Below are 55,922 nucleotides of genomic sequence, written 5' to 3'. Positions count from 1 at the left end.
TGTTGACAGCATGGCGTCGTTCTTTTGGTACCACATTGATGTAATGTGTGACATACGCAAAATATAATCCGGCATAATTTTCGACAAGCTCGATAAAGGCCGGATAAATTGACATCCGGCCATCGCCGCGATCTTTAAGATAACCTGCCTCCTGCGCCGATTTGATAATGCGGTTGACGTGAATACGCGAGACGAAAAATTCTTTTGCCAGCGTGCTGGCTGAATACGCTATTATGGCACCGTGTGCTGTTTTGTTTTTAATGGCCTGCAAATAGAGATAGAGCATAATCATTCGTCCACCATCCTTATCAATAAATAAACCCACCTCCGGAAGCACTTTCCTGAATGTTAATCCGCGGAAAAGGTACTCTGCGGCGCGCCGGAAAAAGTTGTGCCTCAGAATGTCATTGTCCAGAAGGTTAACATTAATGTTGAATGCCGGATAAAGAATGCTGACAGGCGTAAACGCCCCGGACATATAGCGTTTAAGCTCATCGAGTCCTTTTTCCGTCGGCGCAATTTTTGTTTTTCGGCGATCTTCACTACAGCGCCAGGTCTTAATTCGCCCGGTAGTTTTAAGTATGGTAATGATCGCGATAACACTGTTAGGGCTGGCGATATTATAACGGGTGCATAGCGCCTTAATCTCTGAAACTGACTCAGCCTGATTGCCAAAAACAAAACAACACATGGACAGTATTATGTTGAAGCGTGATTCCTGAAGCATCGTTTTGTAGAACAAGGGTTGTTTTTTATAAATGGCATCATTAATTCTGTAGTGTTCTGTTATAGCTTCACCAAATCGCGGGTTGTTTTTAATGACATCCCTTCGATGTAGCAAAGCCCTGGATGAGATGTGATTATCCATAGCATTTTCTCTTTTTGTCTGGGCCGATAAGATGAAGTGTCCGGTCTTCTTTTTCGGAATTTTCATTATACCTCGAGAAATGCATATTTACTGTCGTTATATGAAAAGAAAGTAATATTTATGATGCATATGGATGAGTCGGTTGATTAACGCAAAAATGTTCCTGTGCATAACATTGATAACGGTTTATTAACCAAACAGGGTGCGGTAAAATTATTCAATGCGACAAAGAGTATTGGCTTTAATTACAGATGGGAATACTATTTGCATTCTCAGGAGCAGGTTATGTCTCAAAATTTACCTTTTATACAAGGTACGTGCTACAAGCAACGGTTTGTTATTTCAGCCTGCGGTTTCACCTTCGAGGGGTATAGCCTGCTTCTGAAGTCACGTGGCGTAAACGCCACGCGGCTCCATTTTGAAGAGGATGAAGTTTGCTCAGGTGATGTTCAGAAAATGATGCAAAATCAACCACCTGAAGTTGCTGTTTTTCTTGGTCGCGACGTCGCTGCCTTTCTTGAAAGCCTGAAGCAGTTGGTATCGGTGCTGAATGCGCTGCCGGTTATTTGTAGCGTGACGCTGTATGGCGCAATACCAGAGAGATGGCTTTATGCCACGTTGTGTAGTCTCGTTAATAATACCAAATCGTTATCGATGATCAGGATAGCGAATATTTCAGACGTAATGGACTGTGCAGACAACATTTATGACGTGCATACCGATTCGTCACGCATATTGCGTGATGGACCCGAGAAAGAAGGTAAAGAAAGTCTGAATGGTTTAACAAAGCGCGAATTAACCGTATTGCTGAATTTTTATCGGGGTATTTCGATAAAAGAGCAGTCTGCGAGGTTAGGGTTGTCAGATAAAACCATTTATACCCATAGAAAAGTGGGGTTGGATAAATTATATCTTATCAGGGTGTGGTTTAGCGATGCACGTGTTTTCAGAGATGAAGTCTGTGCAGTAAAAAATAATCCGCAGGGGTTTTCGGATGCGGAAATTGATATTTTGCAGGCGTTACATAAGCGGGAAATCTTTGCGGCTTATCAAATTATTACCGATGGCGATAAAAAAGGAGTAGGCTTTGAAATTCTGCTGCGCTGGCATAAAAACGGTCAGGTTCTGAAGGCTGCCCAATTTCTGGGTGGGGTGAAAAATGGCGAAATATGGCTCAAGCTGACGGCGTTAGTCATCCACGCGGCCGTGTCAGGTATCAACAGATACAATGGAAAATATTATTTTTCGGTTAATATACCGCCTCCACTGGCTACCGGAAACGCGCTGCCGGGAATGGCGAAAAAAGCCGTTGAGATGTTACTGAAGCCGCAGTGGGCCGGGAAACTTGTCTTTGAATTAGCTGAAGCGATTGATGTGACAAAGGATCCAAATATTCCTGTCACTCTTCAGCGTTTACGCGCCGAGGGGTGTCGGTTGTTTCTGGATGATTGCTTTTCCAGAGATTACGCTATGTTACCCATCCGACAGATTAATGTTGATGGATTGAAGCTTGACCGCGATATAGTTGAGCACTTTGTTGCTAACGACAATGACTATAGCATTATTAAAGCGATACAGATATACAGCGACATGACGGGAAGGGAATGCGTTGCGGAAGGCGTCGATAGCGAAGAAAAATTTAAAAAACTTGTCGCGTTAGGGGTTAAACGCTTTCAGGGATATTATCTTTCCCGGGCGGTTAAAGAAGAAGAGCTTGATCGAATGGTACGGCTATTTAGTTAATGGGTTCACTATGCTGGTGGTACGACAGAGAAACTTTTCTACCACCAGCAAAAACAGTCACTCACCAGCGCAATAATCTGTTATCAGATATCATCGCGCGTAAAACCGACAACAATTTCAAGCGTATTTCGAATGACATCGCAGGCTTCGGGCTCCTCGGTAATTTCGAGGGCGTGAATCAGTTGCAGGATAATCTCTTTATTAGAGAGATTGTCACCGGTCAGCATAATACAGCGTATTGCCGAGCCCAACACTTCAACCTCACCACTGAGATGTTTTCCTGCATTAAGAAAATGTTCCGCCAGTCCTTTATCGTGCAAGGCTTCAAAATTATACGTCTGCTGCATAATCGCTTTACTCATGGTGGTCACCGTTTCGGTTAAAATTAGTGTTTCTTGTCTGGGGTCAAAAGCGTGTTGTGAGTAAAGAGAGATCGCATGCGACCCATGTCATAATTGCCCATCACTCTTCCCCGGTCGTGCGAGACGCCGGTTACACGCTGGCGCACTTCATCTTCAGCGGCAATCAATGCATTTTTACGTTCATCATTTGATTCAACGTTAGCCATCGCCCGCAGGCGATTAGCAAGAGACACAAAGGTAATAGGTCCGTTCTCTTTCAGTATGGATAATACGGCCTCACCGATAAGGTCATCCTTAAGTCGTTCAAATTTAGTTCTATGCATACCTTCAATCTCACTCTGCTACACGCGGCAGGCTGTAGCATGGGGTTAGTCATCGCATTCAGAAGCTCTATTCTCACTCAGCATGACTAACTTAGTAAGTTAAAAAACAGTGTTCAGGTTAACGCTCGAAGAAGAGGGCTATCAAACCGTTGTAGTGCGCTTTCTCAACGTCAGACGTGGATTCTTCAATTCTGCGCAACAGCTTTGTACAAATTGTCATTCTGCTCAGTTGTACATTTTCTTTGATGATCTCACTGACGATGGCACCAAGGGTTTCCTGCTGTGTTGGGACGTTATCCTTGTTAAAATACAAGGTTATAGCGCTTTCTGCTGTAGAGGGAGCATGGTTGCGACGCATAATTTTCCACCGTTAACAAACAATTTTGTAACATCACTGGCATCGAATTTATACTATATGGTCAAATCTGTACATCAAAATTGTACAACTTTTTCGTATGGATTGAGCTTTTATCAGGAGAACTATCAAGATTAGGGGGGGGGAAGAGAAGGAAAGGGGGGGAAAAGAAAAGGCCCCGGAGGGCCTGAAATTATTTACGTCCCAACAGAAGTCCCAGAACGATACCTACCGCACCCGCAGCGATTAAGCCCGTTAACGGGTTATTTCTGACGGCTTCAGTAACATCCGAGACGGCATCACTGGCATGGGCAGCATATTTTTTCGCTGCACCTTTCACCTGGTGTTTAGGGGAGTCAACGAATTCACCAAACTGCTGCTGCGCAGAGCCGGATAATTCATCAAGTTTGTTTTTGGCTTTATCGCCAGCGTATTGTGCATTTTTATCAGTGTCGAAATCAGACATTCCAGCCTCCTTTTGTTGATAGTCTAAGGATAGACGCTGATTTCAGGCGTGAGCGAGAATTCGCTGAAATCGACGCCTGATTGCCCCTTTTTAGGATATGTCTTTCTTACATGACAACCCTAACGTCCTTAGGATGTTGTTGATCACTATTTCCCTCGCCGTCTCTCTACGCAGTGCGAAGAGATTATTTTTGTCGTGCGTGAGCGGGAAAGGTAACGTAATAACCAAGGGATGCGGCCAGGCACAGCATATAACCGAACGATTCCGAACCTTCCTCCACGGCGTTTTTCACGACACGCATATAGCCATGCTCCAGGATGGCGTGCCACAGCACCTGCATTCCAAAGAGGCGGGAGAAGACCAGTACAGCCAGCAGGCCGCTCAACAGAATACCGTACCAGGGGGATTGGGTATATTTTGCCAGCTGTTCCAGGGTAGCACGAAAATGCATAACGGGGCGAATTAACGCCAGCACAGCGGTAATCAGCGCGAACCACACCCAACTCCCATGAGAAATGAGATCAAAAAGCGCGTCCAGCTCACGAATTAGCATTGTCAGGAAAAATCCGCCCACCAGAATATTACAGTAACGCATGGATTCGTACATTTTCGCCAGACGAAAATGGAGAAAGACAATACTCGCTAATACCGTTTCCTGCATAATTTCGGTCAGTGATAATTCCGGAATATCATGGCCGACAAACCGCATATCAACCCAAAGACAAAGTACAATAAGTGCGCAAGCGGCCGCCGCGCCAACGAAGAATAAAAAGCTCTTTAGTACAATCATTAACACCACCATTTTGTTTGTAGCGAGTATGTTAGGTGACGAGAATGTTATTTCTGTTCACAATGTGCCATATAAGTGCGGATTTTTAACATTTCGAGCTAAATAGGGTTGGTCACGACGAGACGAAAGCGTAAATATCGTCAACAACGTCTGTGCTGTTTAGGCGGGGCGATGTCATTGCGGAGGGTGCCATCAGGCAACGGGATGTCAGGGTATTGAGGGACCAGCGAGAGGTGGAAAACACAGCTGCGGAACTATCTTGTCGATGTTTTCTTAAGAACATACTCTGATTGAGAAAGCGTTCAGTTCCACAAAAATGCTGTTTCTCCACCCTGGGAATTATTTTTCTTCTTTGTACTCACCTTTTGATTTCAGTTTATCTCTAACCAGGTTGGCGCAACTGGTTGCATTCTGTAAACTCAGGTCGTTTACAATAGAAGAACGAGATTTTAAAACTTCGTTGTAAGCTTCTTTAACTTTCGGACTGACTGTTGCAGCAAAACTATCTGGTGGGAAGTTACCCAAAGGTTCTTTATCACCGCTTAAGGCCTTAGCACAAGCATTATTAATTTGGTCATCAATGCTTAATTGATTAGCGATAGCTGATAACGAAAAAGATAAAACCAAAGAGGCGAGAACAATTCTTTTCATACTTAGTCATTCCTTAATGATGAAGCGTTGTGATCCGAATTCAATATGTAAAACCCAATTGTGATAGTAATATTTATCAGAGTGTATAAAAATTCTTTTGGATAAACCGGATCAGGACCAGTTTCAGCAATGTTTTCTGTCCGAACATGCTGCACCCGACTTATTTTGTTTACTACAGGCTAAATGTTATCAAAGATAAATATATCCAACAGCATTAGTCTATTCTTTTTCGTATTCTTATGATACCTACGTTCTTTAGTGGGGGTTAGTGTGATTGCACAAGTCTTTTAAAGTAGGATTTTTAAGAAAGAATGATGATGTATGACTTCATCTGTAGCACACTTGCATTACACTCAATAACAAGAACAACCAACACGTTAATTTTTAAGGGACAGTGCATGGCTGCAATGGATTTATCCAAAATGGGCACTGCCAAAGTGGTGCTGAATACCAGTGATTGCAATCAGATAGTTATAGAAAAGTGGCCTGTCAGCGATGTTGAGTGGGCCTTTTATCTCTACGCGGCAACAGAGCTTAATCAGGCAGGGATTGCTACGCCAACGCTTTTGTCTGCTGATGCCACCTTACGCAAGTTAAGACTGGAGTATATTCCTTATAAGGTTGATCAGACCGCTGTGGCAAACGATTATGCCATAGCTATGCTGGGGCGCCTGCATCGCTATCCTGCAAATTCTGAATGGCTCTATCATACGCATACGTGGACAGAAACAGCGCTTGAAAACGCTCTCATGCTTTTGGCATTACCTGAAAAAAATGCCCGGCAGCTTCGACGATTTCAGCAGAATAGTAATGCGTTATTCGCCTGCCAAAGCCTGGTTTCAGGCGACAGCAATGCAGGCAACTGGGGAAGAAGAGAAAGCGGTAATTTAGTTCTTTTTGACTGGGAAAGGTTTGGCAAAGGGAGTCCTGCTATTGACCTGGCTCCCCTCATAAGGGGAATGGGGACAAAACAAGAATTTATAGACCTTGCAGGACGCTATTGCCAGCTATCCTCCCATCAAAATATCAGGGAGCTGGCCAGAGAAATTGCTATTGTCAAAGCCTGGATTGTCACGGAAGTGATTGTCCTGCTTCATATGCGGCAAAAGAGTGCATTTCCCTTGTATCTCAACTGGTACAGAGAACATCTTCCCGACTGGTTAGACAACGTGGAAAAAATGTTATGAAGCATGAATTCTAAAAATTCTGCTTTTTATAGCAATACGTACTTTTCGCTCCTGACGCACCTGATTGCCCACTTCTGATATATCAGCGAGTCACTAATATTAACTCGCTGATTTTTCACATTACCTACGGTTCTACTTAAAACCCACAATAAACTTCGTGTTTACATAAAATCGTATTAACAGATACAATACCCCCCTATAGTATCAGGAGGGCGTATGCCGCATTCACCCGAAGATAAAAAACGTATTCTGACCCGCGTCCGCCGCATTCGGGGCCAGGTTGATGCCCTTGAACGCGCCCTGGAATCGGGCGATCCCTGTCTCGCCATTTTGCAGCAAATCGCCGCCGTGCGCGGCGCTGCCAATGGCCTGATGGGGGAAATGGTTGAAATTCACCTCAAAGATGAGCTGGTGACGGGGGAGACCACCCCGGATCAGCGGGCTGTGCGGATGGCGGAAGTCGGCCATTTACTGCGCTCTTATCTAAAATAAATCCACACACCTCACAACAAGGGAAAGACATCATGAAATCTCGCGCAGCTGTCGCGTTCGGCCCAGGCCAGCCGCTGAAAATCGTTGAAATTGATGTTGCTCCGCCGAAGAAAGGCGAAGTGCTGATCAAAATTACCCACACCGGCGTTTGCCATACCGATGCGTTTACCCTGTCCGGTGACGATCCGGAAGGCGTATTCCCGGCGGTGCTCGGCCACGAAGGGGGCGGTGTGGTGGTGGAAGTGGGTGAAGGCGTCACCAGCCTGAAGCCCGGCGACCATGTGATCCCGCTCTACACCGCAGAGTGCGGCGAGTGTAAGTTCTGCAAATCCGGCAAAACTAACCTCTGCCAGGCCGTGCGCGCCACGCAGGGTAAAGGTCTTATGCCGGACGGCACCACCCGTTTCTCCTATAACGGCGAGCCCATTTATCACTACATGGGGACCAGCACCTTCAGCGAATACACGGTGTGCGCCGAGATCTCACTGGCGAAAGTGAATCCGCAGGCCCCGCTGGATAAAGTCTGTCTGCTCGGCTGCGGTGTCACCACCGGTATCGGCGCGGTGCATAACACGGCGAAAGTGAAAGAGGGTGACACCGTGGCGGTGTTCGGCCTCGGCGGGATCGGTCTGGCAGTCATCCAGGGCGCGGTACAGGCGAAAGCTGGCCGCATCATTGCTGTGGATACCAACCCGGAAAAATTTAAGCTCGCAGGTGAGATGGGCGCGACCGATTTCATCAACCCGAAAGACTACGACAAACCGGTTCAGGAGGTGATCGTTGAGCTGACCGACGGCGGCGTGGACTTCAGCTTCGAATGTATCGGCAACGTCGATGTGATGCGCTCAGCGCTTGAGTGCTGCCACAAAGGCTGGGGCGAGAGCATCATTATCGGTGTGGCTGGCGCGGGTCAGGAGATCAAAACCCGTCCCTTCCAGCTGGTGACAGGGCGCGTATGGCGCGGGTCGGCATTTGGCGGCGTGAAAGGCCGTACCCAGCTGCCGGGCATGGTTGAAGATGCGATGGTCGGTAAAATTCAGCTCGACCCGTTCATTACGCACCGCCTGCCGCTGGAGCAGATCAACGAAGCCTTCGATCTGATGCACGAAGGAAAATCTATTCGTACCGTTATCCATTTCGGCGACAACTGATTATTCTGCCAGCGTTTTTTTCCGCTGGCATTTCTTCCCTGATCTTTTCTAAAGTGTGACCTGTCTGGCGCTTTTAACCGTAATCTAATTCCCTGGCGTGCCGATGACTCTTTTACAGGCGTGTTTTTACGCATCTTACCTATAAGAGAGTCGACGGTCATGGACAACACAACATCGATGCAGGCGCAGCATAAGCTGAGTTTCTTGCATCACATCCGGCTGGTTCCGCTGTTTTCCTCCATTCTCGGTGGCATTATTCTCCTGTTTGCATTGAGCTCGGGTCTGGCAGGCTATTTCCTGCTCCAGGCCGATAACGATCAGCAGGATGTCACGGCAGAAATCCAGGTGCGCACCGGGCTGTCAAACAGTTCCAACCATTTACGCACCGCCCGTATCAACATGATCCACGCGGGGGCGGCGAGCCGTATCGCGGAGATGGAGGCGATGAAACAAAACATCGCTGAGGCTGAGACCCGCATCAGGCAGTCGCAGGATGGATTTGCCGCCTATATGAAGCGCACTATTCGCACACCGGCTGATGAAGCGCTGGACGGCGATCTGAAAGCCCGCTATGACGCCTACATCGCCGGTATGCAGCCGATGCTGAAATATGCCAAAAACGGCATGTTTGAAGCCATTATCAACCACGAAAATGAGACCGCGCGTCCGCTGGACGATGCCTATAACGCGGTGCTGCTGAAGGCGATAAAAATCCGCACCGAACGCGCCAACGCGCTGACGGCGCAGGCTCACACCCGCACCCGGCTGGGGCTGATGTTTATGTTCGGCGCGTTTGGCCTGGCGCTGGCGCTGGCGGTGATCACTTTTGTGGTGCTGCGCCGTACGGTGATAAACCCGCTCCAGCGAGCCGCTACGCGTATCGAAAATATCGCGAAAGGCGATTTGACCATGCCGGACGAACCGACCGGGCGCAGTGAAATTGGCCGCCTTACGCGCGATCTGCAAACGATGCAGCACGCGCTGGTGACCACCGTAGGCACCGTGCGGCAAGGGGCGGAGGAGATCTACCGGGGAACCAGCGAGATCTCCGCGGGTAACACCGATCTCTCTTCCCGTACTGAGCAGCAGGCGGCGGCGATTGAACAGACGGCGGCCAGCATGGAGCAGCTCACCGCGACGGTGAAACAGAACGCCGATAACGCGCATCATGCAAGTAAACTGGCAGAAGATGCCTCCGGGAAGGCCAGCCGCGGGGGGCAGATGGTCTCCGGCGTGGTGAAAACCATGGGTAATATTTCCACCAGCTCGAAGAAGATCTCTGAAATTACCGCCGTGATTAACAGCATCGCGTTCCAGACCAATATTCTGGCGCTCAACGCGGCGGTCGAGGCGGCGCGTGCGGGTGAACAGGGACGCGGCTTTGCGGTCGTGGCGAGTGAAGTTCGCACCCTGGCAAGCCGCAGCGCAAACGCGGCGAAAGAGATTGAAAGCCTGATTAATGAATCGGTATCGCTTATCGATCAGGGTTCCGGGGAGGTGGTTGCAGCGGGCAATACCATGAATGAAATCGTCGAGGCGGTTAAACGCGTCACCGATATCATGCTGGAGATTGCAGCGGCGTCCGATGAGCAGAGCCGCGGCATCGTTCAGGTGAGCCAGGCGATTTCCGAGATGGATAAGGTGACGCAGCAGAATGCCTCGCTGGTGGAAGAAGCTTCTGCGGCAGCGGCTTCGCTGGAGGAGCAGGGCGCACGTCTGACGGAAGCCGTTGGCGCGTTTCGTCTCAACGGGGCGCACGCAGGACGGACTACAGCCGCTGCAAACGCAGCGAAACCCGGGCCTTTAACCCCGGCGGCGGTCGTCTCAGGTGATAACTGGGAAACGTTCTGAGTAAGACAGACCCGCCCTCGCGGCGGGTTCTGCGTTTATGGTCAGAGAGGCATTGATTTACGAATGGCGCTTAACAGCGTTTGGGCACCTTCAGAGAGCGGGGCATCTACCCGCGTCAGGATCCCAATCGGTTCTCCCGCGCCGGGCGATGTTACCGGCAGCGCCGTAAGCACGCCGCGTCGCAGATCGTCCTTCACCGCGCCGGACGGCACAAACCATACGTAGTCATAATCCACCGTAAGCTGGCGCGACAGCGACGCCGAGAGCGTTTCAATACACCCGGAAGGCAGCGTGCAGCCCTGCATTTGCAGCAACGCTTCCGCATTCTGACGCGGAACGGTTCCTTTTGGTGAGACCACCACCGGCCACTCCATCACACGGCTCAGGGTCACGGTGTCCTGCAACAGAGGATGATTCGGACGCACGACCAGCTTCAGCGATTCCAGGAACAGCAGCTCGTAGTTCAGGCCGCTCATCAGTTCCGGATCGGACATCCGCCCAATGCCCAGATCCAGCTCGCCTGACTTCAGGCCCGCCAGCAGCATGGTGTTATTCATGGTCGCGACCTGAAGCGTGGCGTGCTTTTGCTGACGGTGGAACTGGCCGATCGCCGCAGGCAGTATGCCCAGCGCCGCCGTTGGCAGCGCGCCCACGCGCACGATGTCGCTGGCCGGCTCCTCTTTACGGTTTAACGCCTGACCGGCGGTATTGAGGGCATCGAGAACTTTAACGGCATGCGTCAGGAACTGTTCGCCCACGAGTGTAAGCTGAGCCCCCAGACGGCCGCGATCGAACAGGCGGGTTCCGGTAAGCTGTTCCAGTTCGTTCAGCGTTTTGGAGAGTGCAGGCTGACTGAGGTTAAGGGTTTCAGCCGCTCGCCCCAGCGTTCCCTGTTGAGCGACGGCCACAAATGTATGCAAATGGCGCAAGCGTATGCGCTGACTGAACAGACCATTTTTTTCCATAGGCGATGTTAAAAACAGAGCGACGCGGGTGACAAGTTAAGATGTTTGAATTTGATAACCTGATAGCAAAATATTTTTAACATTTGATCTGTTTGAGTTACAACCGTTTTTCGAAAATGCCCACGCTTTGACCACTCGTCTGCCTGGATCACAATTCGTAAATTCTTCCCAACGAAAGGAACGGGCTTCTCTACACTCCAGGTAGTATTCACTGGAGGCATGACATCATGGCGAACACCATCACGGCTGATGATATTCGGGAACACTTTTCGCAGGCTATGTCGGCGATGTACCAGCAGGAAGTTCCGCAGTACGGCACCTTGCTGGAACTGGTGGCGGACGTTAACCTGGCGGTTCTGGAAAATAACCCACTTTTACATGAACAACTGGCGAACGCAGACGAACTGGCGCGCCTGAATGTTGAACGTCACGGTGCGATCCGCGTTGGCACCGCGCAGGAGCTTTCCACCCTGCGCCGGATCTTCGCCATTATGGGCATGTACCCGGTCAGCTACTACGATCTCTCCCAGGCGGGCGTGCCCGTCCACTCGACGGCGTTTCGTCCGACAGACGATGCGGCGCTCTGCCGTAATCCGTTTCGCATTTTTACCTCGCTGCTGCGCCTGGAGCTGATTGAAAACGTTGCGCTGCGCGAAAGGGCGGCGGAGATCCTCTCCCGGCGCAACATCTTTACGCCGCGCTGTCTGGAACTGATCGACCTGCATGATGCGCAGGGACACTTTACCGAGGCACAGGCGCGCGAATTTGTGCAGGAAGCCTTAGAAACCTTCCGCTGGCATCGCCATGCGACGGTCGATCAGGAAACCTATCTGGCGCTGAGCAACGAACATCGCCTGATTGCCGACGTGGTCTGTTTCCCGGGGTGCCACATCAACCATCTCACGCCGCGTACGCTGGATATCGACCGGGTGCAGGAGCTAATGCCGAAGTACGGCATCGAGCCGAAAATCCTGATTGAAGGCCCGCCGCGCCGCGAGGTGCCGATCCTCCTGCGTCAGACCAGCTTTAAGGCGCTGGAGGAGCCGGTGCTGTTCGCGGGGGAACACAAGGGCACCCATACCGCGCGTTTCGGTGAGATTGAGCAGCGCGGCGTGGCGCTTACGCCGAAAGGGCGCGAGCTGTACGACAGCCTGTTAAACCAGGCCGGGACCGGCAAAGACAACCTGACCCACCAGCTTCACCTGCGCGAGATCTTCAGCGCCTTCCCGGACAGTGAAATGTTCCTGCGCCGTCAGGGGCTGGCTTATTTCCGCTACCGTCTGACCCCGACAGGTGAGGCGCATCGCCACGCATTTCGTCCCGGCGACGATCCGCAGCCGCTGATCGAACGCGGCTGGGTTGTGGCACAGCCCATCACCTACGAGGATTTTCTGCCCGTCAGCGCGGCGGGGATCTTCCAGTCGAATCTTGGCAATGAAACGCAGGCGCGCAGCCACGGCAATGCCAGCCGCAATGCCTTCGAAGCCGCGCTCGGCTGTGCGGTGTACGACGAGTTTTCGCTTTACGAGGAGGCGGAAGCGCGCAGCAAACAGCGTTGCGGTTTGCTCTGAAACCGTTACTCTGCAAGGGTGTGATGGAAAAAGAAGGTTGGTATGGAAAATCCCTCCGCCCCTGTGGTTGAAACGCGCCAGGGCGCACTGATTGGTTTTACTGAAGGCGATACCCATGTGTGGTGTGGCATTCCCTATGCGGCACCCCCTGTTGGCCCGTGGCGCTGGCGCTCCCCGCGTCCCCCTGCACGCTGGGATGGCGTGCGTCCGGCGACGGCGTTCTCCGCCTCCAGCTGGCAGAGCAGCGAAAGCTGTCAGGAGCTGGGCGGCGGCGACCCCGGCCAGTTCTCTGAAGACTGCCTGTATCTTAACGTCTGGTCGCCAGTGGCTCGCGCCGCTCCGCTTCCGGTGATGGTCTGGCTGCACGGCGGAGGATTTACCCTCGGCGCTGGCGGGCTGCCTCCGTATAACGGCAGGGCGCTGGCGAAGCGTGGCACGGTGGTGGTGACGATCAATTACCGTCTCGGCCACCTCGGCTTTTTTGCCCATCCGGCGCTGGAGGGGGAGGAAGAGCGCGTGGTGCATAACTTTGCACTGCTCGATCAGATTCAGGCCCTGGAATGGGTGCGCGATAACATTGCCGCGTTCGGCGGCGATCCTGAGAACATCACCGTATTTGGCGAGTCGGCCGGTGCGCGCAGCGTGCTGTCGCTGATGGCTTCCCCGCTTGCGGGAGGACTGTTCCATAAAGCCATTGTGCAAAGCGGGTACACGCTGCCCGACACCCCGCGCGAGCAGGCCATGCATAAAGGCGAAGCGATTGCCGCCCATTTCGGCCTGCACAGTGCTACCGCGGAACAGCTTCGCGCGATCCCGCCTGAGGCGTTCTGGCCGCTGACCTCGCCGCTGAATATCGCCCCTGCGCCCATCGTGGGGGATTGCGTTTTGCCTGAGGCCATGCTCGACGTTTTCTTCGCGGCCCGCCAGCATCCTGTACCGGTGATGATTGGGTCGAACAGCGACGAAGCCAGCGTGATGTCGGTATTCGGGGTCGATCTGGCCGGGCAGATCCAGAAGCTCCGCCGTGAGCGGCGCTTTGGCCTGGGGTTGATAAAGCTGCTTTATCCTGGCGTGAAGGGCGATGAGGAACTCGGCAGGCAGGTATGCCGCGACATGGCCTTCACCACCATGGGATACGTGGTAATGCAGGCCCAGCAGCGGGCGGGCGGCCTGTGCTGGCGATACTGGTTTGATTATGTGGCCGAAGCGGAGCACGCGACGTACATCAACGGCGCCTGGCACGGCAACGAAGTGCCCTACGTCTTCGATACCCTTGGACAGGTGGAACCTTCGCGGCAGTATGTGAATGAACGCGATCTGGCCTTCGCCGCTCAGGTGGCGGACTACTGGGTGAGCTTCGCCCGGGATGCGGGGGCACGCGATAGCCTGGCAGGGCCCACGCGCTGGCCCGCCTGCCGGAAAGGGCGGGACGTGCTGTTACGTATTGGTGTGAATAAACATGCAGGTTTTCGGCTTGAAAACCGCTTCATGCGTGCCCGTATGAGCCTCTTCAAACGGGTGATGAAACACCACGTCAGCCTCGACTGAGCAGACAGGCGCGAAACGCATCCAGCCCGTTTTCAGGGCCGGGGGCGTCGCGTAATACCAGCCGGTAGCTCGCCCCCGTTTTTATGCTCGTGTCAAAAGGGCGCATCAGCCGTCCGGCGCGCACGTCCTCCTCCACCAGCGTTTCATCCGCGATGGCGATGCCCAGCCCCTGAATGGCGGCGGTAATGGCGAGATCCATGGTTTCGAAGTGTTGATTTTTGAGCATAGCTGGCGGCGGACCCGGCTGTTTCGCCAGCCACAGCGTCCAGTCCGTTTTGTCCCGCGTGGGGTGAAGGAAGGTGAGTGCTTCCAGCGCAGAGCCGGCCCGTAGCGGGCTCATCACCGGGGTTAAGGCCTCTTCGAACAGCAGATCGCCGGCGCTCATGTGCGTCCCAAACACAATCGCCGCGTCACAGGATTCGGTTTTGAAATTGACGTTGTGATCGGTGGTGGTGGTCAGCGCAATCTGGAGTTCCGGCTGTTCGCGCTCCACCTGTAACAGACGCGGCACCAGCCAGCGCATCGCGCAGGTAGGCGCTTTCAGACGAATTACGGTCTGGTGCGTTCGCGCCTGTTCAGCAACGTTCAGCAGGTGCTCAAAGGCAGATTGCAGCTCCGGCAGCAGGGCGCTTCCCTGTGAGGAGAGACGCAGGCCGCGCGCATGGCGCTCGAACAGCGGGAAGCCGAACCAGCTTTCCAGCGAGGCGATTTTACGGCTTACCGCCCCCTGCGTCAGACAAAGCTCCTTCGCGGCATGGGTAAGATTCAGGTGACGCGCGGTCACGATGAACGTCTCTACGGCATTAAGCGGAAATGAACGACGCGACATATCTCACCTTAGCTATGCATTTTTGTCATGGCTATTATGACAACAATTCGATTGTCCCGGCAATGAAGTTGTTGTTTGAATAGTTATGCATTCACCACGAGAAGGGACAGAGGATGACTTTGAAAACGCCGGTGCAGACACGATCCAAATTGCCCGATGTAGGAACCACCATTTTTACCGTTATCGGCCAGCTTTCAGCCCGGCATAACGCCATCAACCTTTCTCAGGGTGCGCCGAATTTTTCATGCGACCCAAAACTTATCTCCGGCGTGACCCGCGCCATGGAGGCAGGGTATAACCAGTACGCCTCCATGACCGGTCTGCAACCGCTCAGAGAGCGCATCGCGGACAAAATTGCCACGCTCTATGGCACACACTATGACCCGGCGAGTGAGGTGCTGGTGACCGCCAGCGCCAGCGAAGGGCTTTACTCAGCCATCAGCGGGCTGGTTCATCCTGGAGACGAGGTGATCTATTTCGAGCCCTCCTTTGACAGCTATGCGCCGATTGTCCGTCTGCAAGGAGCGACGCCGATTGCCATTAAACTGACGGTACCGTATTTTGCCGTGAACTGGGATGAAGTACGGGCGGCTATAACCCCACGCACGCGGATGATCATCGTCAATACGCCGCACAACCCGAGCGGACAGGTGTTTTCAGCCGCCGATCTGCACCAGCTGGCAGCGCTGACGCGCCACACCGACATCATCATTTTGTCTGACGAAGTGTACGAGCACGTCGTTTTTGATGGCGAACCGCACCACGGAATGGCGACGCACCCGCAGCTGGCGGAGCGCAGCGTGATTATTTCTTCTTTCGGAAAAACCTATCACGTCACCGGCTGGCGCGTGGGTTATTGTGTGGCACCCGCGGAACTGATGGATGAGATATGTAAAGTCCATCAATTTTTAATGTTCTCGGCCGATACGCCGATGCAGTACGCGTTTGCCGAACACATGACCGATCCGCAAACCTGGCTGTCGCTGGCGGCGTTTTATCAGCGCAAGCGCGATCTGCTGCAAAGTTTGCTCGCCGACTCACCGTTCAGGCTGCTACCAAGTGCCGGTTCGTTCTTCCTGCTGGCGGATTACAGCGGCTTTAGCGACGAGCGCGACAGCGAGATGGTGAAAAGGCTGATTGTCGAGTACGGGGTTGCCACCATTCCGCTGTCGGCGTTTTATGCCGATGGCACGGACAATAAGTTAATCCGTCTCTCTTTTGCGAAAGATGAGGCGACGTTACGGGCAGGTGCCCAGGCCCTTTGTCGGGTTACACCACGTTAAGGAATTTGAGATGAAATTACGCGCGTTAGTTGTCGGCATGGGACTGTTGTGTTCATTCTCGTCGTTTGCCGCCACCGAGTTGCGATACGGGCTGGAAGCGGAATATCCACCGTTTGAAAGCCGCAATGCGTCAGGGGAGCTGGAAGGGTTTGATGTAGAGCTGGGAAATGCCATCTGTAAAGCCGCCGCGCTGAAGTGCAGCTGGGTTGAAACCTCGTTTGATGCGCTGATCCCCGGTCTGGTGGCGAAAAAGTTCGACGCCATAAACTCGGCGATGAACATCACCGAGCAGCGTCGCAAAAGCATTGATTTCACCCAGCCCATCTATCGCATTCCCTCCCAGCTGGTGGGCAAAGCCGGTTCTGCGGTAGAGGCTACCCCCGAAGGGCTGAAGGGCAAAACCATCGGCGTTCTCCAGGGTTCAATTCAGGAAACTTACGCCAAAGAGCACTGGGAAAAGCACGGTGTCACCGTGGTGTCTTATAAAGATCAGAATATGGCCTGGGGAGATCTGCTGAATGGCCGCATTGATGCCTCGCTGGTCATGTCAGCGGCCGGGCAGGCAGGTTTCCTCAGTAAGCCGCAGGGTAAAGGGTTTGGCTTTATCGGCAAACCGGTGTCGGACGACACCATCCTCGGCAGTGGGATCGGCTTTGGGCTGCGTAAAGGGGATGAGGCCACCAAAAAGCAGCTTGATGCCGCAATTGATAAAGTACGTGCCGACGGCACGATCGCTAAACTGGCTGATAAGTACTTCCCGGGTATCGATGTCAGCGTAAAATAACCGCCTCGTTGGTCCCGGCTGTCGATGTCCAGCCGGGGCATTTTTATACATAACTTTACCCCTTTTTCAGGCCGTTCTGGTCGACAGAAAATATTTCTCGGTTTGTTCAGATAATCACCCGCCAACAATTGGATTCTTAACCGTTTTTGTTTAGGCTGTGCGTTCTTTCTTGCCGTCATTTCGCTGCGCGCGAAACTCATTCACACGACCATAAGGACGTTTTCTCAGGCATGAATCGCAGACGTTTTCTCAAAGGTTCCCTGGCAATGGCTGCCCTGAGCGGCACTTCTGGCCTTGCATCTCTGTTTTCCCAGGCGGCGTATGCTGCTGACTCCGACATTGCCGACGGTCAGAGCCGTCGCTTTGACTTCTCTGTTCTGCAATCCATGGCGCACGATCTGGCGAAAACCGCGTGGGGCGGTGCGCCGCGTCCGCTGCCGGAAACGCTGGCCACCATGACGCCGCAGGCGTACAACGCCATCCGTTACGATGAGAAGCAGTCGCTGTGGAATAACATTGAAGGCCGTCAGCTGGACGCCCAGTTCTTCCATATGGGGATGGGATTCCGCCGCCGCGTGCGCATGTTCTCGCTGGATCAAACCACCTCTCAGGCGCGTGAGATCCACTTCCGGCCTGAGCTGTTCAGCTATGGCGATACGGGCGTGGATACCAAACAGCTTGAAGGGCAGAGTGACCTCGGCTTCGCCGGATTCCGCGTCTTTAAAGCGCCGGAACTGGCGCGACGCGATATCGTTTCGTTCCTGGGCGCGAGCTACTTCCGCGCAGTGGATGATACCTACCAGTACGGCCTTTCCGCGCGCGGGCTGGCGGTGGATACCTTTACCGACACCCCGGAAGAGTTCCCGGATTTCACCTCCTTCTGGTTTGAAACCGTTAAGCCGGGTGATACCACCTTTACCGTCTATGCGCTGCTGGACAGCCCGAGCATTACCGGTGCCTATAAGTTTGTGATCCACTGTGAGAAGAGTCAGGTGATCATGGACGTCGAAAACCATCTCTATGCGCGCAAAGACATCAAGCAGCTCGGCATCGCACCAATGACCAGCATGTTCAGCTGCGGCAACAACGAACGCCGCATGTGCGACACCATACATCCGCAGATCCATGATTCAGACCGCCTGGCGATGTGGCGCGGTAACGGGGAGTGGATCTGCCGACCGCTGAACAACCCGCAAAAGCTGCAATTCAACGCCTACCTGGATAAAAACCCGAAAGGCTTTGGTTTGTTACAGCTTGACCGTGACTTCTCCCATTACCAGGACGTCATGGGCTGGTATAACAAGCGACCAAGCCTGTGGGTCGAGCCGCGCAACAACTGGGGGAAAGGATCCATCGCCCTGATGGAGATCCCGACAACCGGCGAGACGCTCGATAACGTGGTCTGCTTCTGGCAGCCGGAGAAACCGGTGCAGGCGGGTGATGAGCTGGACTTCAAATACCGTCTCTACTGGAGCGCGCAGCCGCCGGTGCGTTCCCCGCTGGCAAACGTCTACGCTACCCGTACCGGTATGGGCGGCTTCCCGGAGGGCTGGGCGCCGGGTGAAAATTACCCGAAAGTGTGGGCCCGTCGCTTTGCCATTGACTTCGTCGGGGGCGATCTGAAGGCCGCCGCACCGAAGGGCATTGAGCCGGTGATTACCCTGTCCAGCGGTGAAGCGAAGCAGGTGGAGATCCTCTATGTCGAACCGTTCGACGGGTATCGCATTCTGTTTGACTGGTATCCAACCTCTGACTCCACCGAGCCGGTGGATATGCGCCTGTTCCTGCGCTGTCAGGGCGATGCCATCAGCGAGACCTGGCTGTACCAGTACTTCCCGCCCGCGCCGGACAAACGTAACTACGTTGACGACCGGATCATGCGCTAGTCCTTATGGGTTTGTGCCGGGTGGCGGCTTCGCCTTACCCGGCCTGCTCTGGACGCATTTGTAGGCCGGGTAAGCGTTAGCGCCACCCGGCAATTAAGAGGCACTATGTCTTCAGAAATCATCCCCGTTAACCAGGAAATCGAGCTTCGCGCCGTCGAAGAGCGCTATACCACCGATCTGCATAACCTCGTAATCAAAAACAAAACCTGGCTGCAAACCGCCTTCGACTGGGCACAGCATGTCGGCAGCGAAGAGGACACGCGCCGCAACGTGCAGAGCAATCAGATGTTGCACCAGCGCGGTTACGCCAAAATGTTCCTGATTTTCATGAAGGACGAGCTGGTGGGCGTGCTGTCCTTCAACGCGATCGAGCCTGCGAATAAAACCGGGTACATTGGCTACTGGCTTGACGAGGCGCATCAGGGGCAGGGTATTCTTTCTCAGGCGCTCCAGACGTTTATGCGCTATTACGTTGAGCGCGGCGAGATCCGCCGTTTTGTGATCAAGTGTCGCGTGGATAACCAGTGCAGTAACAGTGTGGCGCAGCGCAACGGTTTCACGCTGGAAGGTTGTTTGCGGGAAGCGGAGATGCTCAACGGGCGTTACGATGACGTGAACCTCTACGCCAGAATCTTCCCGCTATAGCGCCCCCAGCAGCGGCGTCCGGGTGATCCGCGTGTCGCCGTTGATCACTTTGGCTCCCCGGACGTGAATGCTTTCACCCTCCAGCGCCTCGATAACCGCATCGTCCGTTATTTCCACCTGATGCTCAATCAGGACATCGCCGCTGATACGCGCCCGCCCCTGAATAACCACTTTGTCATCAATCAGGATTGGCCCGCCGCGTAACCACGCCTCGCCGCCTATTAATACGTGGTGTTTAATGACGCAGTTGCCTTCAACGAGGGCGTTTTCCGCGACCTGTGAACTGTACCGCACGGTCGGGATGGCATCATCCTCCAGACCGGCCAGCAGACGGGCGTTGCCGTACACTTTGGCGCAGTCGCACACCCAGACGTTATTCAGCGCGTTGCCCTCAAGAATGGCGCGATCGAACACCTCGGCACGGTGCTCAACAAAGGCCCAGGTCACCATGGCATCGCCGTAGATTTGCGCCTGATGCACAATACGCGACTGGCTGACCGTGGCTCGGTCATAAATTTGCAGGATCTGCTGACGGTCGGGTGTCAGCCCTTTGGCTGCAATCACCAAACTATTATGCAGCACCCGCGCGTCACCCGCGATACGACATTCCCCGCGTACGGTGGAGTGCTGAATGGTGACGTTGTCACTTATTACCGCGCCGTGACTCACCTCAGCCGCGTCAAGCCAGCCGTTGCCGCCAACGTGTGCGCGGTGGCTTACGATGCAAGGTTGGGTGAGGCGGGCGTTAGCGGATATCCTGGCCCCGGCAAACACCACGCTGTTTTCATCGTAAACCCAGCAATCCCCGTCCTGGGCGAGCGCGTGTTCATCCTCAACCCAACCGCCTTTAGTCCCGCTGGTCACATCGTTAAAATCCTTCACGGCAATAATTTGTCTTAGAGGCGTTGTGCACGGTGTTGAACCGTCCTGCCAGCGCCAGAGACGCGTTTCATTGCTGAGCCGATATTTTGTCATCGTGTTATCCCTGAAAAGCCTTTCAATAAACGTAGCAAAGTTTTGGTTTTTCGAAGTGCTGGCGTCCGCTCAGGAAACCCCTTAAAATGGCATTTAAAATACATTTTAAACTTTAAAAAAAATGCATAGCCTAAACCAACGCGTTCTTAACTTGCCCGCCGGGTATTTCGGTATGGTCCTCGGGACCATAGGTATGGGGTTCGCCTGGCGTTATGCCAGCACCATCTGGCCGGTGACGCGCTGGCCGGGCGAGATCCTGGTGGCGCTGGCGGTGGCGATCTGGTTCCTTCTGAGCGTGGCGTTTCTTACCCGTGCGGTACGGTTTCCACATAGCGTGCTGGCCGAGATGCGGCATCCGGTAATGAGCAGTTTTGTCAGCCTGTTTCCTGCCACAACGCTGCTGGTGGCCATCGGCTTTGTGCCGTGGTATCGCCCGCTGGCGCTGGGGTTGTTTAGCGTGGGCGTGGTGATCCAGCTTGCGTATGCCGCCTGGCAAAGCGCCGGGCTGTGGCGCGGCAAGCATCCGGAAGAAGCCACGACGCCGGGACTGTATCTGCCGACGGTAGCGAACAATTTTATCAGCGCGATGGCCTGCGGTGCGCTGGGTTTCCACGACGCGGGGCTGGTGTTCCTTGGTGCCGGGGTCTTTTCCTGGCTGAGCCTGGAGCCGGTCATTTTACAACGCCTGCGCAGCGCGGGCGAGCTGCCCGCTGCCCTTCGTACCTCGCTCGGGATCCAGCTTGCGCCTGCCCTGGTGGCCTGTAGCGCCTGGTTTAGCGTCAACGGCGGCGAAGCGGACACCTTCGCCAAAATGCTTTTCGGCTATGGCCTGTTGCAACTCCTGTTTATGCTGCGTCTGATGCCGTGGTATCTGTCGCAGCCGTTCAACGCGTCGTTCTGGAGCTTCTCGTTCGGGGTGTCGGCGCTGGCGACCACCGGTTTACATCTTGGACAGAGCAGTCCGTCAGGGTTCTTTCATGCCCTCGCGGTTCCCCTGTTTATTTTCACCAACGTCATCATCGCGATGCTGCTGGTCCGTACTTTTATCTTGCTGATGCAGGGCAAACTTCTGGTGCGCGCTGATAAGGCACTGCTTATGCAATCTGAGGAAAAATAATGACTGTCGATGAAAACTACTTTACTGAGAAATATGGGCTGACCCGCACGCACTCAGAGGTGCTGCTCAGCGCGGACATTGTTAAGCCGGGAAAAACGCTCGATCTCGGTTGCGGAAATGGCCGTAACAGCCTCTACCTCGCTGCCAATGGCTATGACGTGACGGCGTGGGATAAAAACCCGATGAGCATCGATAACATTGAGCGCATTAAGGCGGCGGAAGGGATCGCGAATCTGCAAACGGCGATTAAGGATCTGAACAATCTGACCTTTGACAACGAATACGACTTTATTCTTTCCACCGTCGTGTTGATGTTCCTCGAAGCGAATACCATCCCTGGTCTTATCGCCAATATGCAGCGTTGCACCAGACCAGGCGGCTATAACCTGATCGTTGCCGCCATGGATACGGAAGATTATCCGTGCACCGTCGGCTTCCCGTTTGCCTTCAAACCCGGTGAACTGAGTAACTACTACGAAGGTTGGGAGCTGATCAAGTACAACGAAGAGGTGGGGGAACTCCACCGTACCGATGCCAACGGGAACCGTATCAAGCTGCGCTTCGCCACCATGCTCGCACGCAAGCCCGCTTAACGCGCGGCCAGCAGACAGAGTTGCAGTGCAGTGCGACAGGAGGCCTCGAACGACGACAGCGGTAAAAACTCAAACTTCGAGTGGAAGTTATGGGCGCCGGTGAAGAAGTTCGGGGTGAGCAGGCCTTTAGCTGACAGGGCCGCCCCATCCGTGCCACCGCGCATGGGGATCGGTTTTGGGGTGATGCCGAGCGACTCCATCGCCTCGAACATCAGGTCGATCGCGCGGCGGTCTTCGCCAATCGCATTGCTGATATTGCTGTAGGTATCTTCAATGCGATACTCCACGTTTGCCGTGGGATGCTGCGCGGCTATTTGCGCCGCCACATCGGCAATTTGCTGCTTGCGGGCGGCAAAACCGTCTTTGTCAAAATCACGAATGTTGGCTTTCAGCACCGCTTCGTTTTGCCCGGCCTGGATGCCGTTAAACCAGATATAACCTTCGCGCCCCTCGGTGCATTCCGGGGTTTGCCGGCGATCGAAATGGCTGATGAAATCCGTTGCCATCAGCAGCGGATTGACCAGCACCCCTTTGGCGGACATCGGGTGCGCCGTGACGCCGGTAAAGCGAATTTCAGCCGCCGCCGCGTTAAAGTTCTCGTAAACAATTTCGCCCAGCTCGCAGCAGTCGATGGTCCAGGCAAAATCGACGTCGAAGCGCTTTAAATCCAGCGCTTTCGCGCCGCACAGGCCAATCTCTTCATCGGGCACAAACGCCACCACAATATCGCCATGGTTGTGCTCAGCGGTGAGGTTTTCCAGCACCGTCATGACCACGGTGACGGCCGCTTTATTATCTGCGCCTAATACGCTGGTTCCGTCGCTGAAAATAATCTCCTCATCATGATAAGCCAGAATTTCCGGGTGCTCTTTTACGCGCAGCCAAATATCTTTCTCTTTATTCAGACAGAGATCATCCCCCGTAAAGGTTAATATTTGTGGATGAATATCCGGGGATAAACCGACGTCGACGGTGTCGATATGGGTAATAAAACCAATACGCGGCGCGCCGGGAACATTACCTTTTTTCACGGCGGTAACGGTGGCGAACTCATCAATCACAATATCGTCTAACCCCAGCGTTTCCAGCTCCTTCGCCAGCTCCCGCGCCATGTCGTGCTGGCCCGGGGTGGAGGGCAGGGTTTTGACTTTCGGGTCGCTCTGGCTGGTGATGGCGAGATAGCGGAAAAAGCGTTGGGTTAATTGTCTGGAGAGTTCCGAGCCCATAGTGTTTCCTTCTGTATTTATTTTTCATGTGTTTGCGCCATCACTTTAATGTTATTTATGAAATGGCAAAAGAAGTAATTAGCCGTCGAATTAAAAAGACAGGAATAAATGATGAAAAGCACATTCACAATGATAACGCTGGCGCTTGCTGCACTGACGGTCAGTTCCACCGTCGCGGCAAAAACGCTGGTGTATTGCTCCGAAGGATCGCCGGAAAATTTCAATCCTCAGCTCTATACGTCGGGGACCAGCGTGGACGCCAGCGCCGTACCGGTTTATAACCGTCTGGTCGATTTCAAACCGGGCACTACCGAACTGGTACCGAGCCTGGCGGAAAGCTGGGAGGTAAGCGAGGATGGCAAGGTCTACACCTTCCACCTGCGCAAAGGGGTGAAATTCCACAGTAATAAGCTGTTCACGCCGACGCGCGACTTCAACGCGGACGACGTGATTTTCTCGTTTTTGCGCCAGAAGGATGTGAATCATCCTTACCATAACGTCTCCAACGGCAGTTATTCCAACTTCGAAAGTCTGGAGTTCGGCAGCCTGATTACCGCCATTGATAAAGTTGACGATCGCACCGTGCGCTTCACCCTGGCGCATCCGGAAGCGCCGTTTGTCGCTGACCTGGCGTGGTACTTTGCCTCCATTCTGTCGGCGGAGTACGCCGATGCCATGCTGAAAGCGGGCACGCCAGAAAAGGTCGATATGCAGCCGATTGGCACCGGGCCGTTTAAGCTGTCGCAATATCAGAAGGATTCCCGCATCCTCTTTACCGCTTTCCCTGACTACTGGCAGGGAAAATCGAAGCTGGATCGTCTGGTGTTCACCATCACGCCGGACGCCTCGGTACGTTTTGCCAAAGTCGAGAAGAATGAGTGTCAGGTGATGCCGTTCCCGAACCCGGCGGACCTGCCGCGTATGAAGGCTAACAAAGACATCAACCTGATGAGCAAGGCCGGTCTGAATACCGGTTTCCTGGCGTTTAATACGCAAAAGCCGCCGCTGGATAACGTACAAGTGCGCCAGGCGCTGGCGATGGCGATTAACAAACCGGCCATCATTGAGGCGGTTTTCCACGGCACCGGCACGGCGGCGAAAAACCTGCTGCCGCCTGGCGTCTGGAGTGCCGACAGTGAGCTGAAAGACTACGATTACGATCCAGAAAAAGCGAAAGCGCTGTTAAAGGAGGCGGGGTTTGCCAACGGCGTAAGCATCGATCTGTGGGCCATGCCCGTGCAACGGCCGTATAACCCGAACGCGAAGCGTATGGCGGAGATGATCCAGGCGGACTGGGCGAAAGTTGGCGTGCAGACCAAAATCGTGACCTACGAATGGGGCGAATACCTGAAGCGCGTGAAGGGCGGGGAGCATCAGGCTGCGCTGATGGGCTGGACAACGGCGACGGGGGATCCGGATAACTTCTTCGGCCCGCTGTTTACCTGTACGTCCGCCAACGGCGGGTCGAATTCGGCGAAATGGTGTTATAAGCCGTTTGATAACCTGATTGCCGAAGCAAAATCGATAACCGATCGCGAAAAACGCGTGGCGCTGTACAAGCAGGCGCAGCAGATGATGCACGATCAAATGCCGGCGGTAATGATTGCCCATTCAACGATTTTTGAGCCAGTCCGTAAAGAGGTCACGGGCTATGAAATTGATCCCTTCGGCAAACACCTGTTCTGGCAAGTGGACCTGAAAGAGTAATTTTCACTGCCCGGTTTCGGTCGGGCAGTTTTTTCGCTATTTGTGCTGTCTTCGTCATTTTTTGCCACAACACATCGCTCCATTTTTTGTTATAACTTCAAGTGCATACTTGCAGATAACATGGAATACCATCATGCGTACTCACACTTTTTTTAAAGTTGCAGTGCTTTCTGGTCTGTTGGCCCTTTCAGGCTGTGCGTCAAAAGTCGCAGCCCCCGATCAATATTCAGGCTTTTTAAAAGATTACTCAGGCTTGCAGGAGATGAAATCTGCAACCGGGAAGCCAACCCTGCGTTGGGTTGATCCTTCTTATAATGAGGCGAATTATGACAGCATTATCTGGACGCCGATAACCTATTATCCGACGCCAAAACCGACCACTCAGCTTGGGCAAAAAACGCTTGATGAGCTGTTGAATTATACCAATACCAAACTGAAAACCGCGATTGGCCAGCGTAAGCCGATTGTGACGACGCCGGGCAAACATAGCCTGATCTTCCGCGGCGCCATCACGGGTGTGAGCTCAGACAAAGAAGGTTTGCAGTTCTATGAAGTGGTGCCTGTCGCGCTGCTGGTTGCGGGTACGCAAATGGCCACGGGCCATCGTACCATGGATACGCATCTGTTCTTCGAAGGTGAGTTAATCGACGCGGCTACGAACAAACCGGTGATTAAGGTTGTTCGTAAGGGGGAAGGGAAAGAGCTGGCGAACGAGAATACGCCAATGGGCTTCGGCACCCTGAAGCAGGTTGTGGATGACATGGCAACGGATGCCACTATGTTTGATGTTCATCAGACAGCAAATTAATAAAAAAAGGCCTGCATTTTCGCAGGCCGTTTTTTTATGCCGTCCGCAGGCGGCGGAACCAGGTTTCCGGCTTCGTAAACATCACCATATTCCCCCCCAGTATCAACAACAGGCCGACGATCCCGTTGAGATGCCACACGTAACCCTCGTACACCGTTGAAATCGACAGCGCCACCAGCGGGAACAGCAGGGTGCTGTAGGCGGCTTTACCGGGACCAATGCGGCCTACCAGCGTAAAGTAGGCGCCGAAGGCAATCACCGAGCCAAACAGCGCAAGATAGAGCAGCGCCCCCATATAGCTCACCGTCCATTCCGGCATAAAGTTATCGCCTCTGAAGAGGGCGATAAGTCCCATCACGACGGTGCCATACAGCATCGCCCAGGCGTTGGTGGTCATGGTTTCCAGCCCGTTTCGCTGATGACGCATGCTGATCATATTCCCCAGCGAGAAGCCGTAGGTGCCGAGGGCGGAAAGCCCGATGCCCGTAAGCAACGACGCGCTCCAGCCGCTGGCGAGCAGATCGTTCCAGAACAGGGTAATGATCCCGATAAGCCCCAGCGCTGCCGCCGTCCAGAAGCGTGCGGGTGGACGCTGGCCGAAGAAGATAAAGCTGTTGATGGCGTTATACAGCACGGCCATCGAGAAAATCACCGACTCAAGGCCGGTATTGATATGGGCGGCGGCGGTGTAAAAGCACCAGAAGTTGAAACAGAAAACGCAGCAGCCCTGAAGCATGCAGTAGAGATGATCCCGCAGCGCCAGCCTGCGCAGGCGGCGAAGGGCGACCAGGACGATCATCATCGTGGCGCTGGCCACGGCGAAGCGCCAGAAAATGGAGACCGGCGCTGCAACCGGCCCCTGTTGCAAAAAAATGGCGATCCAGGTCGTGCCCCAGATAACAACAACCAGCCCATAGAGTAATGCGTTCATGGTTTCTCTCTTCTCATACCGCGAAAAACAACAGTGTGGCGAAAGAAGAGGGGCCCGGCTTTCATCGCCTTGCGCCGGACTTGCAAATTCTTGCGCTTTTTTCTCGCACAATGGCTGGTAACAGGCTGCAACACTTCTTAGACTGACAGTCTGATTAATCACCTGTTTACGGCCATGTCTCTCGTTTACGACACCTTTGAAACGTTACGCCAACAAAATGCGGTGCTGCGGGAAACCGTCGCGCTCAATACTGGCATTCAACTGGCGGCGTGGTACAACAAGCACGACACGATAACGGTGAAAAGCAACCATCACACCCTTAGCCTGTACGTGGCAGATGGCTATGAAAGCTATCAAAAAACGCCGGGTGGCTGGAAAAATGGCGGTGGGCCGGATCGTTTTTGTCTGATGCCGGAAGAGAGCGAATCCACGTGGGATATTCGTGACGACCTGTCGTTCGTGCACCTCTACTGCACCGATGAACACCTGCGGGACGTGGGGGAGAAAATCTGGGATAAACGACCGCTATCGCTGACGCTGGAGGAAAAAATATTCGGCAGCGATCCGAAAATCACCGCCCTTTATCGCCAGTTTTTGCTCGGCTGCGACTGGCAGCAAAACGCCAATCAGCTCACCCTGAGCACCGCGTCGACCTTATTGCTGACGCATTTAGTCCAGCACTATTCCAGCGTACAGTGGAAGCTGCCGGTAGTGACCGGCGGGTTATCGCCGTTTGTGCTGCGCAACGTGCTGGCCTTTATCGAGGAAAACCTGGCGCAACCCTTAACGCTGGCGGAACTGGCGGGCCAGGCCGCACTCAGTGAGTATCACTTTGCGCGGATGTTCCGCCAGTCGATGGGCCTGGCGCCGCATCAGTACGTCATGCAGCGCCGCATGGAGAAGGCCAAAGCGATGGTGCAGCACACGACTACGCCGCTCACCGACATCGCGCTGGCCTGCGGATTTAACTCCGCCAGCCATTTCAGTAACCGTTTTCGCAGCATGACCGGCATTACGCCGTCACAGCTACGCGCGGCGAAGGCGTGAGAAGACGGCGTAACAGATCCCTCCCAACACCAGCCCCCAGAAGGCGGAGCCAATCCCCAGGAGCGTGACGCCGCTGGCGGTCATCAGGAAGGTGACGATCGCCGCGTCGCGCTCTGCTTCATGATTCAGTGCCTGATACAAACTCCCGCTGATAGTGCCGAGCAGGGCCAGCCCGGCCAGCGTCTGGATGCCGCTCAGCGGCAGGGCGGACATCAGCCCCGAAATCGACCCGCCGAACACCCCCGCCAGCAGATAAAACCCACCTGCGGCTGCCGCAGCCAGCCAGCGTTTACTGGCATCCGGGTGGGCGTCCGGGCTCTGGCAGATGGCGGCGGTGATGGCGGCGATGCATATAGAATAGACGCCGAAGGGGGACAACAGCAGCGCCAGCCCGCCTGTGGCAACGATCAGCGGTGAGACCGCCAGCGGATAGCCCGATGCCTGCATGGTGGCGAAGCCGGGCGCATTCTGCGACGCCATGGTCACCAGGAAGAAGGGTAAGCCGATGCTGATCAGGCTGGTGAAGGTGAACGCAGGGGCAATGAATTCCGGCATGATGACCGATAACGTTATCCTTTTCGTGACAACGTCACCTCCAGCCCAGGCAACGAACACGCCCACCAGCAGCGTGGCGACAATGGCGTACCGGGGCGCTACAGCTTTGGCCACCAGCCAGGCGGCCAGCATACTGCCGCAAAGAAAAATGTGTCCCTCAAGATTGCTGAATGCCTTCAGGCCAAACTGTAACAGCACGCCCGCCAGCATAGCGGCGGCAAGCGAGTGCGGGATCAGTTTCATCAACCGGGCAAACAGGCCGGTGACGCCGCACAGCAGAATCAGCGTATTCGCGAATATAAATACCCCGATGGTTTCCGCCAGCGTCACGCCATGCAGGCTGGTGGCGAGCAACGCCGCGCCCGGAGTCGACCAGGCGGTCAGCACGGGGGCTTTATACCACCACGACAATACCAGCGTGCTGATCCCCATCCCGAGCCCTAGCGCGGTCATCCATCCGGCGATTTGCTGTGTACTGGCGCCAGCCGCCGCAGCCGCCTGCCAGATAATGGCGGCAGAGCTGGCATAGCCCACCAGAACGGCAACAAAACCGGCCAGCACGGCAGGAAAGAGAGAGGCAGTCGATCGCATGGAAACTCCGTTGTGCGTTATAACGTCCGGGATAAGGTATCACTGTGCGCTATAGCGTACAAGTGGTATGCTTTGCCGCAACGGGAGGAAATATGGATATCACTCAACACCTGGCAACCACACTGAAAGCGCTGCGTCTGGCGCGGGGCTGGAGCCTGTCAAAACTGGCGGAAGAGACGGGCGTGTCGAAAGCGATGCTTGGGCAAATCGAACGCAATGAGTCCAGCCCGACGGTCTCTACCTTGTGGAAAATCGCCACCGGGCTGAACGTACCTTTTTCGGCGTTTATCACTCCAGAAAGCGAACCGCAGGCGGTATTCGATCCGCAGCAGCAGGCGATGGTGGTGAAACCGCTTTTCCCCTGGGATGAACAGCTTAAGTTCGACCATTTCTCCATCACCCTGTCGCCCGGCGCGCTGAGCGAGTCCACGCCGCACGAAGCCGGGGTGATCGAACATGTGGTGGTGATAAGCGGTGAGCTGGATATGCAGAACGACGGTGTCTGGCGCACAATATACGCTGATTCCGGCGTGCGTTTTGCCGGCGATAAACCGCACGCGTACCGCAACAGCAGCGCCCGTACGGTGCATTTTCACTCCCTGATCCATTATCCCCGCTAAAGCGTCGCAAAACGGTTTCACTGACACAGACTTCTGACTACAATAGCCGCCATTTTGACCATAACGGATAACGACGAAGTATGCGCCTGCACTCCCATCATCTTGAACTGCTAAGCCCGGCCCGCGACGCCGCCATTGCCCGTGAAGCCATTCTTCACGGTGCGGATGCCGTCTACATTGGCGGCCCTGGCTTCGGTGCCCGGCATAACGCCAGCAACAGCCTGCGCGACATTGCCGAGCTGGTACCGTTCGCTCACCGTTTCGGGGCGAAGGTGTATGTGACCCTGAACACCATTCTTCATGATGATGAGCTGGAGCCTGCGCAGCGTCTGATCACCGATCTCTACCAGACCGGCGTTGACGCCCTGATCGTTCAGGATATGGGCGTTCTGGAACTGGATATCCCGCCGATTGAGCTGCACGCCAGCACCCAGTGCGATATCCGCACCGTCGAGAAGGCGAAGTTTCTTTCGGACGTCGGGTTTACGCAGATTGTGCTGGCGCGCGAGCTGAACCTGAACCAGATCCGCGATATCCATCAGGCGACCGACGCGACCATTGAATTCTTTATCCACGGTGCGCTGTGTGTGGCCTATTCCGGGCAGTGTAATATCTCTCACGCCCAGACGGGGCGCAGCGCTAACCGGGGCGACTGCTCTCAGGCCTGCCGTCTGCCGTATACCCTGAAAGACGATCAGGGCCGCGTGGTGGCATTCGAAAAACACCTGCTGTCGATGAAAGATAACGACCAGACGGCGAACCTCGGTGCGCTGATCGATGCTGGCGTACGCTCCTTCAAAATTGAAGGGCGCTACAAGGACATGAGCTACGTGAAAAATATCACCGCCCATTATCGTCAGATGCTGGATGCCATCATCGACGATCGCGGTGATCTGGCGCGCGCCTCCGCCGGGCGTACAGAGCATTTCTTTATTCCGTCTACGGACAAAACCTTCCACCGCGGCAGCACGGACTATTTCGTGAATGCCCGTAAAGGGGATATTGGCGCGTTCGACTCACCGAAGTTTATCGGCCTGCCGGTGGGTGAAGTGCTGAAAGTGGCGAAAGATCATCTTGACGTTCAGGTGACAGAGCCGCTGGCGAACGGCGATGGTCTCAACGTGATGATCAAACGTGAAGTAGTGGGTTTCCGCGCCAATACGGTGGAGAAAACCGGCGAAAATCGCTATCGCGTCTGGCCGAACGAAATGCCTGCCGATCTCTACAAAGCCCGTCCTAATGCGGCGCTTAACCGTAACCTGGATCACAACTGGCAGCAGGCCTTGCTCAAGACCTCCAGCGAGCGCCGCATTGCGGTGGATATCGCGCTGGGGGGCTGGGAAGAGCAGCTGATCCTGACCATGACCTGCGAAGACGGCATCAGCGTCACGCATACGCTCGACGGCCTGTTCGAGGTGGCGAACAATGCGGAGAAAGCGCTCAACAACCTCAAGGATGGCGTGGCGAAGCTGGGGCAGACCATTTATTACGCGCGCAATATTGAGGTGAATCTGCCGGACGCGCTGTTCGTGCCGAACAGCCTGCTGAACCAGTTCCGCCGTGAAACGGCCGAGATGCTGGATGAAGTACGCCTGGCAAACTATTCGCGCGGCAGCCGTAAGGCCGAAGCGGTGCCTGCGCCGGTCTACCCGGACACGCATCTTTCTTTCCTCGCGAACGTATACAACCACAAAGCGCGTGCGTTTTATCATCGTCACGGCGTGCAGCTGATTGACGCCGCGTATGAAGCGCATGAAGAGAAGGGCGATGTGCCGGTGATGATCACCAAACACTGCCTGCGGTTTGCTTTTAACCTTTGTCCGAAACAGGCGAAAGGCAATATTAAAAGCTGGAAAGCGACGCCGATGCAGCTGGTGAATGGCGATGAAGTGCTGACGCTGAAGTTTGACTGCCGTCCGTGTGAAATGCACGTTATCGGCAAGATGAAGAATCACATCTTCAAAATGCCGCCGCCGGGAAGCATTGTGGCCTCCGTCAGCCCTGACGATTTGATGAAGACCCTGCCGAAGCGTAAAGGCAGCTAACCCGCAGAGTGGGTATCCGGTTTGCGCGATTTCTGCCAGGCATGGTGCTCGCGCAACCCCTCCGCAGACTCCTCAGCCGCGCTGCGTAACTCGTCGCTGTCAGCTTCATGACGAAGCTGATGGTCGGCGTTTTTCACATATACAAATTCATGCCCTTTGTGCTCCGCCATAATCTGTCCTGAGAACAGGGCGCTAATCACCAGCAGTAGCGAAAATTCTTTTCTGAACATCCTTTATCCCCTGAAAATACGCTACGGTCATCGTAGGGATAATTTCATAGAGTAATTATTCGACTCTTTAAATTTGAGAAAATAGAGTGTCAAAAATTGTGGTCGCAATAAAACGCGCTTAAGACTATTCTTAAAAGCGATATCGACGTTGTAAACTCCCATTTCTGGTATGCAAAGAACAACTAGATTTATTGGGAAATCATTTACAATAAGATTTTTCTGGCTAAGGATTGGATCGAATAAATGAAAAAAATAATCGTGCTATCACTTCTGGGCGTAGTGGTTGCGGTGGGTGCTGCGGCCAGCATCTATTCAAATGAAGAACCAGAATATATTCAGTCAGCAAAAAGCCGTGTCGGATCGTATTTAACCAGCGATTACGGACGTGTCGAATGTAATAGCACCCAGGTAAGTGAAGATCGCTGGGAGCTGGGCTGTACCAATAAGGCGAGAGGCAAAACCTTCCAGTTCGCCGTTTACCCACCCGAGCAGGCACCGTATGGGGTCTCTCGTGCGTTTTATCTCGAAGCGATTAATGATGATGCCCGCCAGAGTGCAGATCAGGGGCTGATGCGTTATCTGCAAATTAATACCAAAGCGGGTTAATCGATTCGTTTATGCTTCGTTGAGGCTCACAGTGGTAGATTGCTGGTGATCCACATCCCGGTAGGGAATACCGGAGCGTAGATACCAAAATACAAATCTATCCATGCAAGTATTTACCGCCAGATTATGGCGGTTTTTTTTTGCCCGTTTATCGTACCGGCTGTAAAAATTGTTTGCGATATTGCGCGGGCGAAAGCGCAAATTGCTGCCGGAAATGGTGGCGCAGCGTGGCGCTTTGTCCAAATCCGGTTTGTTCCGCAATATTATCAATGCTGAGCCGACTGTTTTCGAGATAATCTTTTGCCCGCTGCAATCGCGCAGTCAATAACCAGCGCGCGGGCGTTGTCCCGGTCGCGTCCTGGAAACGGCGCAGAAAGGTGCGTTGACTCATACCCACCCGCAGGGCCAGCGATTCGACGGTATGGGAAACGGCCAGATGCTGGTGAAGATAATCGAACAGCTGGCCCAGGCGCTGGCTCTCCCGCAACTGAGCCACCGGTCGGCTAAGTTGCTGGGTTTGCGAGCCGTCCCGATGGGGCGGGATCACCAGTCGACGCGCCACGCGGTTTGCTGCCTCCATACCGTAATTCCGGCGCACCACGTGCAGACACAGATCAATCCCCGCGGCGCTGCCGGCGGAAGTGAGAATATCGCCTTCGTCCTGGTAGAGCACATCTTCGACCACGGTGATGGCGGGAAAGCGTGTTTTCAGAGCTTGCGTGTAGCGCCAGTGGGTGGTTGCCTTCCGCCCGTCAAGCAGGCCTGAGGCTGCCAGAACGAAAACGCCAGAACAGATCGAGAGTAGCTGGCAGCCGCGGGCATGCGCCGCGCGGAGCGCCTGGCAGAGCGCTTCGGGTACGGGTTCATCCAGCCCTCGCCAGCCGGGTACAACAACCAGATCCGCCGTTTCAAGCAGACGCAGATCGCCGTCGGCCAGAATACGGATCCCGCCCGTTGCCCGGAGCTCGCCGCCATCCACGCTCGCCACGGCGAACTGATACCAGTCATCGCCCATCTCCGGGCGCGGCAAGCCAAAGATTTCTACCGCCACGCCAAACTCAAAGGTACATAAACCGTCATATGCCAGCACGACCGCGCGCGGCGAGGGATGTCTTAAGTTTGTCATCTTTTTGCTGTTTTCTGGCATAGGCGGACGCATTCATGTGCTGAATTAAGGGATAGAGTAGTGTTAACACAAACACCACAAATGAGGAAGATTCATGAGCTATGTTACTGAATTTCCGGCTGCTGAGCCGCAGGAAGCCGTGGGGCATTTTCTGCGTCGTCTGAGCGTCGAGACGGACTGCGCCGATGTCCATCACGCGGTATCCAGCGGTGAGCAGGACTTTGTTCTGCTGCACGTTGTCGGGAAGCCTGAACATTTTGCCCGGCGGCATCTGCCCGGCGCGCTGCATTTACCCTGGAGCCAGATCACCGCCGAGCGGATGACAGCGTGGCCAGAGGGCACGCTGTTTGTCGTCTATTGTGCAGGCCCGCACTGCAACGGGGCGGACAGGGCGGCGCTGAAGCTGGCGCGTCTGGGTCTGCCGGTTAAGATTATGCTCGGGGGCATGACCGGCTGGGAAGATGAGCGGTTCGCGTTTGCAGGATCTTCATCGCCCGCCCTGTGAACATGAATTTATTTCAACACAGATGAAATTTTCTCGTTTGTCGGCGGCGAGCCGGTATGACATCTTTTTAGGACGTTTAGACATCCAGAAGTCTAAATGTTCAAGAGATGAATTATCACTGTGGGCAATTAACGCCGACAGACAGAGGAGATTTCCATGCAGCGACACCACGCCCCGTACCGCGCCGATGTAGTCGGCAGTTTTTTACGCCCGGACTCTGTTAAACAGGCCCGTCTGCAATTTGCCAGCGGTGAGATCGATGCCGGTCAGCTTCGCGCGGTTGAGGACGAGGCCATTCGCCATGTTGTCCAACAGCAGTGCGCCTGCGGTCTGCATGTGGTAACGGACGGTGAATTCCGCCGCGCCTGGTGGCACTTTGACTTCTTTGACGGGCTACAGGGCGTAGAGCGTTATGATTCGCAGCAGGGCATTCAGTTCAACGGGGTGCAGACCAAAGCCCACGGCGTGCGCGTAACGGGCAAACTGGGCTTCGGCGATCATCCTATGCTGGAAGATTTTCGCTACCTCAAAAGCATCAGCGGTAACGCACAGCCGAAGATGACCATTCCGAGCCCGAGCGTGCTGCACTTCCGCGGTGGCCGCAAGGATATTGATGCCACGGTCTACCCGGATCTGAAGGATTACTTTGACGATCTGGCGACAACCTGGCGCGATGCCATTCGGGCCTTTTACGATGCAGGCTGCCGCTATCTGCAACTGGATGATACCGTCTGGGCCTACCTTTGTTCAGAAGACCAGCGCCGCCAGATCCGCGAGCGCGGTGACGATGCAGACGAACTTGCCCGAACCTATGCCCGGGTGCTGAATAAGGCGCTGGAGGGCAAACCGGACGACCTGACCATCGGGCTGCACGTCTGCCGCGGCAACTTCCGCTCAACCTGGATTTCCGAAGGCGGCTATGAGCCGGTGGCGGAGGTGCTGTTCGGCACGGTGAACGTCGACGCGTTCTTCCTGGAGTACGACAACGACCGTAGCGGCGACTTTGCGCCACTGCGTTTTGTGCGCCCGGGTAAACAGCAGGTGGTGCTGGGGCTGATCACCACCAAGCACGGTGAACTGGAGAACCCGGAAGGGGTGAAAGCGCGTCTGGAAGAGGCTGCGCGCTACGTGGCGAAAGAGCAGATTTGCCTCAGCCCGCAGTGCGGATTTGCCTCCACGGAAGAGGGTAACAGCCTGAGCGAAGCCCAGCAGTGGGATAAAATTCGCCTGGTGACGAAAATCGCCAGCGACGTCTGGTAACGCCGTTCACAGCGCTGCATTATTACAGTGCAGCGCTGTACCATTCTGAGTCGTTTACCGTAGATCCTCTCTTCGAACCCGTTTAAATCCTGCCTCTGCAACCTGGCACCCTTTTTGCTCTCCTGAAACTGACGTTACTTTTTCTGCGTCCGGGCGGTAACGGACGTCTTCGCACAGCTTTCTTTTTCAGGAGTGAAAATATGCACCGTCGTACCTTTATAAAAGCGTTCGCCTTGTCCGCCTCCGTGGTCGCCATGGGGGTCAGTTTTGGCGTCCAGGCCGCAGAGACCATTAAAGTCGGGATCATGCACTCACTCTCCGGCACGATGGCCATTTCAGAAACGCCCCTGAAAGATGTCGCCCTGATGACCATCGATGAAATTAACGCCAAAGGCGGCGTGCTCGGGAAAAAGCTGGAGCCGGTGGTGGTTGACCCGGCCTCCAACTGGCCGCTGTTTGCCGAAAAGGCCCGCCAGCTTCTGAGCCAGGATAAGGTCGCCGTGGTGTTTGGCTGCTGGACCTCCGTATCGCGTAAATCGGTTCTGCCGGTTTTTGAGGAGCTGAACGGTTTGCTGTTCTATCCGGTGCAGTACGAAGGTGAAGAGATGTCACCTAACGTCTTCTATACCGGCGCGGCGCCTAACCAGCAGGCGATCCCGGCGGTGGAGTACCTGATGAGCGAGGACGGCGGCAGCGCGAAACGCTTCTTCCTGCTGGGAACGGACTACGTTTACCCGCGCACCACGAACAAGATCCTGCGCGCCTTCCTGCACTCGAAAGGCGTGGAAGATAAAGATATTGAAGAGGTCTACACCCCATTTGGTCATAGCGATTACCAGACCATCGTCGCCAGTATCAAGAAATTCTCTGCGGGCGGTAAAACGGCGGTGGTCTCCACCATCAACGGTGATTCCAACGTGCCTTTCTATAAAGAGCTGGCGAACCAGGGGCTGAAAGCCACGGACGTGCCGGTTGTGGCGTTCTCGGTGGGCGAGGAGGAACTGCGCGGCATTGATACCAAACCGCTGGTGGGTAACCTGGCGGCGTGGAACTACTTTGAATCCGTCGATAACCCGACCAACCAGACCTTTGTCGCGGCCTACAAAGCCTACGCGAAAGCCCATAAGCTGCCGAATGCCGATACCGTCGTCACCAACGATCCGATGGAAGCGACCTACGTCGGCCTGCATATGTGGGCGCAGGCGGTTGAAAAAGCGGGGACAACCGACGTGGACAAAGTGCGCGCGGCAATGGCGGGCCAGTCGTTCAACGCGCCGTCCGGCTTTACGCTGACCATGGATGTCACCAACCACCACCTGCATAAGCCCGTCATGATTGGTGAAATCGAAGGCAACGGCCAGTTCAACGTCGTCTGGCAAACCGAACAGCCGGTACGCGCTCAGCCGTGGAGCCCGTTTATCGCCGGGAATGACAAAAAACCTGACCAGCCGATGAAAACCGCCAGCAACTAAGCCGCCACCAGGGAGAGACGTCATGAATGCCATGCGCATGATGATTGCGATTGTGTGGCTTACCGGACTGCTGCCAGGGATGGCGCAGGCATCGGATGCCGATGATTTTGTTGCCGCTAGCCGCAGCCAGCAGACCGCCATGCTGACCCGCTGGGCAGCCACGCCGGAACCTGCACGTTTGCCGCTGCTTAAGGCGCTGCAACAGGAGAACCTTTATGGCGACAGCCAGAAGAAGGCTTTTACCCGCATCGACGGCGAAATGGTGGCCCTGGGCGCGGCAAAGAGCGCCGAAGGAACGACCAAAGCCGTGCGACTGACCAACCGGCTGCGCGTGTTAACCGTCACGGCGCTGGCGACGCATCAGCTTGTCAGTGACAGTGTCACCGAAAGACGTCATGCCGCGCGGCAGCTTCAGCGTGACGCCCAGCCGGATATGCTCGGGTTTCTGCAACAGCGGGCTAATCGCGAAACGGACGACGTCACCCGACAGTCGCTGAGGCTGGCGCTGGCAAATCTTCAGCTGGCGAGTCCGCAGGCGGAAACGCGCCTTAACGCGGTTGAACTGCTGGGACAGTCTGACGATCCGGACGTGCAGGCCACGCTGACGCCATTCACCCGGGCGCAAACCGAGCCGGACGCACGGGTACGTGCCGCCGCCGCTGAGAGCCTGGACCGTATTCAGCACCGGCTGATGTGGGGCGAACTGCTGGGGCAGGCCTTCATGGGCCTGTCGTTGGGATCGGTACTCTTGCTGGCCGCGCTCGGGCTGGCTATCACCTATGGTCTGCTGGGGGTGATTAACATGGCCCACGGCGAAATGCTGATGCTCGGGGCGTATGCCACCTGGATGGTGCAGCAGGTTATGGCGCAGTGGATGCCTCAGTGGCTGGCGCTCTATCCGGTGGTGGCGCTGCCGGTGGCGTTTTGCCTGACGGCAGGTATCGGGATGGTGCTGGAGCGCACGGTGATCCGCCATCTGTATGGCCGCCCGCTGGAAACCCTGCTCGCCACCTGGGGGATCAGCCTGATGCTTATCCAGCTGGTGCGCATGACCTTTGGCGCTCAGAACCTTGAGGTCGCAAACCCGGCCTGGCTGTCCGGCGGGGTGCAGGTTTTCGCCAACCTGACGCTGCCGTGGAACCGTATTGTGGTGCTCGGGTTTGTGCTGCTGGTGCTGTTCTTCACCTGGCTCATTCTGAACAAAACGCGTCTGGGTCTGAACGTGCGGGCGGTGACGCAAAACCGCAGCATGGCGGCCTGCTGCGGCGTTCCCACCGGACGGGTAGATATGCTGGCGTTTGGCCTCGGGTCCGGCATTGCCGGGCTGGGCGGCGTTGCATTGTCCCAACTGGGGAACGTGGGACCGGAGCTGGGCCAGGGATACATCATCGATTCATTCCTGGTGGTGGTGCTCGGCGGCGTCGGCCAGCTGGCCGGTAGCGTCGCGGCGGCCTTTGGTCTGGGGATCTTCAATAAAATTCTTGAACCGCAGATGGGCGCCGTGCTGGGCAAGATCCTGATTCTGGTGGCGATCATTCTGTTTATCCAGAAACGTCCGCAGGGGTTATTCGCACTTAAAGGGAGGGTGACAGACTGATGAGCCAGCCATTGACCTTAACACTGGCGCGCAGGGCACCGCGCACCGCGCAAATCTTCGGCAGTCTGCTGGTTGCGGTGCTGCTGGTGCTGCCTTTTCTCGCGCTGTTGCCCGCCACCCATCCGCTGGCCGTTTCTACGTGGATGTTGACGCTCATCGGCAAGATCCTCTGCTACGCAGTTGTCGCCGTGGCCCTCGATCTGGTCTGGGGCTATGCCGGTATGCTCTCGCTGGGGCACGGCATATTCTTCGCCCTGGGCGGCTATGCGATGGGCATGTACCTGATGCGCCAGGCGGCCGGGGACGGGCTGCCCGCGTTTATGTCGTTTCTCTCGTGGAGCGAACTGCCCTGGTTCTGGTGGGGAACGCAGCATTTTGCCTGGGCTCTGGTGTTAATTGTGACGATCCCCGGCCTGCTGGCGCTGGTCTTCGGCTGGTTTGCTTTCCGCTCGAAGATCAAAGGGGTCTATTTCTCCATCATGACCCAGGCGCTGACCTATGCGGGCATGCTGCTGTTCTTTCGCAACGAAACCGGCTTTGGCGGCAATAACGGCTTTACCGGCTTTACCACGCTGCTCGGGTTTTCCGTCACGGCGACTACCACGCGGATCGCGCTGTTTCTCGCAACGGTCATGCTGCTGCTGCTGGCCCTGGGCACAGGCTACGCGCTGGCGAAGAGTAAATTTGGCCGCATTTTAACGGCGGTGCGCGATGCGGAAAACCGTCTGACGTTCTGCGGTTATGATCCGCGCGGTTTCAAGCTGCTGGTCTGGACGCTTTCCGCCGTGCTGTGTGGCCTGGCGGGGGCGCTGTACGTTCCGCAGGTGGGTATTATCAACCCGGGTGAAATGTCGCCGACCAACTCGATTGAAGCGGCCATCTGGGTGGCGCTGGGCGGCCGCGGCACGCTGGTGGGCCCGGTGATGGGCGCGGCGCTCGTCAACGGTGCGAAGAGCTTTTTCACCGTGGCGATGCCGGAGTACTGGCAGCTGTTTCTGGGGCTGATTTTCATCGCCGTGACGCTGTTTTTACCACGCGGCGTGTTCGGTCTGTTTCGTAAGGGAGAGAATTAATGCAGCCCTCTGAAGGACTCTTTACCCGCCAGCTACCGGGCGATCGTTACCGTGAGCAGACCGATCCGGTGTTGCAGCTCGAGGCCATTAACGTCAGTTTCGACGGTTTTCAGGCGTTGACCGATCTTTCGCTGAATATCGGCGTCGGAGAATTGCGCTGCATCATTGGCCCTAACGGCGCCGGTAAAACCACGCTGATGGACGTGATCACCGGCAAAACCCGGCCAAAAAGCGGGAAAGCTATTTACGATCAGTCCATCGATCTGACAGCCCTGGAACCGGCGGCCATCGCCCGTCAGGGCATTGGCCGTAAGTTCCAGAAGCCGACCGTGTTTGAAGCGCTGACCGTAGGGGAAAACCTCGAAATCGCCATGAAAGCCGACAGGTCCGTCTGGGCGAGCCTGCGGGCCACGCTCAGCGGCGAGCAGCGCGACCGCATTGACGAGATGCTGGTTTTGCTGCGGCTTGGCAGTGAGCGCGATCGCCGTGCCGGACTGCTTTCCCACGGACAGAAGCAGTTTCTGGAGATCGGCATGCTGCTGGTGCAGGACCCGCACCTGTTGCTGCTGGACGAACCCGCCGCCGGTATGACCGACGCAGAGACGGAATACACAGCCGAGCTGTTCCGAACCCTGGCAGGCAAGCATTCGCTGATGGTGGTTGAGCACGATATGGGTTTCGTTGAGACCATCGCCGACCACGTCACGGTGCTGCATCAGGGGCGCGTACTGGCGGAAGGTTCGCTTCGCGAGGTACAGGCCAATGAACAGGTGATTGACGTCTATCTGGGACGCTAAGGAGAGGGGATGTTACAGGTTAGCGAACTGAATCAGTACTACGGCGGAAGTCATATTCTGCGCGGGGTGAGCTTTGAGGCGGTCGTCGGGGAAGTGACCTGCCTGCTGGGGCGCAACGGGGTGGGCAAAACCACGCTGCTGAGGTGCCTGATGGGGCTGATCCCGGTGAAAGCCGGGGAGGTGGTCTGGCAGGGAAAGAGCATCACTCACAGTAAACCGCACCAGCGGGTACAGTCCGGCGTGGCGTATGTTCCGCAGGGGCGGGAGATTTTTCTGCGTCTGACCGTAGAAGAAAACCTGCTGATGGGGCTGTCGCGCTTCTCCGCGGGAAACGCCAGGAGCGTACCGGAGGAGATTTGGCAGCTTTTCCCGGTGCTGAAGGAGATGAAGCACCGACGCGGAGGCGATCTTTCCGGTGGTCAGCAGCAGCAGCTGGCGATTGGTCGCGCGCTGGCGAGCCGTCCACGGTTACTGATTCTGGATGAACCCACGGAAGGGATTCAGCCGTCGGTGATCAAAGAGATTGGGCAGGTGATCCGCAGCCTGGCGAACCGGGGGGATATGGCGATCCTGCTGGTGGAGCAGTTTTATGATTTTGCGGCAGAGCTGGCCGACAGCTATCTGGTGATGTCGCGCGGCAGCATCGTCCAGCAGGGGCGCGGGGAGAATATGGAGCGGGAGGGCGTTCGCGGGCTGGTTGCGATCTGAAATGTTATAATATAACATCCCTATTCTTATAAAACGGAATGAGGATTTTGCTGTGGCTGCACAACCTGGAAAAATTGCGCTGACTTTGGGAACGCTGCTGGTAAGCGGCTCGCTTTTTGCCCATTCGCACGGTCATCAGATGACGGAGGCGGAACAGAAGGCGGCAAACGGCGTCTTTGAGGATAAAGACGTCAGGGACAGGAAGCTGTCTGACTGGGACGGAACATGGCAGTCTGTTTACCCGTTCCTGCTTGATGGTTCGCTGGATCCGGTTTTCGAAAAGAAAGCGCAGAAGGGAGAAAAATCTGCTGCCGAGGTGAAGGCCTACTACCGCAAGGGTTACGCGACGGACGTGGACGCCATCGGCATTGAAAACAACGTGATGGAATTCCACCGAGGCAAAACGGTGAGCAGCTGCCGCTACGACTACAGCGGCTACAAAATTCTGACCTATGCGTCGGGGAAAAAAGGTGTGCGCTACCTGTTTGAGTGCAAGGATAACGCGAGCGAGGCGCCTAAGTTTGTGCAGTTCAGCGACCATATCATCGGGCCGAAAGCCTCTTCACACTTCCATATCTTTATGGGCAACACCTCCCACGAGGCGCTGCTGAAAGAGATGGATAACTGGCCGACCTACTACCCGAATGAGATGTACAAGGAGCAGGTGGTGGAGGAGATGTTGCACCACTAAGGTGTTGGTTTTGCCGGGGGGCGGCTTCGCCTTACCCGGCCTGGGATTAGGGTTTTCCAGGTCGGGTAAGCGCAGCGCTACTCGACACGCTATCTTCACTTTTCACGCGCATCCCGCGCAATATCATCAGCCAGGCCGCAATGATGGCGGCCATCATAATGATAAATAATGACCAGTGCGGCAGATGGGTCAGGATGAGCCCGGTGATCATCGGGTTCGCCGCCGCGCCCAGCCAGCCCAGCGCTTGTGCGGAGAAGTAGCTCGCCTTCATGCCCGGCGGGGCGATATTGTCGATCAGCATGTATTCACCCGGTGCATAAATAACCTCACCCAGGGTGAAAATCGCTGCCGCGATCCCCCAGTAAATCAGGTTCTCGCCGGAAAGCATAAACCCCCCCAGCCCGAGGATGAAAAAAAGCGTCGCGGCGGTCATTAGCGGACGGATATTGCTGGCGGTGATCTTCCGTCCAAGCGCATATTGCAGGGTGACGACCACCGCCGCGTTGACGGGCAGCACAACGGCCACCACCTTTTCTGCGAAATCACTGTCCGCATGTGCAGCGAGGACATACTGGGAAATGCAGGTGGCAAACGATCCACCCACATACGACGCCAGCAGCCCGGAAAGCGTGTACCAGAACAGCGCCCGGTCTTTCAGCAGCACCGAGGGTTGCCATGGCATTTTCTCCTCAGGGCTGTCCGAGGCTATGCTTTTCTGCACAAAGAAATGGATAAACCCGAGCGGCAGTGCGGCGCAGAAGGCCGCCAGCCAGAACGGCAGTTGCAGGCTGTACATCACAAGCAGGGTGCCGATCGGCGGCCCGATCGTCCAGCCGATGTTCAGGAAACTGTAGTTGAGTGAGAAAACGCGCGCCTTTTCGCTGGAGGTCAGCACGTCGGCAAACCATGCTTTCAGCACCGTTGAGAAGACGGAATAGGCGCAGTTAATCAGGGCAAAGAACAGCACTACCAGCGTCACGTTATTCACCAGCGGAATGGCCACAAACCCGGCGATAAAGGCGACGATGGCGATCAGCATATAGCGTTTTTTGTCGAATTTATCCGCCAGGATGCCAAACCCCAGGCTAAACACCACGCCAATGGTCAACGCCACGGTAAGGGCATAGCCAATATTCTCCACGCTCATATCGTACACGCGTGTAAGATATATGGTCATAAAGGGCAGCGTTGCCCCGCGGCCAATTGTTAATAACAATGACGATGCCAGCAGCGCTGCGGTTGAGCGCCTGATTGATGGTTTCATTTTCCTGCCCGACAAATGCTTATGCTTTTTTTGTTGTGTTATTACAGGATTATCATGGGATCGGCAGCTTGTATAGCACCCAATTTATCCGCAAGTGCTTCTCTTCAGTACCAGAATTAATGATCTTCTCGCGGGGCTATTTTTTCTGTTACCTTGAAGTGTTTACAAAATTTTAATATTTCAGGGGCGGAAAATGACGCGGAAAGACGGGCTGTTAGCGTTGCTGGTTGTCGTGGCGTGGGGACTCAATTTTGTGGTCATCAAAATGGGGTTGCACAACATGCCTCCACTGATGCTGGCGGGTCTGCGCTTCCTGCTGGTGGCGTTTCCGGCGCTGCTGTTCGTCGCCCGCCCGAAAATTCCCCTCAAGCTGCTGCTGGGCTACGGCCTCACCATCAGCTTTGGTCAGTTTGCGTTTCTTTTTTGCGCTATTAAATTCGGTATGCCTGCGGGCCTGGCTTCGCTGGTGCTTCAGGTGCAGGCGTTCTTTACCATCATTCTCGGCGCGTTTGTCTTTGGCGAACGCTTGCAGGGCAAACAGCTGGCGGGCATTAGCCTTGCGGTCTTTGGCGTGCTGGTGCTGATTGAAGGCAGCCTCAACGGTCAGCATGTCGCGCTGCTGGGCTTTATGCTCACCCTGGCGGCGGGTCTGAGCTGGGCGTGCGGCAATATCTTTAACAAGCTGATAATGCAGCACGAGGCGCGTCCGGCGGTCTTATCGCTGGTGGTCTGGAGCGCGTTGATCCCCATCGTACCGTTTATGGCCGCGTCGTTTATTCTGGAGGGGCCGCAGGCGATGCTGAAAAGCCTGGTGGAAATCGACCTGACGACTATTTTGTCGCTAATCTACCTGGCGTTCGTTGCCTCAATCATTGGCTATGGTATCTGGGGATCGCTGCTCGGACGCTATGAAACCTGGCGCGTGGCGCCGTTATCGCTGCTGGTACCGGTGGTCGGGCTTGCCAGCGCCGCACTGTTGCTGGATGAAACGCTCGGCGCGCTGCAACTGTGTGGCGCAGGGCTGATTATGGCCGGGCTGTATATCAACGTCTTTGGCTTGCGGGTGCGTCGGGCGACGCGGGTGCAGAGTTAAGGCAGAAAAAAGCCCCGCATTAGCGGGGCAAAAACGAATTACAGGTCGTGGTTGTAATACGGCACGCCTAATTCGTCGGATTTGTCGCTGCCAGCGCCCATGTGATTGAAGTCCCAGGGCGACTGGTTTTGCGTGGACGGCATAATCATGGTGTCACGATTATTTTGCTGCCCCGCACTGGGGGTTTGCTCCGCGAAGCTCTGGCCGGAAACCAGCACCAGCAAGGTGAGGGCGGCGGAGGCGATAAATTTCATGATTTCCTCGGTTACGTCTTAACAGGCGATGATTAACTGCAATGTTTTAGCGGATACAGATAACGGGATTCACCCGGCATACTGGTAATACGGTACTTATGAGGCGGCACGTCAAAGTAGTTCTTGAACGTACGCGTCAGGGTTTGTTGCGATTCAAATCCGTAACGTTCCGCCAGATAGAGGATCGGCTCATTGCTTTCTTTCAGTTTTTGGGCAATCTCCGTCAGCTTGCGGCTGCGAATATATTGTCCTAATGAATGGCCGGTCTCTTTTTTAAACATCCGTTGCAGGTGCCATTTTGAGTAACCTGAACGCTCAGACACTTTCTCAAGGGAGAGCGGAGATTCCAGGTTATCTTCGATCCAGTCCAAAATGCTATGAATGGTGATAGCGTCAGTATTGCGTCTGGACATCGTCATACCTCTTTTTCTGTTTACGGCAGGATTTTCTTGAGTAAAAGCTCAAGCGTTGCCACTTCATCCGCCGTTAAGTTTTTTGTCAGTTCCTGGTGCAGTGTTTGTCCTACTAATTGATGACATTGCTCACACATGGCCGCGCCATCGCTGGTCAGTTTCACCAGTACGCCACGTTTGTCATTTGGGTTAGGGCTTCGTTCTACCCATCCTTTACAGACGAGACGATCCAGCATGCGGGTTAACGCACCCAGATCGACAGAGAGCACCTTTTTCAGCTCAACCGGCGTGATACACACTTCGCAGCGAATGGAACACAGCACTTTAAACTGTGTTGCGGTGATATCCAGCGGTGACAGATAGTCATTGAGCAGGCGATCTTTTTTCTGATTAACCATATGAATAAGACGACCCAGTGGGATTATGTCGTTAAAGAGGTCACTGGTGCTTTTCACAATGGTTGCCCTGGCAAGTAGTTTAGTCACGGCAGATATTATTGCTCAGGCAAGTATAAGTCAACTGAATGAATCGGCCGATGCCACGAAATGCTAAAACGCTTCAGGAACTCATTCTGTACGCTTTTAAATCATACAGATAATCTGGGGTTATGAATTACGAGAGACAATTATGGTTACGCTGCGCGGATGGCTACGGACGAGGATTTGCCCCTATAATTGCGATGTTGAATAAGGATAAGGACTGCGGTGCATTATGTTGGATTTGATTAAAGCAGTGGGGCTTGGGCTGGTGGTGTTGCTGCCGCTGGCGAACCCGTTAACGACGGTGGCGCTTTTTCTGGGGCTGGCGGGGAACATGAACAGCGCGGAGCGCAATCAGCAGTCGATGATGGCCTCTGTGTACGTCTTTGCCATAATGATGGTGGCTTATTACGCCGGGCAACTGGTGATGAATACCTTTGGTATTTCGATTCCCGGTCTGCGTATTGCTGGCGGGCTGATCGTGGCCTTTATTGGTTTCCGGATGCTGTTCCCGGCGCATAAAGCGCACGAATCCCCGGAAGCCAAAAGCAAATCGGAGGAGCTTGAAAGCGAACCGAGCGCCAACATCGCGTTTGTGCCGTTAGCCATGCCGAGCACGGCAGGGCCGGGAACGATTGCGATGATCATCAGTTCCGCCTCAACGGTGCGTGATGGGTCGACATTTCCGCACTGGGTTATCACCGTTGCGCCGCCGATCATTTTTGCGCTTATTGCCATTATTGTCTGGGGGTCATTGCGCAGTTCCGGGGCGATTATGCGCTGGGTGGGCAAGGGGGGGATTGAGGCTATCTCCCGTCTGATGGGTTTCCTGCTGGTCTGTATGGGCGTGCAGTTTATTATTAACGGCGTGCTGGAGATTGTTAAGACGTATCATTGAAAACGTTGCCGGGTAAGCGCAGAGCCACCCGGCACAACAAACGTCAACCGTGGCTGGACTGCTCTTCCATCGCGACCGGCCATTTACGGAAGATAAGCACCGACCAGATCAGCGCGATCAGCGCCGGAATCGCCCCGAGATAGCCAATGGCCGACATCGATACATGCAGGCTGATCTGATTTCCCACCAGCGCACCGGCGCCAATCCCTAGATTAAAAATCCCGGAGAAGAGCGACATCGCTACGTCCGTGGCGTCCGGGGCCAGCGCCAGCACTTTGACCTGCATTCCCAGACCAATAATCATGATCGCCACGCCCCAGAACAGACTGAGGATCGCCAGATGACTCTCGCTGCCTGCCGCAGGCATCAGTAACAGCAGACATGCCAGCAGCAGGCCAATCGCACTGCTTACAAGCGCAGACGCATGCTGATTGCCCAGCTTCCCGAACAGGATGCTGCCGATAATCCCCGCGCCGCCCAGGATCAGCAGCAGAACGGTGGCAAAGTTAGCGCTAAAGCCCGCCACAACCTGAACAAACGGCTCAATATAGCTGTAGGCCGTGTAATGGGCGGTCACCACAATCACGGTCAGCAAATAGATGCTCATCAGCGCCGGTCGACGCATCAGCAGCGGAAGACTTTTCAGCGAGCCGGAGTGTTCGCTGGGCAGTTTTGGCAGCAGTTTGATCAGACACACCAGGGTGATCAGCGCCCCCATGCCGATGGCAAAGAAGGTGGTGCGCCAGCCGAAGTATTGACCCACAATGCGCCCGATCGGCAGGCCTAACACCATCGCCAGCGCCGTTCCGGTGGCAATCAGGCTCAGCGCCTGGGCGCGTTTCCCCGCCGGGGCCAGACGAATGGCGAGCGATGCGGTGATCGACCAGAAAACGGCATGGGCAAACGCGATGCCGACGCGGCTGATGACCAGCACGGTGAAGTTCCATGCCATAAATGACAGCACATGGCTGGCAATGAACACCACAAACAGCCCAATCAGCAGCTTACGACGTTCCATCTGGCTGGTCAGCAGCATAAACGGCAGCGACATCAGCGCTACCACCCATGCATAGATGGTCAGCATAATGCCAACCTGTGCCGTTTCCATATGGAAGCTGGCCGCAATGTCGGACAGCAGCCCAACCGGAACAAATTCCGTGGTGTTGAAAATAAACGCTGCGATGGCGAGCGTGACCACGCGTAGCCACGCGACCCTGCGGGAAACCGTGTGTGTTGTCATAGGGATATCTGGGATTCGTTGCCTGAAAGATGAGGAGACGATCTTAAAGCCTTAAACGGCGAAAACTCAACCGTTATGTGATATGAATCACAAAATTTACCTTCATGCAGCGGTAGCGAACGCGGTTGTTTTCATTGAAGATAAAGAACAACACAACAAAAACAGGCGGTAACACAATGCAGGAGATTGATTTTTATCTGGTAGATGCGTTCAGCGCGTCCTCCTTTGGCGGCAACCCGGCGGCGGTGTGCCCCCTCGACGCGTGGCTACCGGATGAGACGTTACTGCGGATGGCACAACAGCATAACCAGTCGGAAACCGCGTTTTTTGTGTGTACCAAAGGGGGGATCGAGTTGCGCTGGTTCACCACGCTAACCGAGGTTAATCTGTGTGGTCACGCGACGCTTGCCGTGGCGTATATTCTGTTTAACGAACTGGATTATCCGGACTCACGCCTTCATTTTGACACTGCCTCTGGTCGCCTGACCGTCAGCCGTGAAGGTGACTGGATGACGCTGGACTTCCCGGCCTGCCCGACGCAGGCGCAGACGCCGCCACCGGAGTTGCTCACCGCACTCGGTATCAGCCACTACGTCGAGGCGCGAAAAGGCCGCGCCTGGGTGCTGGTACTGGAGAGCCGCGAGCAGGTGGAAGCCATTAATCCGGATTTCTCCGCCATGACGCCGGGGGAGCATAAAGTGGCCGTCACCGCCCGGGACGAAGGAGAATACGACTTTATCAGTCGTTTCTTCTCGCCGGGCGTGGCCGTGCCGGAAGATCCTGTCACCGGCTCCGCGCACACCATGCTGATCCCTTACTGGAGTGCACGGCTTGGCAAAACACAGATGTTTGCCCGCCAGGTTTCCGCCCGTGGAGGAGACGTACGCTGCGAACTCAAGGGCGACCGCGTGCGGATGGGCGGGCAGGCGGCGCTGTATCTGAAGGGCACAGTATTTCTGCGCTGAATAAATCTAAGAGGAACCAACGATGCAGGAAATTGATTTTTATCTGGTAGATGCTTTCAGCGACAGGGCGTTCGGCGGCAATGCGGCGGCGGTGTGTCCGCTGGAAGCGTGGCTACCGGATGAGACGCTGCTGAAGATGGCGAAGCAGCATAATCAGTCAGAGACGGCGTTTTTTGTCCGAACGGATAACGGGTTTGAACTGCGCTGGTTTACCACGCAGGATGAAATTAACCTCTGTGGCCACGCAACCCTCGCGGCTTCTCACGTTATTTTTGAATACCTGGATTATCCGCATACGGAAATCACCTTCACCACGCGCTTTGTCGGCGAACTGACGGTACAACGCAGCGGCGACTGGCTGACGCTTAATTTCCCGGCGTGGTCAACCGAGGTTGTCGATACTCCACCCCCAGTGCTGTTCAGCGCGCTGGGCATTAACGCGACAAACGAGGTCCGTGTGGGGCGTGACTACATGGTGGTGCTCGACAGCCAGCGGCAGGTGGAGGCGCTGACGCCGGATATCACTGCCATGCTCCCGCTGGGGAAAATGGTCTGCGTTACAGCGCCGGGAGATGAGTATGATTTCGTCAGCCGCTTCTTCTGCCCGGGGGAAGGGGTGCCGGAGGATCCGGTGACGGGATCAGCTCACAGCATGCTGATCCCGTACTGGAGCGAAAAGCTTGGTAAAACGCAGATGTCGGCCCGCCAGGTCTCCTTGCGCGGCGGGGATCTGCGCTGCGAGCTGAAAGGCGACCGCGTGCTGATTGGAGGGCAGGCCACGCTGTATATGAAGGGAAAAATTTTCCTTCGACTCCAGGACTACGTTCAACTTTAACAACTGGGCGCAGGTGGCTGACGCTCGTCCAGCAGCGCGATAAATGCCTCCAGCTGGCGGGTCATCGCCCCGCGTCGCCACACCAGCCAGGTGGTGAGCCAGCGCCAGTTTTCCGCCAGCGGCCACGCCGCCACCTGATGATGCCCCGGCATGCTCTCCAGCATGGAGCGGGGCATCAGCGCAATGCCTGCCCCGGCAATCACACAGGCGAGCATCCCGTGGTAGGACTCCATCTCATGGATCCTTCCCGGCGTTACGCGGTCGGCATGGAACCAGCTCTCCAGATGACGCCGGTAAGAACAGTTGGCGCGAAAGGCATACACGTCGCTGCCGCTCACCTGCGTGGCTTTTGACACTTCCGCGTGGCCCGCAGGGGTGACCAGCATCATCTCTTCCCGGTAAACCGGCATCCCTTCCAGTTCCGGGTGCGAGAGCGGCCCGTCGACAAAGGCGGCGCTAAGCGTCCCTTCAAGCACGCCGTCAATCATCGTACCGGAAGGCCCGGTGGATAACGCAAACTGAATGCGCGGATAGCGCTGGTTAAACCGCGCCAGACTTTCCGGAATGCGTACGGCGGCGGTACTTTCCAGCGCGCCGAGCGAGAATAATCCCTGCGGTTCATCCCCGGCGACGACCATTCGCGCTTCGTCGACCAGCGCCAGGATCTGTTTGCTGTAGCGCAAAAAATTGTGCCCGGCGGGGGAAAGCCGCAGGCGCTGATTCTCGCGAATAAACAGCTCCACGCCGAGATCCGCTTCTAGCTGTCGGATGCGGGTGGTGAGGTTTGAGGGCACCCGGTGTACCTTCTGCGCCGCCTGGGTAATGCTGCCGGTCAGTGCGACGGCGTTAAACATCTCAAGCTGTGTTAAGTCCATGCCGTTCTCGATTCGTGAATAAGGTGGTGAGTATTATTCATTTTTAAGAAATAGCAGAGTAGGCCACAATCAATCAACTGTTATTACGTGGAGGACATCATGACGTATTCATCTGCTACCCATGCCCACTCTGTCAACCCGGCTACCGGCGAAACGCTGGCTGCTTACCCGTGGGCAACGTCCCGTGACGTTGAGCGTGCCATTGCACAGGCGGATACCGGTTTTCGTCAATGGCGACGCGAAAGCGTGGCGCACCGGGCGCAAAAACTTCGCGATCTGGGTGCGGCACTGCGTAGCCGTGCGGAAGAGATGGCGCAGACTATCTCCCGGGAGATGGGCAAGCCCATTGTGCAGGCGCGTGCGGAGGTGGCTAAGTCCGCCAGCCTTTGCGACTGGTACGCTGAACACGGCCCGTCGATGCTGCACCCGGAATCAACCCAGGTCGAAAATGCGGTGATTGAGTACCGTCCGCTGGGACCTATTCTTGCGGTGATGCCGTGGAATTTCCCGCTCTGGCAGGTGCTGCGCGGTGCGGTGCCGATCCTGCTGGCAGGGAACAGCTATCTGCTTAAACATGCGCCAAATGTGCTCGGCTCGGCGGAGCTGATCGGGAAGGTATTCGCGGATGCCGGTTTCCCGGAGGGGGTCTTTGGCTGGGTGAACGCGACGAATGACGGCGTCAGCCAGGCGATTAACGATCGGCGTATCGCGGCGGTGACCGTAACCGGCAGCGTTCGGGCTGGTGCGGCAATTGGCGCGCAGGCGGGCGCGGCGCTGAAGAAATGCGTGCTGGAGCTGGGCGGTTCCGATCCGTTTATCGTTCTGAACGATGCGGATCTTGATCTGGCCGTCAACGCGGCGGTGGCCGGACGTTATCAGAATACCGGACAGGTTTGTGCGGCGGCAAAACGCTTTATTGTGGAAGCGGGCGTAGCGGACGCCTTTACCCAACGCTTTGTTGACGCGGTCAAGGCGCTGAAGATGGGCGCACCGGATGAGGAAGATAACTATATTGGCCCGATGGCGCGATTTGATCTTCGCGATGAACTACATCAGCAGGTGCAGGCTACGCTGGCGGAAGGGGCGACCCTGCTGCTCGGCGGAGAGAAGCTTGCCGGGAGCGGTAACTATTATGCGCCAACCGTACTCGGCGGCGTCACCCCACAGATGACGGCCTTCCGTCAGGAGCTGTTTGGCCCGGTGGCCGCGATTACCGTCGCCAATGATGCGGCGCACGCGTTGCAGCTGGCTAACGACAGCGATTTTGGCTTATCGGCGACGGTCTTTACCGCGAACGATGCGCTGGCTGAAACCTTCTCTCGCGAGCTGGAGTGCGGCGGAGTCTTTATCAACGGCTATAGCGCAAGCGATGCGCGCGTTGCCTTTGGCGGAGTGAAGAAGAGCGGCTTCGGGCGAGAGCTGTCTCATTTCGGTCTGCATGAGTTCTGTAATGTGCAGACGGTGTGGAAGGACCGCATCTAATATTGTTGCCGGGTAAGGCCAGGCCGCTACCCGGCAATTCACGTTTCCTGTCATTTTTGCGTAATGGTTCTGTCATTTTCGTTTCGTAGACTCGCTCGCGCCTAACGTATTGTTACAGAAGAAAATTATGAACCTAACGCAAATTTTTCGCCGTCTTGCGCCGCGCTTTATTCCTCGTCAGTTTGGCCTGCTGACCGGCATCTTTTGTATTATTGGCCTTTTCTCCGCCCTGCAACTCTCTTCCTCCTTCCTGCTGACCGCCTCCCTGAATCAAGCCCAGCGTAACGAACAGCGCAATCAGCTGGCCTGGCAGCAACAGAGCAGGCTGGATCAGGCCCGTATTTCTCTGCTGGCCGCAAGCGATCTGCTCAACCGCTCCGGCGTGTACTTTATGCAGGATAAAGAGACCGGCTCGGAAGGGAGCTGGCATAGCCTGATGGACGAGGCGCAAAAATCCCTGGCGGCGTCTCAACAGGCATGGCAAGCATGGCTCGCACTTAATCCTCCGCAGGACGAGGGGCTTGTTAACAGCTATCAGCTGTTCTTCGGTGCCATTAGCGAGCAGGCGGAAGGGCTGGTGAAAACCAACAGCATCGACCTCTTTTTTGCCGTACCCGCCCAGGCCTTTCAGACCGATTTTAATGACAACTTTGCACGCTATCAGCAACGGAGTGAGAAGCAGGCGATACAGGGGCGTCAGTCGCTCATGGAACAACTCTCAGGCCTGCAACGGCTGTTCCTGTTTGCGCCGCTGGTGCTGCTGGCCATTGCCATAGCCGTCTGGTTTGGAATGGCGAAGTGGGTGATATCCCCGCTACGCCGTCTGATTATCCATATTAACCAGCTTGCGGCAGGGGATTTATCAGGCACGCCGCCTGACGTTGTGCGCTTTAACCGTGAAATCAGCCAGCTCTGCGGCAGTATTACCGCCATGCAGCTTGGGCTACAGCAGCTGGTGACTCAGGTCAGCGAGGCCACTACCGCCATGGTTGAAAATATTGGGTCACTTGCGCAGGGGAATCAGAAGCTTTATCAGCAGTCTACGCGACAAGCCAAAGAGCTGGAGGAGGTGACCGCGCATATCGCCGATCTCGAAACCCACGTTGAGGGGAACACAGGTTATGCAAAACTCGCCCGCTCGCGCGCGGATGAAGCCCGACAGGCTGCCGTAGGCGGGGAGCAAATGATGACGGCGGTGAATGGCTCGATGCAGACGATCGTCGACCGATCCTCAGAGATGCGCGGGATCGTCGCGATGATCGACAGCGTGGCGTTTCAGACCAACATTCTCGCCCTCAATGCTGCCATTGAAGCCGCCCATGCAGGAGAGCAGGGGCGCGGATTTGCGGTGGTCGCCCGGGAAGTGGGGTTGCTGGCCAGAAAAAGCAGTCACTCTACGCAAACCATCCAGGCGCTGATTAACCACTCGCTTCAGGGCATTGAGGAAGGATCTCAGGTGGTAAACCGTCTGGAAGAGAATTTGCAACAGGTCACCGGGCTGGTGGCGAATCTGAGCAGCCTGCTGAATGATATTTCCTTGGCCACCCTGAATCAGGGGGATAGCATCCATCAGATGACCCGTCAGCTTCAGGCGCTGAATCAGGTATCACGTCAGACTGATGTGCTGGTTAGCGAAGCGTCAAATGCCTCTGAGCGCCTGCATCAACAGTCCGATCTTTTGTTGCAGGCCGTCTCGCGTTTTCGTCTCCCTGCCTGACGTGACGTATAAGCCTCTGTTATACTCGCAGCCCGTTTTAGCCTGAGGGCAAGGAGCAAAGTGTGGCTGCGGTCATCCATAATGAGATGCTGGACGAGATTCTGGCGCAGGTTCGTCCGTTACTGGGGCAGGGTAAGGTTGCCGATTACATTCCCGCGCTGGCCTCGATCAGCGGTAATAAGCTCGGCATCGCCATTTGTACTGTCGACGGGCAGCGTTTTCAGGCGGGAGACGCGCTGGAGCGATTTTCCATTCAGTCGATCTCAAAAGTGCTTAGCCTCGTTGCCGCCATGCGCCAGTATGACGAGCAGGAGATCTGGCAGCGGGTGGGCAAAGATCCGTCCGGTCAGCCTTTTAACTCCCTTCTTCAGCTGGAAATCGAACAGGGTAAGCCGCGTAACCCATTTATTAACGCCGGGGCGCTGGTGGTGTGCGATATGCTGCAAAGCCGGCTGAGCGCGCCGCGCCAGCGGATGCTCCAGATTGTGCGGCAGCTTTCCGGCGTGCAGGACATCGCCTACGATCCGGTGGTAGCGCGCTCTGAGTTTGAACACTCTGCACGTAACGCCGCCATCGCCTGGCTGATGAAGTCCTTCGGCAACTTTCATAATGACGTTGCCACGGTGCTGCAAAACTATTTTCATTACTGCGCGCTGAAGATGAACTGCGTTGAACTGGCGCAGACTTTTCTGTTTCTGGCGCATCAGGGCCATGCCCCTCATCTGGGCGAGGACGTTGTTTCCCCAATGCAGGCCCGGCAGATCAACGCCTTAATGGCAACCAGTGGAATGTATCAGAATGCCGGGGAGTTTGCCTGGCGCGTGGGGCTGCCGGCTAAATCCGGCGTTGGCGGTGGGGTCGTGGCGATTGTCCCCCACGAGATGGCGATTGCCGTCTGGAGCCCGGAACTGGACGAGACCGGAAATTCACTGGCGGGCGTAGCGGCGCTGGAACAGCTGACCAAACGTCTTGGACGGTCCGTATACTGATGTCCACGTTAGATCCTCTGTTCGCGCGCCTGGCTCGCTCCACGTTTCGTTCACGATTTCATTTAGGGACGAAAGAGCGGCAATACTGTTGGGATAAGGGCGCAGAGACTATCGATAAGCATGCCGCCGATTTTGTCGCCGCGCGGCTGGCGCCTGCACACCCGGTGAATGACGGTAAGCAGACGCCGATGCGCGGCCATCCGGTTTTTATCGCCCAGCATGCCACGGCAACCTGCTGTCGGGGCTGTCTGGCTAAGTGGCACGCTATTCCGCAGGGCGTGCCGCTGAGTGCGCAGCAACAACAGTATATCGTCAACGTAATCCATCATTGGCTGGTCATAGAGGTAAATCGTGCCTCCTGAACTGACAATGTCTCTGTTTAAGCTACGCTTTTACTAATGCTCAGCGTCAGGAGACGTTATGAAGGCACCTCAAATTCCCGTTAATGAAGCGCAGCGCATGAATGCGCTGCGCGAATCCGGTCTGCTTGAGATCGACAATTATCCCGCGTTTGATCGTCTTACGCGGCTGGCAACACGCTTTTTCAGGGTGCCGCTGGCGATGATTACGCTGGTGGATGACCACGCCGCGATCGTGAAATCTGCTGACGGCCGGGCACTCGCCAGCCAGCCTCGCGACCTCTCGTTTTGCGGTCATACGATCCTGGGTGACGCGCCGCTGGTGGTGAGTGACACGCTGCTGGACGAACGCTTCGCGGATAATCCGCAGGTGGCGGGAGATCCGGGCGTGCGCTTTTATGCCGGTTTCCCGCTGCGTTTACGCGACGGGGCGTGCGTAGGATCGTTGTGTCTCATTGATTACGCGCCGCGGGAGTTTACCGCGGCGGATGCCGCCGTACTGGCCGATCTCAGCGCGCTGGCGGAGGATGAATTTGCAGCCGTTAGCGCCGCCACGACCGATGAACTCACGGGATTGTTTAACCGTCGCGGGTTTAACCAGTTTGCGCAGTTTGCACTGTCGGTTTCGCAGCGTCGGGCAGAACCGTTAACCCTTGGCTGGCTGGATCTGGACCATTTCAAAACCATTAACGATCGCTTCGGACATCAGGAGGGTGACAAAGCTCTGAAAGCGATGGCCGCCCTGATGCGTTCCTCGTTCCGCGAGGCCGATCTGCTGGTACGTTTCGGGGGAGATGAGTTCGCGGTGCTGTTTGCGGATACCGATGAGCCTGGCGCCTGGATCGCCATGCAGTATCTCGTCGAACAAACGGAAAAGTATAACGCGCGTCAGCTGCATCCCTGGTCGTTACAGTTCTCCTGGGGGCTGAGCGAGTTCGATCACCACCGCAACGATATTCAGGCATGGTTAAAACACGCGGATGCGCAAATGTACGCCATGAAGCGGCAACACCACGGCGAAAAATGACA

At 55.5% G+C, this 55,922-nt stretch carries 57 protein-coding genes (1 of these 57 cut by a window edge); 36 read left to right on the top strand and 21 right to left on the bottom strand.

What is annotated here, in order from left to right:
* On the bottom strand, window positions 1-868 hold the 5' portion of the coding sequence (locus CU081_RS16800; protein ID WP_032634546.1) for a hypothetical protein. It extends 17 nt beyond the left edge of the window; the window shows 868 of its 885 coding nt (coding positions 1-868); it begins with the start codon at window positions 866-868; its stop codon lies beyond the left edge, outside the window.
* Window positions 869-1,153: 285 nt separating this feature from the next.
* Between CU081_RS16800 and CU081_RS16795 the strand changes: the two genes are divergently transcribed.
* Window positions 1,154-2,611 carry an EAL domain-containing protein gene (locus CU081_RS16795; protein WP_022651166.1) on the top strand — a complete coding sequence of 486 codons (1,458 nt, stop codon included), beginning with the start codon at window positions 1,154-1,156 and terminating at the stop codon, window positions 2,609-2,611.
* Window positions 2,612-2,694: 83 nt separating this feature from the next.
* Here CU081_RS16795 and CU081_RS16790 read toward each other — a convergent pair whose 3' ends face one another.
* From CU081_RS16790 to CU081_RS16765, 6 genes are all read right to left on the bottom strand, one after another.
* On the bottom strand, window positions 2,695-2,973 hold the full coding sequence (locus CU081_RS16790; protein ID WP_044596271.1) for a biofilm development regulator YmgB/AriR family protein: 279 nt from the start codon (window positions 2,971-2,973) through the stop codon (window positions 2,695-2,697).
* 23 nt (window positions 2,974-2,996) lie between these two features.
* Complete coding sequence (locus tag CU081_RS16785) at window positions 2,997-3,296, bottom strand: hypothetical protein (RefSeq protein WP_003857266.1); 300 nt, start codon at window positions 3,294-3,296, stop codon at window positions 2,997-2,999.
* A gap of 118 nt (window positions 3,297-3,414) precedes the next feature.
* Window positions 3,415-3,654 (bottom strand): regulatory protein YcgZ, encoded by a 240-nt coding sequence (gene ycgZ, locus CU081_RS16780; RefSeq protein ID WP_003857265.1) that lies wholly within the window; start codon window positions 3,652-3,654, stop codon window positions 3,415-3,417.
* Between the two features lie 190 nt (window positions 3,655-3,844).
* The gene (locus CU081_RS16775) at window positions 3,845-4,117 is read right to left on the bottom strand and encodes a DUF883 family protein (RefSeq protein WP_022651168.1); all 273 of its coding nucleotides are present in this window, start codon (window positions 4,115-4,117) and stop codon (window positions 3,845-3,847) included.
* Window positions 4,118-4,301: 184 nt separating this feature from the next.
* Window positions 4,302-4,907, bottom strand: a complete 606-nt coding sequence (locus CU081_RS16770) for a hypothetical protein (protein WP_022651169.1) — start codon at window positions 4,905-4,907, stop codon at window positions 4,302-4,304.
* Window positions 4,908-5,246: 339 nt separating this feature from the next.
* Window positions 5,247-5,558, bottom strand: a complete 312-nt coding sequence (locus CU081_RS16765; RefSeq protein ID WP_003857260.1) for a hypothetical protein — start codon at window positions 5,556-5,558, stop codon at window positions 5,247-5,249.
* Window positions 5,559-5,956: 398 nt separating this feature from the next.
* Here CU081_RS16765 and CU081_RS16760 point away from each other — a divergent pair, with 398 nt between their 5' ends.
* From CU081_RS16760 to CU081_RS16745, 4 genes are all read left to right on the top strand, one after another.
* Complete coding sequence (locus CU081_RS16760; protein WP_022651170.1) at window positions 5,957-6,745, top strand: phosphotransferase family protein; 789 nt, start codon at window positions 5,957-5,959, stop codon at window positions 6,743-6,745.
* Between the two features lie 216 nt (window positions 6,746-6,961).
* Window positions 6,962-7,237, top strand: a complete 276-nt coding sequence (locus tag CU081_RS16755) for a metal/formaldehyde-sensitive transcriptional repressor (protein WP_003857256.1) — start codon at window positions 6,962-6,964, stop codon at window positions 7,235-7,237.
* A 32-nt stretch (window positions 7,238-7,269) separates the two neighbouring features.
* Complete coding sequence (locus CU081_RS16750) at window positions 7,270-8,388, top strand: S-(hydroxymethyl)glutathione dehydrogenase/class III alcohol dehydrogenase (RefSeq protein ID WP_003857251.1); 1,119 nt, start codon at window positions 7,270-7,272, stop codon at window positions 8,386-8,388.
* Window positions 8,389-8,547: 159 nt separating this feature from the next.
* The gene (locus CU081_RS16745) at window positions 8,548-10,239 is read left to right on the top strand and encodes a methyl-accepting chemotaxis protein (protein WP_022651171.1); all 1,692 of its coding nucleotides are present in this window, start codon (window positions 8,548-8,550) and stop codon (window positions 10,237-10,239) included.
* A gap of 41 nt (window positions 10,240-10,280) precedes the next feature.
* Here the strand turns inward: CU081_RS16745 and CU081_RS16740 are convergent, their stop codons facing one another.
* On the bottom strand, window positions 10,281-11,204 hold the full coding sequence (locus CU081_RS16740; RefSeq protein ID WP_003857247.1) for a LysR substrate-binding domain-containing protein: 924 nt from the start codon (window positions 11,202-11,204) through the stop codon (window positions 10,281-10,283).
* 227 nt (window positions 11,205-11,431) lie between these two features.
* On the opposite strand from CU081_RS16740, the gene hglS reads away from it, so the two are divergent.
* Both hglS and CU081_RS16730 read left to right on the top strand, forming a co-directional pair.
* Window positions 11,432-12,775, top strand: a complete 1,344-nt coding sequence (gene hglS, locus CU081_RS16735) for a 2-oxoadipate dioxygenase/decarboxylase HglS (protein ID WP_003857245.1) — start codon at window positions 11,432-11,434, stop codon at window positions 12,773-12,775.
* Window positions 12,776-12,817: 42 nt separating this feature from the next.
* On the top strand, window positions 12,818-14,323 hold the full coding sequence (locus CU081_RS16730) for a carboxylesterase/lipase family protein (protein WP_022651172.1): 1,506 nt from the start codon (window positions 12,818-12,820) through the stop codon (window positions 14,321-14,323).
* On the opposite strand, the gene CU081_RS16725 is transcribed toward CU081_RS16730, so the two are convergent.
* Window positions 14,310-15,152 carry a LysR family transcriptional regulator gene (locus CU081_RS16725; protein WP_022651173.1) on the bottom strand — a complete coding sequence of 281 codons (843 nt, stop codon included), beginning with the start codon at window positions 15,150-15,152 and terminating at the stop codon, window positions 14,310-14,312. The genes CU081_RS16730 and CU081_RS16725 overlap by 14 nt on opposite strands.
* A gap of 113 nt (window positions 15,153-15,265) precedes the next feature.
* Here CU081_RS16725 and CU081_RS16720 point away from each other — a divergent pair, with 113 nt between their 5' ends.
* From CU081_RS16720 to rimL, 4 genes are all read left to right on the top strand, one after another.
* Window positions 15,266-16,435 carry a pyridoxal phosphate-dependent aminotransferase gene (locus CU081_RS16720; RefSeq protein ID WP_003857239.1) on the top strand — a complete coding sequence of 390 codons (1,170 nt, stop codon included), beginning with the start codon at window positions 15,266-15,268 and terminating at the stop codon, window positions 16,433-16,435.
* Between the two features lie 10 nt (window positions 16,436-16,445).
* Window positions 16,446-17,219 (top strand): ABC transporter substrate-binding protein, encoded by a 774-nt coding sequence (locus CU081_RS16715; protein ID WP_003857237.1) that lies wholly within the window; start codon window positions 16,446-16,448, stop codon window positions 17,217-17,219.
* A gap of 230 nt (window positions 17,220-17,449) precedes the next feature.
* Complete coding sequence (locus tag CU081_RS16710; RefSeq protein ID WP_032645623.1) at window positions 17,450-19,105, top strand: glucan biosynthesis protein D; 1,656 nt, start codon at window positions 17,450-17,452, stop codon at window positions 19,103-19,105.
* A 105-nt stretch (window positions 19,106-19,210) separates the two neighbouring features.
* Window positions 19,211-19,750 carry a 50S ribosomal protein L7/L12-serine acetyltransferase gene (rimL, locus tag CU081_RS16705; protein ID WP_022651176.1) on the top strand — a complete coding sequence of 180 codons (540 nt, stop codon included), beginning with the start codon at window positions 19,211-19,213 and terminating at the stop codon, window positions 19,748-19,750.
* Here the strand turns inward: rimL and ydcK are convergent.
* Window positions 19,745-20,725 (bottom strand): YdcK family protein, encoded by a 981-nt coding sequence (gene ydcK / locus CU081_RS16700; RefSeq protein ID WP_022651177.1) that lies wholly within the window; start codon window positions 20,723-20,725, stop codon window positions 19,745-19,747. The two genes, rimL and ydcK, sit on opposite strands and share 6 nt — an antisense overlap.
* A gap of 121 nt (window positions 20,726-20,846) precedes the next feature.
* Between ydcK and tehA the strand changes: the two genes are divergently transcribed.
* Both tehA and tehB read left to right on the top strand, forming a co-directional pair.
* Window positions 20,847-21,842 carry a dicarboxylate transporter/tellurite-resistance protein TehA gene (gene tehA / locus CU081_RS16695; protein ID WP_022651178.1) on the top strand — a complete coding sequence of 332 codons (996 nt, stop codon included), beginning with the start codon at window positions 20,847-20,849 and terminating at the stop codon, window positions 21,840-21,842.
* The gene (gene tehB, locus CU081_RS16690; RefSeq protein WP_022651179.1) at window positions 21,842-22,435 is read left to right on the top strand and encodes a tellurite resistance methyltransferase TehB; all 594 of its coding nucleotides are present in this window, start codon (window positions 21,842-21,844) and stop codon (window positions 22,433-22,435) included. Before tehA ends, tehB begins: the two co-directional genes overlap by 1 nt.
* Here tehB and pepT read toward each other — a convergent pair.
* Window positions 22,432-23,661, bottom strand: a complete 1,230-nt coding sequence (gene pepT, locus CU081_RS16685) for a peptidase T (protein WP_022651180.1) — start codon at window positions 23,659-23,661, stop codon at window positions 22,432-22,434. The genes tehB and pepT overlap by 4 nt on opposite strands.
* Before the next feature lie 111 nt (window positions 23,662-23,772).
* Between pepT and CU081_RS16680 the strand changes: the two genes are divergently transcribed.
* The gene (locus CU081_RS16680; RefSeq protein ID WP_022651181.1) at window positions 23,773-25,368 is read left to right on the top strand and encodes an ABC transporter substrate-binding protein; all 1,596 of its coding nucleotides are present in this window, start codon (window positions 23,773-23,775) and stop codon (window positions 25,366-25,368) included.
* A gap of 133 nt (window positions 25,369-25,501) precedes the next feature.
* On the top strand, window positions 25,502-26,176 hold the full coding sequence (locus CU081_RS16675; RefSeq protein ID WP_003857221.1) for a DUF3313 domain-containing protein: 675 nt from the start codon (window positions 25,502-25,504) through the stop codon (window positions 26,174-26,176).
* Between the two features lie 34 nt (window positions 26,177-26,210).
* Here the strand turns inward: CU081_RS16675 and CU081_RS16670 are convergent, their stop codons facing one another.
* Window positions 26,211-27,107, bottom strand: coding sequence for a DMT family transporter (locus CU081_RS16670; RefSeq protein ID WP_003857219.1), 897 nt, complete (start codon window positions 27,105-27,107; stop codon window positions 26,211-26,213).
* A 174-nt stretch (window positions 27,108-27,281) separates the two neighbouring features.
* Between CU081_RS16670 and CU081_RS16665 the strand changes: the two genes are divergently transcribed.
* Complete coding sequence (locus CU081_RS16665; protein ID WP_003857218.1) at window positions 27,282-28,154, top strand: helix-turn-helix domain-containing protein; 873 nt, start codon at window positions 27,282-27,284, stop codon at window positions 28,152-28,154.
* Here the strand turns inward: CU081_RS16665 and CU081_RS16660 are convergent.
* A complete protein-coding gene (locus tag CU081_RS16660; protein WP_003857216.1) occupies window positions 28,134-29,300 on the bottom strand; it encodes a benzoate/H(+) symporter BenE family transporter in 1,167 nt (388 codons plus the stop codon). The two genes, CU081_RS16665 and CU081_RS16660, sit on opposite strands and share 21 nt — an antisense overlap.
* Before the next feature lie 92 nt (window positions 29,301-29,392).
* Here CU081_RS16660 and CU081_RS16655 point away from each other — a divergent pair, with 92 nt between their 5' ends.
* Together CU081_RS16655 and CU081_RS16650 are read left to right on the top strand one after the other, a co-directional pair.
* Window positions 29,393-29,920, top strand: coding sequence for a helix-turn-helix domain-containing protein (locus CU081_RS16655; protein ID WP_022651182.1), 528 nt, complete (start codon window positions 29,393-29,395; stop codon window positions 29,918-29,920).
* A gap of 80 nt (window positions 29,921-30,000) precedes the next feature.
* Window positions 30,001-31,965 carry a peptidase U32 family protein gene (locus CU081_RS16650; protein WP_022651183.1) on the top strand — a complete coding sequence of 655 codons (1,965 nt, stop codon included), beginning with the start codon at window positions 30,001-30,003 and terminating at the stop codon, window positions 31,963-31,965.
* Here the strand turns inward: CU081_RS16650 and CU081_RS16645 are convergent.
* Window positions 31,962-32,195, bottom strand: coding sequence for a DUF2554 family protein (locus CU081_RS16645; RefSeq protein ID WP_015570548.1), 234 nt, complete (start codon window positions 32,193-32,195; stop codon window positions 31,962-31,964). The two genes, CU081_RS16650 and CU081_RS16645, sit on opposite strands and share 4 nt — an antisense overlap.
* 243 nt (window positions 32,196-32,438) lie before the next feature.
* Here CU081_RS16645 and CU081_RS16640 point away from each other — a divergent pair, with 243 nt between their 5' ends.
* Entirely contained in the window at window positions 32,439-32,801 is a 363-nt protein-coding gene (locus CU081_RS16640; RefSeq protein ID WP_003857209.1) for a hypothetical protein, read from the top strand.
* Window positions 32,802-32,949: 148 nt separating this feature from the next.
* Here the strand turns inward: CU081_RS16640 and ftrA are convergent, their stop codons facing one another.
* Window positions 32,950-33,948 (bottom strand): transcriptional regulator FtrA, encoded by a 999-nt coding sequence (gene ftrA / locus CU081_RS16635; protein WP_022651184.1) that lies wholly within the window; start codon window positions 33,946-33,948, stop codon window positions 32,950-32,952.
* Window positions 33,949-34,021: 73 nt separating this feature from the next.
* Here ftrA and CU081_RS16630 point away from each other — a divergent pair, with 73 nt between their 5' ends.
* The 8 genes from CU081_RS16630 to zinT all read left to right on the top strand — a co-directional run bounded on the left by CU081_RS16630 (window position 34,022) and on the right by zinT (window position 42,030).
* The gene (locus CU081_RS16630) at window positions 34,022-34,432 is read left to right on the top strand and encodes a rhodanese-like domain-containing protein (RefSeq protein WP_003857206.1); all 411 of its coding nucleotides are present in this window, start codon (window positions 34,022-34,024) and stop codon (window positions 34,430-34,432) included.
* A gap of 156 nt (window positions 34,433-34,588) precedes the next feature.
* Entirely contained in the window at window positions 34,589-35,692 is a 1,104-nt protein-coding gene (locus CU081_RS16625; RefSeq protein WP_022651185.1) for a cobalamin-independent methionine synthase II family protein, read from the top strand.
* Between the two features lie 200 nt (window positions 35,693-35,892).
* Window positions 35,893-37,164: an urea ABC transporter substrate-binding protein gene (gene urtA / locus CU081_RS16620; RefSeq protein ID WP_003857201.1), complete on the top strand. Its 1,272-nt coding sequence runs from the start codon at window positions 35,893-35,895 to the stop codon at window positions 37,162-37,164.
* A gap of 22 nt (window positions 37,165-37,186) precedes the next feature.
* Entirely contained in the window at window positions 37,187-38,761 is a 1,575-nt protein-coding gene (gene urtB, locus CU081_RS16615; protein ID WP_022651187.1) for an urea ABC transporter permease subunit UrtB, read from the top strand.
* Window positions 38,761-39,834, top strand: a complete 1,074-nt coding sequence (gene urtC, locus CU081_RS16610) for an urea ABC transporter permease subunit UrtC (RefSeq protein ID WP_058647465.1) — start codon at window positions 38,761-38,763, stop codon at window positions 39,832-39,834. Before urtB ends, urtC begins: the two co-directional genes overlap by 1 nt.
* The gene (gene urtD / locus CU081_RS16605) at window positions 39,834-40,631 is read left to right on the top strand and encodes an urea ABC transporter ATP-binding protein UrtD (protein WP_015570541.1); all 798 of its coding nucleotides are present in this window, start codon (window positions 39,834-39,836) and stop codon (window positions 40,629-40,631) included. Before urtC ends, urtD begins: the two co-directional genes overlap by 1 nt.
* A 9-nt stretch (window positions 40,632-40,640) precedes the next feature.
* Window positions 40,641-41,339: an urea ABC transporter ATP-binding subunit UrtE gene (gene urtE, locus CU081_RS16600; RefSeq protein ID WP_003857191.1), complete on the top strand. Its 699-nt coding sequence runs from the start codon at window positions 40,641-40,643 to the stop codon at window positions 41,337-41,339.
* Between the two features lie 52 nt (window positions 41,340-41,391).
* On the top strand, window positions 41,392-42,030 hold the full coding sequence (gene zinT, locus CU081_RS16595; RefSeq protein ID WP_003857190.1) for a metal-binding protein ZinT: 639 nt from the start codon (window positions 41,392-41,394) through the stop codon (window positions 42,028-42,030).
* Between the two features lie 46 nt (window positions 42,031-42,076).
* Here zinT and ydeE read toward each other — a convergent pair whose 3' ends face one another.
* On the bottom strand, window positions 42,077-43,294 hold the full coding sequence (gene ydeE / locus CU081_RS16590) for an efflux MFS transporter YdeE (protein ID WP_003857189.1): 1,218 nt from the start codon (window positions 43,292-43,294) through the stop codon (window positions 42,077-42,079).
* A gap of 193 nt (window positions 43,295-43,487) precedes the next feature.
* Between ydeE and eamA the strand changes: the two genes are divergently transcribed.
* A complete protein-coding gene (gene eamA, locus CU081_RS16585; protein ID WP_003857187.1) occupies window positions 43,488-44,387 on the top strand; it encodes an O-acetylserine/cysteine exporter in 900 nt (299 codons plus the stop codon).
* 38 nt (window positions 44,388-44,425) lie between these two features.
* On the opposite strand, the gene marB is transcribed toward eamA, so the two are convergent.
* From marB to marR, 3 genes are read right to left on the bottom strand one after another with little or no spacing between them, the layout of a single operon-like run.
* Entirely contained in the window at window positions 44,426-44,641 is a 216-nt protein-coding gene (gene marB / locus CU081_RS16580) for a multiple antibiotic resistance protein MarB (RefSeq protein WP_003857184.1), read from the bottom strand.
* A gap of 32 nt (window positions 44,642-44,673) precedes the next feature.
* On the bottom strand, window positions 44,674-45,054 hold the full coding sequence (gene marA / locus CU081_RS16575; RefSeq protein ID WP_001303241.1) for an MDR efflux pump AcrAB transcriptional activator MarA: 381 nt from the start codon (window positions 45,052-45,054) through the stop codon (window positions 44,674-44,676).
* Between the two features lie 20 nt (window positions 45,055-45,074).
* The gene (gene marR, locus CU081_RS16570) at window positions 45,075-45,509 is read right to left on the bottom strand and encodes a multiple antibiotic resistance transcriptional regulator MarR (protein ID WP_003857182.1); all 435 of its coding nucleotides are present in this window, start codon (window positions 45,507-45,509) and stop codon (window positions 45,075-45,077) included.
* Window positions 45,510-45,765: 256 nt separating this feature from the next.
* On the opposite strand from marR, the gene CU081_RS16565 reads away from it, so the two are divergent.
* Entirely contained in the window at window positions 45,766-46,431 is a 666-nt protein-coding gene (locus tag CU081_RS16565; protein ID WP_003857180.1) for a MarC family NAAT transporter, read from the top strand.
* 43 nt (window positions 46,432-46,474) lie between these two features.
* On the opposite strand, the gene CU081_RS16560 is transcribed toward CU081_RS16565, so the two are convergent.
* Window positions 46,475-47,671, bottom strand: coding sequence for a sugar transporter (locus CU081_RS16560; RefSeq protein WP_017693434.1), 1,197 nt, complete (start codon window positions 47,669-47,671; stop codon window positions 46,475-46,477).
* 176 nt (window positions 47,672-47,847) lie between these two features.
* Here CU081_RS16560 and CU081_RS16555 point away from each other — a divergent pair, with 176 nt between their 5' ends.
* Window positions 47,848-48,636 (top strand): PhzF family phenazine biosynthesis protein, encoded by a 789-nt coding sequence (locus tag CU081_RS16555; RefSeq protein ID WP_003857176.1) that lies wholly within the window; start codon window positions 47,848-47,850, stop codon window positions 48,634-48,636.
* 22 nt (window positions 48,637-48,658) lie between these two features.
* A complete protein-coding gene (locus tag CU081_RS16550; protein ID WP_003857174.1) occupies window positions 48,659-49,471 on the top strand; it encodes a PhzF family phenazine biosynthesis protein in 813 nt (270 codons plus the stop codon).
* Here the strand turns inward: CU081_RS16550 and ptrR are convergent.
* Window positions 49,468-50,346 (bottom strand): putrescine utilization regulator PtrR, encoded by an 879-nt coding sequence (gene ptrR, locus CU081_RS16545; protein WP_003857172.1) that lies wholly within the window; start codon window positions 50,344-50,346, stop codon window positions 49,468-49,470. The genes CU081_RS16550 and ptrR overlap by 4 nt on opposite strands.
* Window positions 50,347-50,445: 99 nt before the next feature.
* Here ptrR and sad point away from each other — a divergent pair, with 99 nt between their 5' ends.
* From sad to CU081_RS16520, 5 genes are all read left to right on the top strand, one after another.
* The gene (gene sad / locus CU081_RS16540; RefSeq protein ID WP_003857170.1) at window positions 50,446-51,828 is read left to right on the top strand and encodes a succinate-semialdehyde dehydrogenase; all 1,383 of its coding nucleotides are present in this window, start codon (window positions 50,446-50,448) and stop codon (window positions 51,826-51,828) included.
* Between the two features lie 127 nt (window positions 51,829-51,955).
* Entirely contained in the window at window positions 51,956-53,545 is a 1,590-nt protein-coding gene (locus CU081_RS16535) for a methyl-accepting chemotaxis protein (RefSeq protein WP_003857168.1), read from the top strand.
* An 86-nt stretch (window positions 53,546-53,631) separates the two neighbouring features.
* Window positions 53,632-54,534 carry a glutaminase B gene (gene glsB, locus CU081_RS16530; protein WP_015570529.1) on the top strand — a complete coding sequence of 301 codons (903 nt, stop codon included), beginning with the start codon at window positions 53,632-53,634 and terminating at the stop codon, window positions 54,532-54,534.
* A complete protein-coding gene (locus CU081_RS16525) occupies window positions 54,534-54,896 on the top strand; it encodes a DUF4186 domain-containing protein (protein ID WP_003857163.1) in 363 nt (120 codons plus the stop codon). Before glsB ends, CU081_RS16525 begins: the two co-directional genes overlap by 1 nt.
* A gap of 58 nt (window positions 54,897-54,954) precedes the next feature.
* Entirely contained in the window at window positions 54,955-55,920 is a 966-nt protein-coding gene (locus tag CU081_RS16520) for a sensor domain-containing diguanylate cyclase (RefSeq protein WP_022651189.1), read from the top strand.
* Window positions 55,921-55,922: the final 2 nt, after the last annotated feature.

Source organism: Enterobacter sp. CRENT-193 (assembly GCF_002787395.1).
GTDB classification, from domain to species: domain Bacteria; phylum Pseudomonadota; class Gammaproteobacteria; order Enterobacterales; family Enterobacteriaceae; genus Enterobacter; species Enterobacter hormaechei_C.
The sequence above is the reverse complement of the archived record's forward strand: the minus strand, read 5'-3'. Positions and strand labels throughout refer to the sequence as shown.

Bases quoted from the DNA above. Each gene is read 5' to 3' on its own strand.
- CU081_RS16795 (WP_022651166.1), top strand. From the start codon at position 1,154: ATGTCTCAAAATTTACCTTTTATACAAGGTACGTGCTACAAGCAACGG.
- CU081_RS16790 (WP_044596271.1), bottom strand. From the start codon at position 2,973: ATGAGTAAAGCGATTATGCAGCAGACGTATAATTTTGAAGCCTTGCAC.
- CU081_RS16785 (WP_003857266.1), bottom strand. From the start codon at position 3,296: ATGCATAGAACTAAATTTGAACGACTTAAGGATGACCTTATCGGTGAG.
- ycgZ (WP_003857265.1), bottom strand. From the start codon at position 3,654: ATGCGTCGCAACCATGCTCCCTCTACAGCAGAAAGCGCTATAACCTTG.
- CU081_RS16775 (WP_022651168.1), bottom strand. From the start codon at position 4,117: ATGTCTGATTTCGACACTGATAAAAATGCACAATACGCTGGCGATAAA.
- CU081_RS16770 (WP_022651169.1), bottom strand. From the start codon at position 4,907: ATGATTGTACTAAAGAGCTTTTTATTCTTCGTTGGCGCGGCGGCCGCT.
- CU081_RS16765 (WP_003857260.1), bottom strand. From the start codon at position 5,558: ATGAAAAGAATTGTTCTCGCCTCTTTGGTTTTATCTTTTTCGTTATCA.
- CU081_RS16760 (WP_022651170.1), top strand. From the start codon at position 5,957: ATGGCTGCAATGGATTTATCCAAAATGGGCACTGCCAAAGTGGTGCTG.
- CU081_RS16755 (WP_003857256.1), top strand. From the start codon at position 6,962: ATGCCGCATTCACCCGAAGATAAAAAACGTATTCTGACCCGCGTCCGC.
- CU081_RS16750 (WP_003857251.1), top strand. From the start codon at position 7,270: ATGAAATCTCGCGCAGCTGTCGCGTTCGGCCCAGGCCAGCCGCTGAAA.
- CU081_RS16745 (WP_022651171.1), top strand. From the start codon at position 8,548: ATGGACAACACAACATCGATGCAGGCGCAGCATAAGCTGAGTTTCTTG.
- CU081_RS16740 (WP_003857247.1), bottom strand. From the start codon at position 11,204: ATGGAAAAAAATGGTCTGTTCAGTCAGCGCATACGCTTGCGCCATTTG.
- hglS (WP_003857245.1), top strand. From the start codon at position 11,432: ATGGCGAACACCATCACGGCTGATGATATTCGGGAACACTTTTCGCAG.
- CU081_RS16730 (WP_022651172.1), top strand. From the start codon at position 12,818: ATGGAAAATCCCTCCGCCCCTGTGGTTGAAACGCGCCAGGGCGCACTG.
- CU081_RS16725 (WP_022651173.1), bottom strand. From the start codon at position 15,152: ATGTCGCGTCGTTCATTTCCGCTTAATGCCGTAGAGACGTTCATCGTG.
- CU081_RS16720 (WP_003857239.1), top strand. From the start codon at position 15,266: ATGACTTTGAAAACGCCGGTGCAGACACGATCCAAATTGCCCGATGTA.
- CU081_RS16715 (WP_003857237.1), top strand. From the start codon at position 16,446: ATGAAATTACGCGCGTTAGTTGTCGGCATGGGACTGTTGTGTTCATTC.
- CU081_RS16710 (WP_032645623.1), top strand. From the start codon at position 17,450: ATGAATCGCAGACGTTTTCTCAAAGGTTCCCTGGCAATGGCTGCCCTG.
- rimL (WP_022651176.1), top strand. From the start codon at position 19,211: ATGTCTTCAGAAATCATCCCCGTTAACCAGGAAATCGAGCTTCGCGCC.
- ydcK (WP_022651177.1), bottom strand. From the start codon at position 20,725: ATGACAAAATATCGGCTCAGCAATGAAACGCGTCTCTGGCGCTGGCAG.
- tehA (WP_022651178.1), top strand. From the start codon at position 20,847: ATGCATAGCCTAAACCAACGCGTTCTTAACTTGCCCGCCGGGTATTTC.
- tehB (WP_022651179.1), top strand. From the start codon at position 21,842: ATGACTGTCGATGAAAACTACTTTACTGAGAAATATGGGCTGACCCGC.
- pepT (WP_022651180.1), bottom strand. From the start codon at position 23,661: ATGGGCTCGGAACTCTCCAGACAATTAACCCAACGCTTTTTCCGCTAT.
- CU081_RS16680 (WP_022651181.1), top strand. From the start codon at position 23,773: ATGAAAAGCACATTCACAATGATAACGCTGGCGCTTGCTGCACTGACG.
- CU081_RS16675 (WP_003857221.1), top strand. From the start codon at position 25,502: ATGCGTACTCACACTTTTTTTAAAGTTGCAGTGCTTTCTGGTCTGTTG.
- CU081_RS16670 (WP_003857219.1), bottom strand. From the start codon at position 27,107: ATGAACGCATTACTCTATGGGCTGGTTGTTGTTATCTGGGGCACGACC.
- CU081_RS16665 (WP_003857218.1), top strand. From the start codon at position 27,282: ATGTCTCTCGTTTACGACACCTTTGAAACGTTACGCCAACAAAATGCG.
- CU081_RS16660 (WP_003857216.1), bottom strand. From the start codon at position 29,300: ATGCGATCGACTGCCTCTCTCTTTCCTGCCGTGCTGGCCGGTTTTGTT.
- CU081_RS16655 (WP_022651182.1), top strand. From the start codon at position 29,393: ATGGATATCACTCAACACCTGGCAACCACACTGAAAGCGCTGCGTCTG.
- CU081_RS16650 (WP_022651183.1), top strand. From the start codon at position 30,001: ATGCGCCTGCACTCCCATCATCTTGAACTGCTAAGCCCGGCCCGCGAC.
- CU081_RS16645 (WP_015570548.1), bottom strand. From the start codon at position 32,195: ATGTTCAGAAAAGAATTTTCGCTACTGCTGGTGATTAGCGCCCTGTTC.
- CU081_RS16640 (WP_003857209.1), top strand. From the start codon at position 32,439: ATGAAAAAAATAATCGTGCTATCACTTCTGGGCGTAGTGGTTGCGGTG.
- ftrA (WP_022651184.1), bottom strand. From the start codon at position 33,948: ATGCCAGAAAACAGCAAAAAGATGACAAACTTAAGACATCCCTCGCCG.
- CU081_RS16630 (WP_003857206.1), top strand. From the start codon at position 34,022: ATGAGCTATGTTACTGAATTTCCGGCTGCTGAGCCGCAGGAAGCCGTG.
- CU081_RS16625 (WP_022651185.1), top strand. From the start codon at position 34,589: ATGCAGCGACACCACGCCCCGTACCGCGCCGATGTAGTCGGCAGTTTT.
- urtA (WP_003857201.1), top strand. From the start codon at position 35,893: ATGCACCGTCGTACCTTTATAAAAGCGTTCGCCTTGTCCGCCTCCGTG.
- urtB (WP_022651187.1), top strand. From the start codon at position 37,187: ATGAATGCCATGCGCATGATGATTGCGATTGTGTGGCTTACCGGACTG.
- urtC (WP_058647465.1), top strand. From the start codon at position 38,761: ATGAGCCAGCCATTGACCTTAACACTGGCGCGCAGGGCACCGCGCACC.
- urtD (WP_015570541.1), top strand. From the start codon at position 39,834: ATGCAGCCCTCTGAAGGACTCTTTACCCGCCAGCTACCGGGCGATCGT.
- urtE (WP_003857191.1), top strand. From the start codon at position 40,641: ATGTTACAGGTTAGCGAACTGAATCAGTACTACGGCGGAAGTCATATT.
- ydeE (WP_003857189.1), bottom strand. From the start codon at position 43,294: ATGAAACCATCAATCAGGCGCTCAACCGCAGCGCTGCTGGCATCGTCA.
- eamA (WP_003857187.1), top strand. From the start codon at position 43,488: ATGACGCGGAAAGACGGGCTGTTAGCGTTGCTGGTTGTCGTGGCGTGG.
- marB (WP_003857184.1), bottom strand. From the start codon at position 44,641: ATGAAATTTATCGCCTCCGCCGCCCTCACCTTGCTGGTGCTGGTTTCC.
- marA (WP_001303241.1), bottom strand. From the start codon at position 45,054: ATGTCCAGACGCAATACTGACGCTATCACCATTCATAGCATTTTGGAC.
- CU081_RS16565 (WP_003857180.1), top strand. From the start codon at position 45,766: ATGTTGGATTTGATTAAAGCAGTGGGGCTTGGGCTGGTGGTGTTGCTG.
- CU081_RS16560 (WP_017693434.1), bottom strand. From the start codon at position 47,671: ATGACAACACACACGGTTTCCCGCAGGGTCGCGTGGCTACGCGTGGTC.
- CU081_RS16555 (WP_003857176.1), top strand. From the start codon at position 47,848: ATGCAGGAGATTGATTTTTATCTGGTAGATGCGTTCAGCGCGTCCTCC.
- CU081_RS16550 (WP_003857174.1), top strand. From the start codon at position 48,659: ATGCAGGAAATTGATTTTTATCTGGTAGATGCTTTCAGCGACAGGGCG.
- ptrR (WP_003857172.1), bottom strand. From the start codon at position 50,346: ATGGACTTAACACAGCTTGAGATGTTTAACGCCGTCGCACTGACCGGC.
- sad (WP_003857170.1), top strand. From the start codon at position 50,446: ATGACGTATTCATCTGCTACCCATGCCCACTCTGTCAACCCGGCTACC.
- CU081_RS16535 (WP_003857168.1), top strand. From the start codon at position 51,956: ATGAACCTAACGCAAATTTTTCGCCGTCTTGCGCCGCGCTTTATTCCT.
- glsB (WP_015570529.1), top strand. From the start codon at position 53,632: ATGCTGGACGAGATTCTGGCGCAGGTTCGTCCGTTACTGGGGCAGGGT.
- CU081_RS16525 (WP_003857163.1), top strand. From the start codon at position 54,534: ATGTCCACGTTAGATCCTCTGTTCGCGCGCCTGGCTCGCTCCACGTTT.
- CU081_RS16520 (WP_022651189.1), top strand. From the start codon at position 54,955: ATGAAGGCACCTCAAATTCCCGTTAATGAAGCGCAGCGCATGAATGCG.